The following is a 56682-nucleotide window of genomic DNA, read 5'->3' as shown; positions in this document are numbered from 1 at the left end:
CAGACGCGGCGACCGCATCCGCATGATGCGCACAGGCGGCACCTATCCGATCGAGAAACTGGGTGTGTTCAAACCCGCGATGCAGGACATCGCCGAGCTTGGGCCGGGCGAGATCGGGTTTTTCACCGCCCAGATCAAGCAGGTCCGCGACACCCGCGTGGGCGACACGGTCACGCATGAGAAAAAGCAATGCGCGCAGGCGCTGCCGGGCTTCAAGCCGTCGATCCCGGTGGTGTTCTGCGGTCTCTTCCCGGTTGATGCGAACGACTTCGAGGATCTGCGCGACGCGATGGAGAAGCTGGCGCTGAATGACGCCTCCTTCACCTTTGAGATGGAAACCTCCGCCGCTTTGGGCTTCGGCTTCCGCTGCGGGTTCCTTGGGCTTCTGCACCTCGAGGTCATCCGCGACCGCCTTGAACGCGAATATGACATCGACCTGATCACCACCGCGCCGTCGGTGATCTACAACGTCCACATGCGCGACGGGTCGATGATGGAGCTGCACAACCCCGCCGACATGCCCGACCCCGCGGGCATCGACCACATCGCGGAGCCGCGGATCAAGGCGACGATCCTTGTGCCCGACGAATACCTCGGCGACGTGCTGAAACTGTGTCAGGACCGCCGCGGCGAACAGCTTGACCTGACCTATGCGGGCCAACGCGCGATGGTCGTCTATGACCTGCCGCTGAACGAGGTGGTGTTCGATTTCTACGACCGGTTGAAATCGGTGACCAAGGGCTATGCGTCGTTCGATTACCAGATGATCGGCTACCGCGAGGATTTCCTTGTGAAGATGTCGATCCTCGTGAACGACGAGCCGGTCGACGCGCTGTCGATGATGGTCCACCGCGACCGGGCCGAGGGGCGCGGGCGGCAACTGGTCGAGAAACTCAAGGAGCTGATCCCCCGCCACATGTTCAAGATCCCGATCCAGGCGGCCATCGGCGGCCGCGTCATCGCGCGCGAGACGCTCTCGGCGATGCGCAAGGACGTGACGGCCAAGTGCTACGGCGGGGATGCGACGCGCAAGCGGAAGCTCTTGGACAAGCAGAAGGCGGGCAAGAAGAAGATGCGGCAGTTCGGGAAGGTGGAAATCCCGCAAAGCGCGTTTATCAATGCGTTGAAGATGGATGGGTAAGCGACGGTCCGGGCCACAAGGCCCGGCAATCGCTCCAGTCGAGCGATTGAGGCGCGAACGGACGGAGCCCCGGGGCTTTTTGGCAGACAGACCGTGAAGGTGGATGGGGATGGGGGACGAAAGACCCGTGCTTCGGAAGGTGTGAGACCCCCACCACGTGGAACACTGACTTCGAGGCCATAGGCAGACCATGGCGCCGTCGAACGCCCATGACCGGGTTGGCGCGGTTGAGGACTGAGCGTAGACAAGTCGATACAATGATACCGACATCAGATCTTGGCATCGACGGAATGAGTGCATGAAAATACTGGTGGTTACGTCTCTGAAGGACGAAGGGCCCTATATTCTGGAATGGGTTGCCTATCACAAAGCTATCGGATTCTCCGACGTGGTTATTTTCGAGAACGACTCGTCTGACCACTCCGACGGCATACTAACCCGCCTTCAGGATCTTGGCTGGATCGAGTATCACAAAAATGTTGGATTTTCTGGTAGCCCCCAAAGGGCCGCTCTCAAGAAGACTCTGGCACTCGATAGCTACAAAAACTCTGACTGGGTTCTTTGCGCTGATTGTGACGAATTTGTAGTACCCAAAAGAGAAAAAAATATTGTCGATTTCCTCAATGAACGCCGCCATGCGCAAGGCATTGCCATAAATTGGTTGAATTTTGGAAGCGCCGGGATCGAGAAATGGTCACCAGAAATGACAATAGAACGTTTCAAGATGTGTTCAGACAACACATTTCTCGAAAATATGATGACAAAATCTTTTCATAGACCCTCAAAGATTTTTCCATCTTTTGGCTTACATCGTCCGCGGTCGAGCCATCCCATAGACGACTTCGTGTTTGTAGATGGCACAATGGTTGACGCTCGAATTCAGCTTGGAGAAATGCCAGATGACAACTCGAAAACAACTGTCCGAAATACAATCTGTTCGATGAATCATTACTCGGTGCGGAGTATTGAAGAATATAGACGAAAAGAGGTCAGGGGTGATGGCGTCCACGATACCAGAATTTATGGCGGCAAGCAGAAATTTAATAGACGGGATACGAACAGCATAGAAAACCTTGATATCCAGAGATTCATTCCAAAAACTCGAGAATTTTTGTCGGCTCTTTTGCAAGACCCAGTTCTTGAAGGGCTGTATCGGGATACCTGTTTATTTCACTTTGGGCGCACCAGTTGAAGATCATCAGTTTCCGAAAGTCTGAGCATGATCCCCCCTCCGCGACCCATGCCTAGCAATTGAGGTAACGCACTGCCCTAATCCCCAAGAAGGCCCCCCCACCTGACCGACGTTCTCCTCTCCGTCCTCCGCCTCATCCTCGCAACGCTGCCATTCCTCACCCTCGCGGCCGGCATCCTCTTTGCCCTCCGCTTCTTCCTTCGCGTCATCCTCGACCCCGGCCTTGTTGGCCGCATCCTCCACAAAACCCCAACGGACAAGGACAAACGCCTGCTGGTTTCCGTCCTTCTTGCCTGCGCACTTTTGGCCGTGACGCCGGTTCTGGTCTCCTGATCTGACCCATCGGCGGGCCGGATCGCTTGACCCACATCAACGACACCGCCCGACCCACGCGCTACCCTTGCCCCCGAACGCGCCCCTTGTTCCGGAGGCCACCATGCGCCTGTTTTTCCTGATCTTCACCCTCGCCTCGACCGCGCTGGCGGGTATCGGCATAACTGCCGTTCTGGCCGCAGGCCTAGACGGGTGGGAGCCCATCGTGATCGCAGCCGCCATTGGCGCTGCCCTTGGTCTGCCCGCCGCGTGGCTCGCGGCAAACAAGATCAGGTCGCTCTGAGCCTCTCACCCCACGCCGGAAAAGGCGGCCACCGCAGCCTCGAATTCGCGCGGGCGGTCGGCGTGCAGCCAATGGCCCGCGCCGGGGATCTTGGCGAAACGTGCCTGCGGGAACAGCGCCTTGATCGACGGGCGATGCTCGGGCCGCACGTAGTCCGACAGCGCGCCGGACAGGATCAGCGTGGGCCCGTCGAATTGGCCGCCCAAGTCGGGCCAGCCGAGGATCTCGGGCATGAAGCGTTCCAGCACGTCGAGGTTGAACCGCCAACGCCGCCCCTTCACGTCCAGCGATTGCAGCAAGAAGGCGCGCACGCCCGCCTCGGCCACATGCGCCGCAAGCTGACGGTCGGCATCGCCCCGCGTCTCGACGCAGGCAAGGTCCATGCGCCGCATCGCGTCGATCAGGTGTTGTTGCGTGTGCCCGTAGGCCACCGGCGCGATATCGGCCACGATCAGGCGACGCACCGCCCCCGGATGCAGCAAGGCCAGCGCCATCGCCGCCTTGCCGCCCATCGAATGGCCCAGCACATCGGCCTGCCCACCGGCGCCCGTGATCACCTCGGCCAGATCCTCGGCCAGATCGGGGTAAGTGTGGCTGCCCGTCCAATCGCTGTCGCCATGGTTGCGCATGTCGACCGTGATGACCCGGCGGCTGCCCGACAGGCGTTTGGCGATCACGCCCCAGTTGCGGGCGGACCCGAAGAGGCCATGGGCGATGACGATGGGCGGGTGGGCGGTGTCTTCGCCCTCGGTCAGGATGCGCAGCATGGGCCAAGTGATAGGCCGGACCGGGGCAGGATGGCTAGGGGAAAGCCGAGGGTTGAGGCACGGACCGCGCGCGGCGTATCTTTGGATAATCACATCGCCGAGGGGCCGATTCCATGGACAAGACCGCGCTGGACGCCCTGCACGAGGATCTGCGCGAGGCGCTGGCCGCGCGGCTCAACGTGCGGGCGCGCAGTTTTCAAGGTGCCGTGCGCCGGGCAGGTCGCCTGTTGCCCGCGCAGGCACGGCTTGCCGCCGCCGAGATGTCTGCGCTGGAGGCGCGGCTGGCCCATCCCAAACTGGCGGCGCGCACCGATCCGGCGCTCGTCGTGCAAGCCGCCGACAGGTTCCGCGCGGCCTTGGCCGGGCAGCGACCCGGCGCGCGGGCGGCGCGCGACCGGTCCTTCCTGATGGCAGAGATCGGCTTCAAGCTGGCGCTGCTGATCGGCCTTGGTCTGGCCTTTCTGCACTGGCAGATCGGGGCCTGACCCGTGGTCAGTGCGCGGGCTTGATGAAGGTCCCGTTCTTGAGGTCGCGCATCGCCTGCTGCAACTCGGCCTGCGTATTCATCACGATGGGGCCATGCCATGCCACGGGCTCCTCGATCGGCGCTCCCGAGATCAGCAGGAACCGCACGCCTTGCGGCCCGGCCTGCACCGTCACCTCATCGCCGGTGCCGAAGCGGATCAGGGTGCGGTCGCCCGACAGGTCGCGGATGTTGACCTCGCGGCCCCTGACTTCCTTTTCCAAGAGCACACCCTGCGGCTTTGATGCATCGGCGAATTTGCCCGCCCCGTCGAACACATAGGCAAAGGCGCGACGGTAGGTGTCGATGCGGAAGGTCTTTTTCACGCCTGCAGGCACGGTGATGTCGAGGTATTGCGGGTCGGCGGCAATGCCGTCGACGGGCCCCTTCTTGCCCCAGAATTCGCCGGTGATGACGCGCACATGGGTGCCGTCGTCATCCGTCACCTCGGGGATTTCCGCGCCCGCGATATCTTGATAGCGCGGCGCAGTCATCTTCTGCGCGCCGGGCAGGTTCCCCCAAAGCTGGAAGCCGTGCATCTGGCCATGCTTGTTTCCCAGCGGCATTTCCTGATGCAAGATGCCCGACCCGGCGGTCATCCATTGCACCGATCCCGCCCCCAGACGCCCGCGATTGCCAAGGCTGTCGGCATGCTCGACCGTGCCCGCCAGAACATAGGTGATCGTCTCGATCCCCCGGTGCGGATGCCACGGAAAGCCGTCGCGGTAGAAATCGGGGTGGTCGTTGCGGAAGTCGTCAAAGAGCAAGAAGGGGTCCAGCTCGGTCGGGTCCTGAAAGCCAAAGGCGCGGTGCAGGTGCACGCCCGCCCCTTCCATCGTCGGGCGGGCCTTGCGGGTCTCGAGAACGGGGCGGATCGACATGGCACTTCCTCCTGTGGGGCGTTGGCTCAGGTGTAGCAGGCGGGGGCGTGCCCACAATGCGGGGCACCACACCGCCCCTGTGCATAGGCGCAGAGGTCGCTTTCGGACGCGACAAGGCGCGTGACGCCCGCGAAGCATGCGCAAAACACAGGCGGGAGGGCCGGGAATGCGTGTCGGTTTCATCGGATTGGGCAATGTGGGGGGCAAGCTGGCGGGAACGCTGCTGCGCAACAAGATCGCGATTTCGGTCGTCGATCTGGATGCCGCCAAGGTGGCGGAGTTCACCGCCAAGGGGGCGGGCACGGCCGCGACCCCCGCGGCGCTGATGGCGGCTTGCGATGTGGTCATCACCTGTCTGCCGCGCCCCGATATTTCCGCCGCCGTGGTCGAGGGGCCGGGCGGCCTGCTGGAGGCGATGGGGCCGGGCAAGATCTGGCTGGAGATGTCCACGACGGATGCCACCGAGATCACGCGGCTGGGCGAAAAGGTTGCCGCTGCGGGCGGTTCTGCGGTTGATTGCCCGGTTTCGGGCGGGTGCCACCGCGCCGATACCGGCAATATCTCGATCTTCGCGGGCTGCGACCGGGCGACGTTTGAAACCGTTCTGCCGCTTCTGACCACCATGGGGCGGCGCGTGCTGCACACTGGGCCGATCGGGTCGGCCAGCGTGCTGAAGGTCATCACCAACTACCTTGCGACCGCGAACCTCGTCAGTTGCACCGAGGCGCTGACCGTCGCCGCAGGCGCGGGCCTCGACCTTGGCACAGCCTATGAGGCGATCAGGATTTCCTCGGGCACCTCCTTTGTCCACGAGACGGAAAGTCAGGTCATCCTGAACGGATCGCGCGACATCAGCTTCACCATGGATCTGGTGGCCAAGGATATCGGCCTGTTCCAGCAGGTCGCAGACCGGGCAGGCGTACCGGTGGAGGTCAACCCGCTGCTCATCTCGATCTTTCAGGACGGGATCAAACGCTATGGCGCGCGGGAATTGTCGCCCAACATCATCAAGCGGCTGGAGGAGGCGACGGGCCTCGACATCCGCGCGCCGGGCTTCCCGCCCGAGATGGTCGATGAGGAAGCCGAAGAAAAGGGCGCCGAGGTCATCGTGGCGCGGGCCTGACGCCCCTCTCGCCAAGGGGCGCACGACAGGCTAAGGGGCACGGACCCTTGATGGGAAAGACCCATGGCGAAACGCAACCGCGACCCCGACCCGAACGAGGTGCTGGCCACCATCGACCCGCAGCCGGTCCGGCGCGTGTTCACGACGGGCGTGGTTGGCCTGTTGGGCGCGATCTTGCTCTATGTGGCTGCCGCGACGCCGCCGGTCGATCCGGCGTGGCTCGTGTTTCTGATCGTGACGGGGTTTGGCGCGCTTTATCTGGCGTGGCGGGTCTGGCTGGCCACGGCGGTGACGCTGGAGCTGACCCGCAGCGAGCTGCGCGAGGCGGGCGGACGGGTTCTGTTCTCGCTCGACGAGGTCGACAGCATCGACCGCAGCGTCTTTGCCTTCAAGCCGGCGGGCGGGTTTCTGGTGCGGCTCAAGGCGCCCACGACCCGCGGCCGCGTCTATGCACCCGCACTGTGGTGGCGCGCGCGCAGGCGGGTGGCCGTGGGCGGCGCCACGGCAGGCAGTCAGGCCAAGCCCGTGGCCGATCTGATCAGCATCATTTTGGCGGAACGCCGGGGCGACCTGCCCCGGCGATAGGACGCCTCAGATCCCCTTGGCCGTGTAGCTTTTCGCCACCCGGTCGATGCTGACGAGAAAGGCCGCCGTGCGCAGGTCGCTCACCTTGTCATGGCTCCACCAGACCTCGCGCATGGATTGGTAGGCCGCGCGCATCGTGTCGTCGAGACCCGAGCGCACCAGTTCCAGTTCGCCCGCGCCCTTCAGGTATTTGTCCTTGAAGCCCGGCGAGAGCGTCCAGTTGATCGAACTGTCGCGGCTGATGCGTTCCAACTCGTCCACGATCAGCTGGTGGCGCGACTCTTCTTGCCGGCGTTGCATCCGGCCAAAGCGGATGTGGCTCAGGTTCTTGACCCATTCGAAATAGCTGACCGTCACGCCGCCTGCATTGGCGTAGAGGTCGGGGATGATGACAGTGCCCTTGTTGCGCAAGATCTCGTCGGCGCCCGCTGTCACCGGGCCGTTCGCGGCCTCGATGATGAGGGGCGCCTTGATGGCGGCGGCGTTGTGCATGTTGATCACGCCCTCCATCGCGGCGGGGATCAAGATGTCACACTCGGCCTCCAGCACCCGCGCGCCATCCTCGTGATAGGTTCCGAAGGGGCAATCCTTGACGCCGCCGTTGCGCACGATCCAGTCGCGCAGCGCCACGATGTCGATGCCGCCCGCGTTCTCCACCGCGCCGTCGTGTTCGATCACATGGGTGACCTTGCAGCCATCCTCGGTCGAGAGGAACAGCGCCGCATGATAGCCGACATTGCCGAGACCCTGCACCACGACCCGCTTGCCCTCGAGCGTTCCGGACAGGCCCGCCTTGGCCACATCCTCGGGGTGGCGAAAGAACTCCTGCAGGGCATATTGCACGCCACGCCCCGTCGCCTCGACCCGGCCGTGGATGCCGCCCGCATGGATCGGCTTGCCGGTGACGCAGGCGCGGGCGTTGATGTCGGTCGTGTGCATCCGCGCGTATTGGTCGGCGATGATCGCCATCTCGCGTTCACCCGTGCCCATGTCGGGGGCAGGCACGTTCTGGGCAGGGTCGATCAGGTCGCGCTTGATCAGCTCATAGGCAAAGCGGCGTGTGATCTTTTCCAGCTCGTCAGTGTCCCAGTGGCGCGGGTCGATGCACAGGCCGCCCTTGGACCCGCCGAACGGCGCTTCGACCAGAGCGCATTTGTAGGTCATGAGCGCCGCCAACGCCTCGACCTCGTCCTGATTTACGGATGGCGCATAGCGGATGCCGCCCTTGACCGGCTCGGTATGTTCGGAATGGACCGAGCGGTAGCCGGTGAAGGTGTGAATGTCGCCCCGCAGCCTGACGCCGAAGCGCACGGTATAGGTCGAGTTGCAAACCCTGATCTTTTCCTCCAGCCCCGGCGGCAGGTCCATCAGCGCTGCGGCGCGGGTGAACATCAGGTCGACGGATTGTCGGAAACTCGGCTCGCCGGTTTGGGTGTTCATTGGCCTTTCCTCCTTCAGCCATGATGCCTCGCGGTCCGCGCTGCGAAGGCTCGCTCCCAAACAGGTCACACAGGTGCGCGAGGCACAACCCCGGCGATCCCCGAGTATTGTCCGCAAATTGTAACCAACTCGTTTCCAGCATGATGCTGCCCCAATTTTGCCGTGCTTGGCGGTCAAAGGAACCCTCGGAGTGACGTGTCCAAGCGTCACGCAGCGAATTTAAACGGTTGGAGTGCACCCATGCGCCACCATGATGCGAACGATGTTGCGACCGGCGCCGTCTTGCGGATCGCGCGGCGCCTGCCGCAGCGGTTTTTGGTCCGCGAGGACGGGTCGACGACGATCTTTGCGACGGTCGTTTTCGTGCTGATGATCGGCATCGGCGGCATCGCCATCGACATCATGCGGTTCGAGACCCAGCGCGTGCAGTTGCAATACACGCTCGACCGCGCGGTTCTGGCGGCCGCGTCCCTGTCACAGACGCTCGACCCGCAGGAAGTGGTGGAAAGCTATTTCGAAACCGCCGGGCTGGAAGGGTATCGTCTGCGCGTCGACGTCGAGAACGGCATCAACTTCCGCCGCGTCGAGGCGCGCGCCGAGATGGAGCTTCAGACGCTGTTCATGAGCATCTTCGGCCAGCCGATGCTGACCTCGCCCGCCGCCGGCGCCGCCGAGGAACGGGTGCGCAACATCGAAGTGTCGCTGGTGCTGGACGTGTCGGGTTCGATGAGCGGGTCCAGCCGGATGACGAACCTGAGACCCGCCGCACGCAGCTTTGTCACCTCGGTGCTCGAGGCCAACAACAACCCGCTCGGCGATCAACTCGTGTCTGTCTCGATCGTGCCCTATGACCATGCGGTCAACATGGGGACGACCTTGTCTTCGGTGTTCTCATTGACGGGCGAACACACCTATTCGCGCTGTGCGCGGTTCCAAGCCGCGGACTACACCTTTGCCGGCATCAACCCCACCGTGCCCTTGCAACGGATGGCCGATATCGACGTGGATACCACCAACTCAACCAATCCGACCCCGCAACCGGCCTGCCACCGCGACAATACCGCGGCCGTCATTCCGTGGTCCAACAACGAGACGCAGTTGCACAATCTGATCAACAGCCTGGAACCGCGGGGCTGGACGGCGATCGACCAGGGCATGCGCTGGGCTGTCGCCCTGCTGGACCCGGCCGCGCGTCCAGCGCTCTCGGGCCTCGTGTCCAACGGTAGCGTGCACCCCGATTTCGACGGTCGCCCGGCCTCCTATGTGGACCCCGAGACGATGAAGATCATCGTCTTGATGACGGATGGTGAAAACACCCGCCAATGGGACGTCCAAGAGCAGTTCCGCAGCGGCCCGAGCCCGTTCTGGCGTAACCCGGCGGATGGGCGCTGGTCGGTCTTCTATCCGCAGTGGAACCTGTATTGGCAAGAAAGCCGGGATCGGTGGCGCAGCACGCCCGACGGCGGCGCCAATGCGGTGCAGCTCGACTATGCGGACCTTTGGCACCATGTCTCGGTGCGGTCGCTGCGGTCTCGGATGTTCCATTCCCACGCGTGGGAGCGTCACGAAGGCTACACCTCCAGTGTCAACCACTGGCGCAGAACCACCGTTCAGGCCATGCAGCAGCAGTTCAACTACTGGAACGTCGTGAACCAGTATGCAGGCGACAATGGCGTCGAAGGCGACGCGCGTCTGCGTGCCATATGTGATGTCGCCCATGCGCAGGGCATCACGGTCTTTTCCATCGCCTTCGAGGCGCCATGGCGCGGTCAGCAGGTGATGCGCTACTGCGCCTCGTCGGCGGCGCATTACTACGACGTGAACGGCATCGACATTTCGAATGCCTTTGCCTCGATTGCGCGCACCATCAACCAGCTGCGGCTGATCCAGTGACAAGGTCCTGACATGCCCGTCCTGCTTCGCCATATCCGCGCCTACCTGCATGACGAGCGGGCGACCGCCACGATGGAATTCGTGATCATGTTCCCCGTGGTGATCACGCTCTTCATCGCCGTGTTCGAGACCGGCATGATCTTGTCGCGTCAGGTGCTGCTGGAACGTTCGCTGGACGAGGCGGTGCGGATCTTGCGGTTGGCCAACGGCCTGACCTTGACCGCGGACGACATCGAAGACGCGATTTGCGAGAACACGCGATCCATCCCGAACTGCGCGGAAGCACTGGTGGTCGACTTGCGGCTGATCAACCGCAGTACTTACGTCATTCCCACGCCCGACGTGGTCTGCGTGAACCGCAATGACATCACAATCGAGCCGAGCAACCAGTTCGAGCAGGGGCAGGACAACGATCTGGTGATGATCCGGACCTGCGCCATCATCGACCGCATCTTGCCGTTTTCGGGCTTCGGTCTGAACCTTGTGCGCGATGATACGGGGGGCCTGCATATCGTCGCGGCCTCGGTCTTCGTGAACGAGCCGAACTGAGGAGCCAGAGCATGTTGACCCGTCAGATCCGCCGTTTCTGGAAGGACGACAGCGCCGCCGTCGCGATGGAGACCGTGCTCATCACCCCGGTGCTGGTCTGGACCTTCATCGCGAGTTTCGTCTTCTTCGACGCCTTTCGTACCTACAACAGCTCGATCAAGGCGACCTATGCCGTGGCCGACATCGTCTCGCGCCAGACAAACATGGTCTATGCTTACGACATCGAGGGCATGGCGCAGATCTTCGAACATCTCGTGCGCAACAACGGGGATGCCCGGCTGCGCGTGACGCAGATCTTCTATGACGGGGTCAACGACCGACATACGGTCGACTGGTCCTACGGCACCAATGGCGAAGCGCGGCTTTTCACCTCGAACATGGTCGACATCGAGGAACTGCTGCCCGCGATGGCCCATGCGGAGCGCGTGATTCTGGTGCAATCCTTCATCCCGTATCAGCCGATCTTCAACACCGGGCTCGACATCATCACCTTCAGGAACTTCACCGTCACCCGCCCGCGCTATGCCGGACAGGTGCCGTTCGACGCGTCGCAGACGGCCTTCCCCTCGAGCTAGGTCGGATCATCGGTCGCGCGTGACCCTTGCGGTGTCGCGCGCAGGCTTTCCTTTGCGCAGGGGCCATCCGATAGTGGCGGGGGCTCTGGGCCGCATCGGAAACAAGCATGCGCTATTCAGGCTGGCAGGTGCTGGCACAAGGGATCACCGGCAATCGCGGCTGGCGCCCGGCGTGGCGCGACCCCGCGCCGAAAGAGGCCTATGACATCGTCATCATCGGCGGCGGCGGCCATGGCCTGTCGACCGCGCATTATCTGGCGAAAGAGCATGGGCTGACCAATGTTGCCGTGCTTGAAAAGGGCTATCTGGGCGGGGGCAGCGTAGGGCGCAACACCACCATCGTGCGCGCCAACTACCTGCTCGAGGGCAATTCGCAGTTCTATTCCCACTCGCTGAGACTTTGGGAGGGGCTGGAGGCCGACCTCAACTACAACGTGATGCATTCCCAGCGCGGGCTGATCAACCTGTTCCATTCCGACGGCCAGCGCGACGCCTTCGTGCGGCGCGGCAACATGATGATCAATCAGGGCGATGACGCGATCTTGCTCGACCGCGAGGGGTGCCGCAAGCTGCTGCCCTATCTCGATTACGAGCAGACGCGCTTTCCGATCTACGGCGGGCTTTACCACCCGCGCGGCGGCACGGCGCGACATGATGCAGTCGCCTGGGGCTATGCGCGGGCAGCGGACCGGCGGGGCGTCGATCTGATCCAGAATTGCGAGGTCACGGGGATCGACATCGCAGGCGGGCGCGTCACGGGCGTGCAGACGACGCGCGGCGCGATCCGGGCGAAAAAGGTGGCGATCGTGGTCGCGGGCCGGTCAAGCCAGGTCGCCGCCATGGCCGGCCTGCGCCTGCCGATCGAGAGCCATGTGCTACAGGCCTTCGTGACCGAGGGGCTTAAGCCAGTGATCAACCATGTGATCAGCTACGGGATGGGGCATTTCTACATCAGCCAGTCCGACAAGGGTGGCCTCGTCTTTGGCGGCGATCTGGATTTCTATGCCAGCTATGCCGCACGGGGCAATCTGCCCATGGCCGAACATGTGGCCGAGGCGGGCATGACTCTGATGCCGATGATCGGCCGCGCGCGGATGCTGCGCAGCTGGGGGGGCATCATGGACATGTCGCCCGATGGCTCGCCCATCATCGACAAGGCTCCGGTCGAGGGGCTCTATCTGAACTGCGGCTGGTGCTATGGCGGGTTCAAGGCGGTGCCGGGATCGGGCAACTGTTTTGCCCATCTGATCGCCACCGACCGCCCGCATAAGGCCGCAAGCGCCTTTCGGCTTGATCGATTTGAAACTGGCAGGGGATTGATGGATGAAGAAGGCACCGGCTCTCAGCATAATCTGCATTAGCCTGACGCTGGCGGCGACGCCGGTGGCTGCGGACAGCGTGCCGCTGGGCTGCTTCACCCGCGCTTATTCCGCGGCCCATCTGGTCGGCCAACCCGATCAGGTGGTCGCGGCGATGTGGCTGGACCTGCGCAGCGACGGCGGCAGCAGTGCCTATTTCACCCTCGCCGCCCTTATGGCGGGTCAGGGCCATGCCGGGCGCGACGGGCTGGGCGGGCTTGTGCTGGAGGAAGGCGGGTTTTGCGGCAGTCGCCTGCGCTGTCAGGTCGAGTGTGACGGCGGCGGGTTCGAGGTGACGCGGGTGCAGGGCGACATGATCGAGATCACCACAACGGGCATGCGGGTCACGACAGAAGGCTGTTCGGGCGAGGCGCTGTTCATCTCGGACTTGTCCGAAGGGCCGGGACGGCGCACGACCTACCGCCTGTTTCGCAGCCCAGACGCTGCCTGCGCGCGCAACTGAGGCGACAGGCATGCTGATCCCCTGCCCCGTCTGCGGCCCGCGCGACAGCCGCGAGTTTACCTGCAAGGGGCACGCGGTGACGCTGGCCCGCCCGCAGGCCGACGCGCCGCCCGAGGCTTGGGATGCCTACCTGCATCTGCGCGACAACCCGGCCGGTCCCACGCGCGAGCTGTGGCACCACAATGCGGGCTGCACGGCCTGGCTGGTGGTGGAACGCAACACCGTCACCCATGCCGTCACCGGCGCGCGCCTTGCCGGGGAGGTCGCCGCAAGATGAGGATCGACACGAACTGGCGCGGCGATCCGGCGGAAAGGATCGTCTTCACCTTCAACGGCCAGCCGATCGAGGGCTACAGGGGCGATACCGTGGCGGCGGCCCTTCTGGCCAAGGGTATCAGGCTGGTCGGGCGGTCGTTCAAGTATCACCGGCCGCGCGGCATCTTCACCGCCGGATCGGAGGAGCCGAACGCGCTGGTCACCATCGGCTCCGGCGCGGATCAGATGCCCAACGTGCGGGCCACCCTGCAAGAAATCCACGACGGCCTGGAGGTGCGCAGCCAGAACCACATCGGCCCGCTGCAGCGCGATCTTCTGGCGGTCAATGATCTGCTGCATCCGTTTCTGGGCGCGGGGTTCTACTACAAGACCTTCATGTGGCCCCGCAGCTTCTGGGAAAGGGTCTACGAGCCGGTGATCCGCCGCGCGGCCGGTCTGGGCGCGTTGTCGCATGACCATGGGGGCGCGCGGTCGGAAAAGGCCTTTGCCCATTGCGACGTGCTGGTGATCGGCGCGGGCATCACCGGCATCATGGCAGCCTATGTCGCCGCGAGGGCCGGGGCGGATGTGCTGCTCGTCGATGAAAACATGTCCCTGCACAACCGGCACCGGCACTTCGACGACCCGATCCGGGATGCACAGGGCATCACCCATTTCTCGCCCGAGGATTTCGCCTTTTTCTACCTGAACGCGCTTCAGGCGATGCCAAACGTCCGGATCATGACCCGCACGACAGTAACGGGCATCTATGACGGCGGCAGCTATGGCGCGCTGGAACGCACCGGGCTGCATCTGTCACCCGATGCGCATCCCGACCTCCCGCGTGAGACGTTCTGGCGCATCCGGGCGCGACAGACGGTGCTGGCGACCGGCGCGCTGGAACGGCCCATCGCCTTTCCCAACAATGACCGTCCCGGCATCATGATGCTGTCAGCCTTCATGCGCTACGTTGACGGCTTCGGTGTCCTGTGCGGACGAACGCCCAGCTTTTTCGTGACCAATGACGATGCGCACCGGGTCATCGCCGGGCTGATCGCGCGGCCCGAGATCGCCCAAGCCATACGGCGCTGCACGGTGATCGACCCGCGTCCCGAGGCGCGCGCGCAGGGCGATTATCGTCTGATCGCCGGCGCGGAGGTCATCGATACGCGCGGACGCCACGGCCTGCGCGAGATCACCGTGCGACAGGGCGGGTCGCAGCAGCGGATCGAGACCGACCTGCTTGCGCTGTCGGGCGGCTGGAACCCGACCCTGCATCTGACCTGCCATCTGGGCGCGCGTCCGGTCTGGAACGCTGAGGCTGCCATGTTCGTCCCTGCGCAGGACGCGGTGCCGGGACTGCACCCGGCAGGGGCCTGCAACGGCACGCTGTCGACAGGTGGCTGCCTGCGCGACGGCCATACCACCGCCCTGCGCGCCATCGCGGTGCTTGGTCTGGCCGATCCCGGGGTGCCCGTGCCGCAGGCGGGGGAGGAGGCCGGGAACGGCGTGGCGCTGTGGCAGGTCCAGGCCAAGGGGCGCGCCTGGCTCGACCTGGCCAATGACGTGACCACCAAGGATGTCGCGCAATCCGCCCAGGAGGGCTTTGCCTCGGTCGAGCACATGAAGCGCTACACCACCCAGGGCATGGCGCCCGATCAGGGCAAGTCGTCCAACATCGGGGCCTTGGCGATCCTGGCCGACGCGACCGGGCGCAGCATTTCCGCGACCGGCACGACGACCTATCGGCCGCCGTTTGTGCCGCTGACCATGGGCGCCTTGGGTGCGGGCGGCGAAGGGCACGGCTTTGCCCCCGAACGCAAGATGACGAGCCATGCCGCCACGGTGGCGCGGGGCGCGCCGATGATCGAGGCCGGGCTCTGGTATCGCCCGTCGTATTTCCCCGCGCCGGGCGAGACGACATGGCAACAGGCCTGCGACCGCGAGGTGCGGATGGTGCGGCAGTCGGTGGGCGTGGTCGATGTCTCGAGCTTGGGCAAGATCGACATTCAGGGGCCCGACGCGGGGGCGTTTCTGGACTTCGTCTATACGAACACCTTCTCCACCTTGCCCGTCGGCCGTGTCCGCTATGGCCTGATGCTGCGCGAGGACGGGCATGTGATGGATGACGGCACCACGGCGCGACTGGGGCCAGATCACTATGTGATGACCACGACCACCGCCGCCGCCGGACAGGTGATGGCGCATCTGGAGCTTGTGGCCCAAGGGCTGCGGCCCGATCTGGATGTGCGGGTGATCTCCGTCACCGAGCAATGGGCGCAGATGTCGGTCGCGGGGCCCTTGGCGCGCAGTCTCTTGAACGGCATCCTCGACACGCCCCTTGATACGGCGGGCTTTCCCTTCATGGCTTGCGGCGCTGTGAGGGTGCACGGGATCGAGGCGCGGCTCTTCCGCGTGTCCTTCTCGGGCGAACAGGCCTTTGAGGTCGCGGTGCCGGCGCGCTTTGGCGACGCGCTCTACCGCGATCTGGTGGCGCGGGCCGAGGCGCTGGGCGGCGGCGCTTACGGGCTGGAGGCGCTGAATGTGCTCAGGCTAGAAAAGGGGTTCCTGACCCATGCCGAGATGCATGGCAGGGTGACGGCATACGACCTTGGGTTGCAAGGGATGATGTCGCCGAAAAAGGACTACATCGGCAAACCCGCAGCCGCCCGCCCCGGCCTGCTGGAGCCGGGACGCGAGCGCTTGGTGGGGCTGAAGCCGGTGGATCAAGGCGGCATCCTGACCGCAGGCGCGCGGCTTTTCACGAAGGGCGACCCGCACACCCGGCCGCATGATCAGGGCTATGTCACCTCGGTCGGTTCCTCGGCCACGCTGGGGCACATGATCGGGCTGGGGTTCTTGCGCCATGGCCCGGAGCGGATGGGCGAAGCCATCACGCTCGTCGACCACTTACGCGGCATCCAGACGCCCTGCGAGGTCTGCGCCCCGGTCTTCTTCGACCAAGACGGAGGGCGCGCGCGTGGCTGAGTTGATAGCCAAATCCCCCGCCCATGGCCTTGTGCCGGTGGAAACCGCCGGCGCCCGCCTGACCGAAGCGCCGCTTGCCCCGATCTGGTCGATTGCGCCCCTTCGCGGCAAGACGGAAGCGGTGTCCGATGCCTTGGAACAGGGCCATGGCCTGCCCTTTCCCGCGCCGGGCACCCTGCACGCGTTCCAAGGCGTCCGGATCGCATGGAGCGGGCTGGATCAGGCGTTCCTCATGGGCGCATCTCCCGCGCCGGAGCTGTCGCGGGACGCGGCGCTGAGCGATCAGTCCGACGGCTGGGCGCATATGATCCTTGAGGGGTCGGCCGCCCGCGCGGTGCTGGCGCGGCTGGTGCCCATCGACCTTGCGCCCGCCGCCTGCCCGCCGGGATCGGCGCGGCGGACGCTTCTGGGCCATATGCACACGCTGATCTTGCACCCCGGCGGCGACCGCTTCGAGCTGCTGGTCTTCCGCTCGATGGCGGAAACGGCCGTCCACGAGGTCGCACGCGCGATGACCGCCGTCGCGGCCCGGGCGGCGATCGGGGACTAAAGACCCTCGTGAGGCTGGACCCCGCGGATGCGCATCGCGTGGTCGATCATGATGAACATGTCATTGGCAAGATCGGGCCGGTCGTAGCGGGGGTCGCCGACGCGGCCCGCCCATGTGCGGTGGGCATTGCGCAACTGACTGTCGGTCCGTTCGTTGGGGTCGAGATAGGTCTGAAAGCGCGAGCGCACCTGAAGGGGCGTGAACTGCCGGATCTCGCGCCCCATCATCTGCGACATCGCCTCTTCCACGGGATCATTGCGCACGGGCGCCGCCTCGGGCGCAGGGGCCGCCACGAAAAGGAAAACGGCCATCACCGCCGCGACCACAAGCGCCACGCCGGCGAAAACCGCCTCAACGCGGGCGGCGCCCTGATCGCGTCCGAGAAATCGCTGTAGGTCCTGCATCATCGCGCTGTGTCACCCGTGGTTGGCGAAACAATGACGGGAAACTTGGGCAGGATTGCGACCGGACCGCGCACAGCCTTGGGCGTTTCATCCCCAGCCTTTCGCAGCGCGCATCTGGACAGGCAGGGGCTGGAGGCCGATATTGCGCCCATGTCGCTTCCCCCCGGTTTCCTCGATGAATTGCGCAATCGCGTCTCGATCAGTCAGGTGGTCGGGCGCAAGGTCATCTGGGACACCCGCAAGTCGAACCAGGCCAAGGGCGACATGTGGGCGCCCTGCCCGTTCCATCAGGAAAAATCCGCCAGTTTCCACGTCGATGACCGCAAGGGATTTTACTACTGCTTTGGCTGCCACGCCAAGGGCGACGCGCTGGGGTTCATCCAGCAGGCCGAAAATGTGGGTTTCATGGAAGCGGTTGAAATGCTTGCCCGCGAGGCAGGCATGCCGATGCCCGCGCGCGACCCTCAAGCCAGCGAGAGGATCGACCGCGCCACCAAGCTGGCGGCCGCGACAGAAGCTGGCGTGGCGCATTTCCGCCTCCAGCTCAGAACAGCCGCCGCAGCCGAGGCGCGCGCCTATCTTGACCGGCGCGGGCTGGATGCGGCGACGCTCGAGCGGTTCGAGATCGGCTTTGCCCCCGCCGCACGGCAAGGGGTGTTTGGCGCGCTGACGGCCAAGGGTATCGCGGCCGAGGATGTGATCGAGGCCGGGCTGGCCACTCGGCCCGACGACGGCAGCGCGCCCTATGACGCGTTCCGCGACCGCATCATCTTTCCCATACGTGACGCGCGCGGGCGCTGCATCGGGTTCGGCGGGCGGGCGATGGCGGCCGACGCGCGTGCCAAGTATCTGAATTCCCGCGAGACGCCGCTCTTCGACAAGGGCCGCGCGCTCTACAATCATGGCCCAGCGCGCGAGGCAGCGGGCAAGGGCCAGCCGCTGATCGTGGCCGAAGGCTACATGGATGTGATCGCGCTGGTGCAAGCGGGCTTTGGCGCCGCTGTAGCCCCGTTGGGCACCGCGATCACCGCCGATCAGTTGCGCCTGATGTGGCGCATCGCCGATGAGCCGATCATCGCGCTGGATGGCGACACGGCGGGCTTGCGCGCGGCGCTGCGCCTCGTCGATCTGGCGCTGCCTATGCTGGAGCCGGGCAAGACCCTGCGCTTTTGCCTGATGCCCGAGGGGCAAGACCCCGACGACCTGATCAAGGCCCGTGGCGCGGATGCGATGCGCGCGCTTCTCGACACCGCCGAGCCGCTGGTGCGGATGCTGTGGCGGCGCGAGACCGAGGGGCAGGTCTTTGACAGCCCCGAACGGCGCGCGGCGCTGGATGGGCGGTTGCGGCAGGCCATAGGCAAGATCCCCGATCAGGGCCTGCGCCGCCATTACGGCGAGGCGCTGGCCGAGTTGCGCCGCGCATTGTTCCGCCCGACCGCGCCGCAGGGCCGGGACCGTGGGCAATGGCGCGCCCGCGGATTTGCCGAGGCCCAGATGCCGCTGGCCGAGACGCGGTCTTCGGCGCTGGGGTCGGGCGCCTTGTCGGCCGATGATCTGCGGGTGATGCTGATCCTTGCCACGCTCTGCCGCTATCCCGGCCTGATCGAGCGCTTCGAGACGGAGCTGGAACGGCTGGCTCCACGCCATCCCGATCATGTGGCGCTGGTCGATGTGCTGCTGTCCACGCAGGCCGGGGACGAAGACGGGGTCAGCGCCGATTGTGCCGCCGCGGGCCTTGCGCATGCCCTTGAAAGCCTGCGGGGGATGGCCCACTTGCGGATCACGCCGATCCTCTCGGGGCCGCCTGATCCCGCCAAGGCGGCGCTGTGCCTGACCGAGGAGTTCGCCAAATATTCCGCCGACCGCGCGATGAGGTCCGAAATGTCGGAGGCTCTGGAGGATCTGGACCGCGCGCCCGAAGGCGACATGCGGCTGGGCCGCCGCCTCAATCACGCGGTGCATCGGCGCCAGACCGCGCGACGCGCGGCAAGCGGCGAGGCAAGCAGCGCTGTCGGCGAAGACACAGCCGCGCTGTCCGATCGCCTGCGCGCCTTGATAGAGGCGCGCGTCTGGGAGAAGAAAGGCCGCTAACCGCCCTAGGCGAATCAGTGATTCGCCCTACATAAGTTTCAGTAGCAAAGATTCGTCGGTCTGACCGCCCGCCGGGTAACCGCCACGCACCGCCAAAGGACATCCGCCCATGGCCAAAGACACCGAAGATCGCAAGCAGCAGGACGGTGACGAGACCGAGATCGGTCTCGACATGAGCCAGACCGCGGTCAAGAAGATGATCGCCGAAGCGCGTGTGCGCGGCTACATCACCTATGACCAGCTCAACACGGTCCTGCCGCCCGAACAGGTGTCCTCCGAACAGATCGAAGACGTGATGTCGATGCTGTCGGAAATGGGCATCAACGTGATCGAGGATGACGAGGCCGAGGAGGGCGAGGAGGGTGCCAAGGGATCGACCGATCTGGTCGAGCTGTCGTCGTCGCGCGACGTGGCGCTGGCGTCTTCGGAAACCGAGAAACTCGACCGCACCGACGACCCCGTGCGCATGTATCTGCGCGAGATGGGCAGTGTCGAGCTTTTGTCTCGCGAGGGCGAGATCGCCATCGCCAAACGGATCGAGGCCGGTCGCAACACGATGATCGCGGGCCTTTGCGAAAGCCCGCTGACCTTTCAGGCGATCACCATCTGGCGCGACGAATTGCTCGACGAAGACATCTTGCTGCGCGATGTGATCGACCTTGACGCGACCTTCGGGCGATCGCTGGGCGATGACGAGGACGAACCCGTTGTTGCGCCCATCGCAGGCGGCAAGCCGCAGGTCGAGGTCAGCGGCCAAGATGAGGAAGAGCTGGACGCAGACGGCAACCCGCTGCGTCGTGGCGACGATGACGATGACGAGGATGAGCAGGCCAACATGAGCCTTGCCGCCATGGAAGCCGCGCTGAAACCCCGCGTTCTCGACATTCTCGACCGGATCGCCGCTGATTACGTCAAGCTGTCGGAAATGCAGGACGCGCGTATCTCGGCCACGCTGAACGAGGACGGCAGCTTTTCGGCCTCCGACGAGGCTGTCTATCAGCAGTTGCGGTCCGAAATCGTGGTGCTGGTGAACGAGCTTCACCTGCACAACAACCGGATCGAGGCGCTGATCGACCAGCTTTACGGCATCAACCGCCGGATCATGGCGATCGACAGCTCGATGGTCAAACTGGCCGATCAGGCCCGCATCAACCGCCGCGAATTCATCGACGAATACCGCGGCTGCGAGCTTGACCCGGCATGGTGCGAGCGCATGGCCGCGAAAGCGGGCCGTGGCTGGCAGGCGCTGATGGAGCGGAGCCGCGACAAGGTCGAGGAATTGCGCAACGACATGGCGCAGGTCGGCCAGTATGTCGGCCTCGACATCTCCGAATTCCGCCGGATCGTGAACCAGGTCCAGAAGGGCGAGAAGGAAGCGCGGCAGGCGAAAAAGGAAATGGTCGAGGCCAACCTCCGCCTCGTGATCTCCATCGCCAAGAAATACACCAACCGCGGGTTGCAATTCCTTGATCTTATACAAGAAGGCAATATCGGCCTGATGAAGGCCGTGGACAAGTTCGAATACCGCCGCGGCTACAAGTTCTCCACCTACGCGACATGGTGGATCCGGCAGGCGATCACCCGCTCGATCGCCGATCAGGCGCGCACGATCCGCATCCCGGTCCACATGATCGAGACGATCAACAAGCTGGTGCGGACGGGGCGCCAGATGCTGCACGAGATCGGCCGCGAACCGACCCCCGAGGAACTGGCCGAAAAGCTCCAGATGCCGCTGGAAAAGGTCCGCAAGGTGATGAAGATCGCCAAGGAGCCGATCAGCCTAGAGACCCCCATCGGGGACGAGGAAGACAGCCAGCTTGGCGATTTCATCGAGGACAAGAACGCCGTCCTGCCGCTTGATTCGGCCATTCAGGAGAACCTGAAGGAAACGACGACCCGCGTTCTGGCGTCTCTGACGCCCCGCGAGGAACGCGTCTTGCGCATGCGCTTCGGGATCGGGATGAACACCGACCACACGCTCGAGGAAGTGGGCCAGCAGTTCAGCGTGACCCGCGAACGCATCCGCCAGATCGAGGCCAAAGCGCTCAGGAAGCTCAAGCACCCGAGCCGGTCACGCAAGCTGCGGTCGTTCCTCGACCAGTAGGGTGGGCAATCTACCCACCGACACCGCGACGCATGGGCAGGATTGCCCACCGTCGAAAGAAAGGGTGGGCAGGACTGCCCGCCCTGCGGGAGCTCAGCGATGACCGCCCTGCGCCGCCTCCTTGACAGCCTGCCGCTGTCCATCCTCATCATCTTGTGCCTCACCCTCGGTCTTTCGCCCTTTACGCCCGAGCCGCACATCTGGGAGAAGCTCAAGATGCTGGCGGCGGGCACCCTCACCCGTCCCTTCGATATTTTCGACCTCTTGCTGCACGGCCTGCCGTGGCTGCTGCTGGTCCTGAAACTGGCACACGGGCGCAGGCGTGCAGGCTGAGGCCGGTTCCCCCCGCCCGGGCAAGGCCCTGCCCCTATCATTCCGCGCCATGACACCGTTGAGGGGAATAGCCGTTCAAAGGAGACGCCATGACGCCCAAGCAAGTTGAACTCGTCGAGACATCGTTCAAGGCCTTCGTGCCCGTGGCCTACCAGACCACCGAAGACTTCTACGAAAGCCTGTTCCGGGTCTCCCCGCATCTGCGCGGGTTGTTTCCCAAGGACATGCAGGGCCTGCGCAAAAAGCTGGTCGAGACGCTGACCTATGTGGTCAACGGTCTGCGCTATCCCGACGCCCTGCTGCCAGTGGTGCGCGATCTGGGCAGACGCCACAAAGGCTTTCGGGTGGAGCCGGGCTATTACGCACTGGTCAGCGCAGCCCTGATCGAGTCGATGGAACGCGCCATGGGCACGGCCTTCGGACCCGAGGTCAAGCAAGCCTGGAAGGCCTGCATCACCTTTCTTGCGACGGAAATGATCACGGCGGGCGAAGCCGCCTGACGGCGCAGGCCGCTTCACCTTTGGGATGCGGGCGGCTAGCATAACCCATTCCATCACAGGCGGAGCGTGATCGCATGTCCCTCTTCTCCAAACTTTTCGGCGGCGGCGGCAAACCCGCGAAGGAGCCCGAGGTCTACAAGGATTTCCGCATCTTCCCCGAGCCACAATCGGGCGGGGGCGGATTTCGCATCGCGGCAAGGATCGAAAAGGAGGTGGGCGGTGAGACGAAAACCCATCACCTTCTGCGCGCCGACACCGTTCAGTCGGCGGAAGAGGCCGAGACCTTCTCGATCCGCAAGGCCAAGCAGTTGATCGACGAACAGGGCGAGCGGCTTTTCGGCTGACACAACGGCGTAGGGTTGGCCTTCAGGCGCACCCTACGCCTTGAGCCACTCCAGCATTTCCGCTGCCGCCGCATCGGGCGTCACCCTGCCTGCGGCCACATCCTCGGCCCTGTCTTCCATCGCGCGCCGCACCTCGGGGTCGCGCTTCAGGCGGGCGAGCAACCCCTCGCGGACCTCGGCCTCGAACCAATGGGCCGCCTGCGTGGCACGCGCGCGGTCCCACCATCCGTGATCCCTGCGCCAGCGCGCCAGTGCCTGCATGTCGCCCCACGCGCCCGCGATACCGTCGCCCGTGACGGCCGACACCGGCAGCGCCTTGGGAAACCCATCGGGGTCCTGCGGGCGCTTCCTGAGCAAGCGCAGCGCCCCCGCGTAATCGGCCACGGTCCGTGTCGCCGCCGGTTTCAGGTCGCCATCGGACTTGTTCACCAAGATCAGGTCAGCCATTTCCATGATGCCGCGCTTGACGCCCTGCAACTCGTCGCCACCTGCGGGTGCCAAGAGCAGCACGAAGATGTCGCACATTTGCGCCACCATGGTTTCGGACTGGCCGACGCCCACCGTTTCGATCAGCACCACGTCGAACCCCGCCGCCTCGCACAGCGCCACCGCCTCGCGCGTGCGGCGCGTGACGCCGCCCAGATGGGTCGAAGACGGCGAAGGGCGAATGAAAGCCGAGGGCTCGCGCGCCAGCCGGTCCATCCGCGTCTTGTCCCCCAAGATCGAGCCGCCCGAGCGCGAGGACGACGGATCGACCGCAAGCACCGCGACGCGCAAACCGGCCTCGACCAGCGCCATCCCGAAGGCCTCGATGAAGGTGGATTTCCCCACCCCCGGCGTGCCCGACAGCCCGATCCGCAGCGCCTGCCGGCCATGGCCGCGCAAGGCTTCGGTCAGCGCGGTGGCGTCGGCACGGTGATCTGGGCGGGTGCTTTCCACCAAGGTGACGGCACGGGCCAAGGCACGCCGGTCGCCCGCAAGGATGCGGGGCGCAAGATCGGCGGCAAGGGGGCTCGTGTCCGTCATCGAAGGGTCGTCTTTCCTGCCTAGGTTCGCCGCACCGCGCGCGCCCGGTCGCTTTGTCTACCCCCGTATCTGCCCCCCTGCGCAGGGGGCTGTCCAGTGTCCTTGCCGAGGTCCGATGCCGCGCCTGTTGCCCGTGATGATCTGCCTGGCCTTTGGGCTTTCCACCGCCCCGGCCCGCGCGCAGGACCAGATCCGGTTCGACGTTCTGTTTCGCGGGCTGTCCGTGGCCGAGATCACGCTGGTCGCGCGCCAGACCGACGCCGCCTACGCGCTGGCCGGGCAGGTGCGGTCGACCGGGCTTGCCGGTGTCTTTGCCAGACTGCGATTCCAGCTGCAGGCCGAGGGCGTGATGGCTGGCGCCGCGCCCCGTCCCCGGCGCTATGCCGAGGATGTGGACACCGGGCGCCGTGTCTCGGCGGTGGAGGTCAGTTTTGCGGGCGACGCCCCACAGATCCTGCGCCAGACCCCGGCCCCGGGCGCCGAGGCGGTGCCACCGGACGCGGCGACGGGCACGGTCGACCCGCTGTCGGCGCTTTGGCGGGTGGTGCGGGGCGGGGCGGCGCCCTGCGGCTGGTCGATGCCGGTCTATGACGGCGCCCGCCTGTCCGAGCTTTCGCTCGCTCCGCCCACGGGCGGCGAAATCTTGAGCTGCGAGGGTCACTATACCCGCGTCGCGGGCTTCCCGCCCGAGGACATGGCCGAACGCCGGGTCTTCCCTTTCGCCGCGACCTATGCCGCGCAAGACGGGGCTTTCGTGTTGACGGAGGTGGCGGCCATGTCTCTCTTGGGGCCGATCCGCATCGTCAGACGGGACTGAACCGCCCTTGCCCCTGCCCATAGACGACATCTTGCCCGCGCTGTGCGCGGCATTGGCCAGCCATGGCCGCGCCGTGCTGCAGGCCCCACCCGGGGCTGGCAAGACCACGGGCGTCCCGCCTGCCCTGCTGGATCAGGTCAAAGGCCGCATCGTGATGCTGGAACCGCGCAGGCTGGCCGCCCGCGCCGCCGCCGAGCGGATGGCCGATGTGATGGGCGAGCCGGTCGGGCAAACGGTGGGCTACCGCATCAGGGGCGAGAGCGTGGTCTCGGGCGCGACACGGATCGAAGTGGTGACCGAGGGCATCCTGACCCGCATGTTGCAAGACCGCCCCGACCTGCCGGGCGTGGGGATGGTCATCTTCGACGAGTTCCATGAGCGGTCGCTGAACGCCGATCTGGGTCTGGCCCTGACATGGGAGGTGCGGCAGGCGCTGCGGCCCGATCTGGGGCTACTGGTCATGTCCGCGACGTTGGACGCGGGACCCGTGGCGGCGCTCCTCGACGATGCGCCGCTCCTGACCTCCGAGGGGCGGGCCTTTCCGGTCGAAACACGCCATCTCGACCGCCCTGTGCCGAAAGAGCAGCGGCTGGAGGATGCCGTGGCGGGTCAGATCCTGACGGCGCTGGCCGAGACCGAGGGCGGCTGCCTTGTCTTTCTGCCCGGCGAGGGTGAGATCCGGCGCGTGGCCGCCCGTCTGGCGCGCGCGCTGCCCGCCGATGTCACGCTCCACATGCTGTTCGGTGCCATGCGGATCGAGGATCAGCGGGCCGCGATCCGGCCCGCGACCTCGGGCCGCAAACTGGTGCTTGCCACCGCCATCGCGGAGACTTCACTGACGATCGCGGATGTGCGCGTGGTGATCGATGCGGGCCGCGCACGGCGAGCGCGGTTCGATCCGGCCTCGGGCATGTCGCGACTGGTCACCGAACCCGTCAGCCGGGCCGAGGCCGACCAGAGGCGCGGCCGCGCGGGGCGCGTGGCACCCGGCGTCTGCTACCGGATGTGGACCAAGGGGGCCGAGGGGGCCCTGCCCGCCTTCCCCCCGCCCGAGATCGCGGCGGCCGATCTGGCCGGGCTGGCGCTGGATCTGGCGATCTGGGGCAGTGCCGAGGGGCTGGCCTTTCTCACGCCGCCGCCAGAGGGCGCGCTGGTCGAAGCCCGCGCGCTGCTGGCGGAGTTGGGCGCGCTTGTCGCGGGCGACCGCGTGACCGAGCATGGCCGGGCACTGTCCCGCCTGCCGCTGCATCCGAGGCTGGGGCATATGGTGCTGACAGGGGGCGCCGGCTCCGCGCGCCTCGCGGCACTTCTCGCCGAACGCGATCCGCTGCGGGGTCAAGGCACCGACCTGATGTTGCGCCTGCGCGCGCTCGACGATCCGGGCGGTATGGGGGCCGATCGTGGCGTGGTGGCGCGCGTGCGGGAAGAAGCCAAGCGGCTCAATCGCTTCGAGGCCGGCCCGCCCCTCTCGCCCGGCGCGCAGACGGCGTTGGCCTATCCCGATCGCATCGGCCTGCGCCGCGCGGGCGATGCGCCACGCTACATCCTCTCGGGCGGCGCGGGCGCGATCATGCCCGAGGGCGACGGGCTGGCCGGGCAACGGCTGATCGTGGCGACCGATCTGGATGGCGACCGGCGCGAGGCGCGGGTGCGGCAGGCCGTGGCGATCAGCGAGGGCGAGCTACGGGCGTTATATGCGGACCGGATCGCATGGGTCGATCATTGCGTGTGGTCCAAACGCCACCGCCGGGTCGAGGCGCGCCAGCAGGAGCGGTTTGGCGCGCTCGTGCTGGAGGATCGGACATGGCGCGATGCCCCGCCCGAGGCAATTGCGGCGGCGCTGCTGGAGGGTGTCCACGATTTGGGGCTGACAGCGCTCAACTGGACCGACAGGGCACGGCTGCTCAGGGCGCGGATCGCTGTCTCGGGCGTGGCGGATGTGTCTGATGCGGCACTGATGTCAGCCTTGGGGGACTGGCTCGCGCCCTGGCTCACGACCGAGCGAAGTGCTGCGGACCTTGCCCGGTTCGACCCGTCCGAGGCGCTGCGCGTCTGGCTGGGGCACCCCGCCATGGCCGATGTCGACCGGCTGGCGCCTGCCGCCTGGCAAAGCCCGCTGGGAAGGGCGATCCCCATCGACTATTCCGGCGAGGTGCCCGAAGTGGCGCTGCGCTTGCAAGAAGTGTTCGGCACCACGATCCATCCCGTGGTGGGCCCGGACCGGGTGCCGCTGCGCATGGTGTTGCTCTCGCCCGCAGGCCGCCCGGTGCAGGTCACGACAGATTTACCGGGCTTCTGGAATGGCTCCTATGCCGATGTGCGCAAAGACATGCGGGCGCGCTACCCGCGCCATCCCTGGCCCGAGGACCCGCGCAGCGCAGATCCGACCTTGCGGGCCAAGCCGCGCGGGCGGTAGGCGGTGCAGGGGGCTCTGCCCCCGCCCTTTCAGGGCTCCCCCGGGATATTTGGGAAACAGAGAAGGCAGGAGCATGCGCGAGAGCACGGTGCCGCTGGTCAAGGAGCTGGTCCTTGTGGGGGGCGGTCATGCGCATGCGCTGGTCCTGCGCCGCTGGGGGATGGCCCCGGTGCCGGGCGTGCGGCTGACGCTGGTGAACCCGGGGCCCTCCGCGCCCTACACGGGCATGTTGCCGGGGCATGTCGCGGGGCATTATCCGCGCGCGGCGCTCGAGATAGACCTTGTGCGGCTCGCGCGCTTTGCGGGCGCGCGGCTGATCCTGGGCGCGGTTGACCGGATTGACCCGGTGGCGCGGCGTGTGGCGGTGCCGGGGCGGGCACCGCTCGCCTATGACCTCTTGTCGATTGATGTCGGCATCACCTCGGACATGGCCGGTCTGCCGGGCTTTGCCGAGCATGCCGTGGCGGCCAAGCCGCTGGCCGGCCTCGCCGATCGCTGGGCGGATTTCTGCGCGGGCACCGGCGCTGCGCGGATCGCGGTGATCGGCGGCGGCATCGCGGGGGTGGAACTGGCTATGGCCATGGCCGAGCGGATGCGGCTGTCGGGCCGCGCGTCCGATGTCGCGGTGATCGACAAGGGCGCGGTCCTGGCGCGCCATCCGGCGCGCGCACGGCTCATGGCGGCGATGGAGGGCTACGGCATCGCGCGGATCGAGGGGGCAGCGCCCGCCCGTGTGACGGCAGGCACGGTACATCTCGCGGACGGGCGCAGCGTCGAAGCCGATCTGATCGTGGGCGCGGCGGGCGCAGTGCCGCACCCGTGGCTCGCCACCTGCGGGATGGAGATGCGCGATGGCTACATGGTCGTCGACGCGCAGTTGCGCTCGGTCAGCCATCCTCAGATCTACGGCGCGGGCGATTGCGTGTACCTGAGCCACGCGCCCCGCCCCAAGGCGGGCGTCTTTGCCGTGCGCGCGGCCCCGGTTCTGGCGTGGAACCTGCGCGCCGATCTGGTGGGCGCGCAACGGCGGCGGTTCAAGCCGCAGCGCGATTTCCTCAAGCTGGTTTCGCTGGGCGGCAAATCGGCGCTGGCCGAAAAGGGCGGGGTCGTGTTTGCGGGGCCGCTGATGTGGCGCTGGAAGGACCGGATCGACCAGCGATTCATGGACAAGTTGCGCGAGTTGCCCCCGATGCCGCGCACCCTGCCCCCCTCCGGAGCCGCCAAGGGCGTGGCGCAGGAGATGGCGGGGCCTGCCCCCTGCGGCGGTTGCGGCGCCAAGCTGGGGGCCGGGGCGCTGACGGGCATCCTTGGCGGGGAACCCGGCGATGACGCGGCGGTGCTGATGACGGGTGGCGCGCGGCAGGTGATCTCGACCGACCATCTGCGCGGCTTTGCCGAGGACCCGGCGCTGGTCGCACGCGTGGCCGCCGTGCACGCCATGGGCGACATCTGGGCGATGGGCGCGCGCCCGCAGGCAGCGCTGGCCACCGTGATCTTGCCGCGCATGGCGCCACGGATGCAGGGCGCGTGGCTCGACGAGATCATGGTGGCGGCGCGCGACGTGTTCGCCGCCGAAGGGGTGGAGGTCGTGGGCGGCCATTCCTCGATGGGCACGGAGCTGACGCTGGGCTTCACCGTCACGGGGCTACTGGAGCGCGATGCGGTGACGCTGGCGGGTGCGCGCCCTGGCGACGCGCTGATCCTGACCAAGGCGATCGGCACCGGCGTGGTGCTGGCCGGCGAGATGCAGATGCGGGCCACCGGCGCAGAAGTGGCGGCGACATGGGCACAGATGCTCATGCCGCAGGGCACGGCCTCGGCCATCTTGTCCCCCGTGGCGCATGCAATGACGGATGTGACGGGGTTCGGGCTGGCAGGGCATCTTGGCAACATCTGTGCGGCATCCGGCGCAGGGGCCGAGGTGGACATGACCGCCGTGCCGCTCTTGACGGGCGCGCCCCGATTGTCCGGGCTTGGGGTGCGCTCGACCCTTTGGGCGCAGAACAGGACGGCGCTGGCTGGACGGGTGGAAGCGGCGGATTTGCCGCTGACCGCCCTGATCTTTGACCCGCAGACGGCGGGCGGCTTGCTGGCCGCGGTGCCGGAGGCGCGGGCCAGCGCCCTTGTCGATGCCCTGCGCGAGGCAGGGTTCGACGCGGCGCGGATCGGGGGCATAACGCAAGACACGGTGATCCGCTTTGCGTGAGGCAACCGGACGCCAAGGCAGGGACACCTCTGGACACCGGAGCCTGTGAGCCTAGTGTCGCACCCCAACGGGACAGTCGGCCCCCGAAAGGCCGCAGTCCAACCAAACCAAGGAATGCACGCGATGAGCAAGTTCGGAACCAGCCAGCCGGTCACACGTCTGGAGGACAGCCGCTTCCTGACCGGTCGCGGCCGCTACGTCGACGATATTGCTCCGCAAGATGCGCTGCATGGGTTCGTGCTGCGCAGCCCGCAGGCGCACGCCGACATCAACGGGCTTGATGTCGGCGCGGCACGCGCCGCCCCCGGCGTGCATCTGGTGCTGACCGCCACGGACCTGACCGGGGCGGGGCTGAAGAACGCGATGCGCTATGCGCTGGTCAAGACCAAGGGCGCAAAGCCCGCCGCCCCCGTGCGCCCGATTCTGGCCGAGGGGCGGGTGCGTTTCGTCGGCGACCCGGTCGCCTTCATCGTGGCCGACAGCCTGATTGCCGCGCGGGATGCGGCGGAGCTGATCGAGCTGGACCTCGACGAACGGCCCGCCAAGATCGACCTCGCGCCGGGTGGCGAGACGATCCACGCCGAGGCCCCCGACAACATCGCCTATGAGTTCACCCTTGGTGACGGGGCGGCGACCGAGGCCGCCATCGCCGGCGCCGCCCATATCATCACCCACACCAGCCACGACAACCGGGTGATCGTGAACTCGATGGAACCGCGCGGCTGCTATGCCGAGGTCGAGGGCGGGCGGCTGCATCTGGCCTTCAACGGGCAGGGCGTGTGGGACATCAAGGCCGATCTGATCCGCTGGCTGGACCTGCCCGAGGCGGATGTGCGCGTGACCAACCCCGATGTCGGCGGTGGTTTCGGCATGAAGGGAATGGGCTATCCCGAGCATTTCCTTGTCGCCCATGCTGCGCGCCTGCTGGGCCGCCCGGTGCGCTGGATGTCGGACCGGACCGAGGCGATGCTGTCGGACAACGCGGGCCGCGATCTGGACGTGACAACCACGCTGGCCTTCGACGCCGACCTGAAACTGGTGGCGTTCCGCACCGACAGCATCTCGAACCTCGGCGGCTATGTCTCGGAATTCGGGCAGAACATTCAGTCTGCGCTCTACGCCAAGGTGCTGACCGGCCCCTATGACGTGCAGACCTACCATTTCCGCAACCGCGGCGTCTTCACCAACACCACGCAGGTCGATGCCTATCGTGGCGCGGGGCGGCCCGAGGCGATCTATGCGCTGGAACGCGCGATGGATTTCGCGGCGCGCGAACTGGGCGTCGACCCGCTCGACCTGCGGCGGCGCAACTTCATCGCGACCGATGCCTTCCCCTATCGCAGCGCCACGGGCGAGCTTTACGACGTGGGCGATTTCCCCCGCGTGCTGGCCCGCGCCGAGGTCGAGGCCGATCTGGCAGGCTTCGCCGCGCGGCGCGCCAAGGCCGAGGCGCAGGGCCGACTGCGCGGCCTTGGCATCTGCTATTACATCGAAAGCATCCTAGGCGACCCGAGCGAGGCGGCCACCATCGAGATCACCGAGACCGGCGCGCGGGTCTATGTCGGCACCCAGTCGAACGGTCAGGGGCACGAGACGGTCTATGCGCAACTGCTCCATGACCAGACCGGGTTGCCGTTGGAGGCGATCGAGATCGTGCAAGGCGACAGCGACCGGATCGCCAGCGGCGGCGGCACAGGCGGGTCGCGCTCGGTGACGGTGCAAGGCATGGCGATGCGGGCGACGGCGGACACACTTATTTCCCAATTGCGTGCTTTCCTGAGCACCGACATGGACCAGAAAGACATGACATTCGACGCGGTTGAGGGCGTGTTCCGCGCGCCCGGCTCGAACGTGGTCATCACCCTGCTCGAAGCCGCGTCCCGCGCCCGCGCTGCAGGCCAGCCCGGCGTCGCCACGGCGACCCGCACAACCACCCTGCCCGGCCGATCCTACCCCAACGGCTGCCACATCGCCGAGGTCGAGATCGACCGCGACACCGGCGCCACCCGCGTCGACCGCTACACGGTGGTCGATGATTTCGGCAACCTGATGAACCCGCGGCTGGCCGAGGGGCAGGTCCATGGCGGCATCGCGCAAGGCATCGGCCAAGCGCTGACCGAACATGTGGTCTTTGACGAAAGCGGCCAGTTGCTGACCGCAAGCTTCATGGACTACGGCATGCCGCGCGCCGATGACACGCCCTTCATCGCCTTCTACACCGAACCCGTGCCCTCGACCGCCAATCCGCTGGGCATGAAGGGCTGCGGCGAGGCCGGCACGGTCGGCGCGCTGGCCGCCGTGGCCAATGCCGTGCAAGATGCGCTCTGGCCCTTGGGGCTCAGGCAGGTCGACATGCCCTTCACCCCCGCCCGCGTCTGGGCGATGCTGCAAGAAGGAAAGGCGCTTGCCGCCGAATAGCCGCCTTCGCACCCGGCTCGCGGGCTACCGCAGCGCGCCCCCGCGCCTGCCCGACATCCGTCAGCCCGTGACCCATGTGGTGCTGCTCGATGGCACGATGTCGAGCCTGCGCCGGGGGGAGGAGACCAATATCGGGCTGACCTACCGCCTGCTGCAGGATCTGCCGGGCAATGCGCCCGTGACGCTCTACTACGAGCCGGGCATCCAGTGGCGCGGCTGGAAACGGTCGGTCGAGGTGATGGCGGGCATCGGCATCAACCGCCAGATCAAGCGCGCCTACCTGTTTCTGGCACGCAACTACCGCCCCGGCGACACGATCATGCTGATGGGCTATTCGCGCGGGGCCTATGCGTTGCGCTCGCTCGCCGGGCTGATCGACCGGCTGGGCCTGCTGCGCGCGGCACAGATCGCGCCCGAGACGCTGGACCGGGTCTATGACCTCTACCGCGAGGCGCCCGACAGCCCGGAAGCTCGCGCGATCAAGACGGCGCTCTGCCACCCCGGGGTGCCGATCCGGTTTCTCGGCGTCTATGACACGGTGCGCGCACTTGGCCTGCGCTGGCCGGGTCTGTGGCGGATCGTGCCGATGCCCCACGCCTTCCATTCCCACGCGCTCGGCCCCGCGACCGAAATCGCCCGTCATGCGCTCGCCCTGTCCGAGCGGCGCGACGCCTATGCACCCGTGATGTGGCAGACAACAGCAGAGCAGGCAAAGAGCGGCCGGGTGCAACAGGTCTGGTTTCGCGGCAGCCATGGCGATGTTGGTGGCCAGTTGGCCGGGATTGCCGCCGCGCGCCCGCTGTCCAATATCGCGCTCGTCTGGATGCTGGCCGAGGCCGAGGCGGCGGGCCTGCCCCTGCCCGTCCACTGGCGCCAGCGCTTCGTCACCAACGCGGCCGCGCCCGCCATCGGCATGAACCGGGGCTTTGGCAAGCTGTTTTTCCTGCGCCATGCCCGGCCCGTTGGGTTGGATCCCTCCGAACGACTGCACCCATCGGCGCGCGCCGCCGCCGTCACGCGCGGGCTGCGCCTGCCGCTTGCCCCGGCCTGACACCGACCGGCGGCAGGTACGCCCGACAGGCTTCATCTTTCCAAAAATATGCACGGCATGACGTTGCAAATGGGCGCAACGCCCGACCTGATGTGCGTGTCACGCAAACACGTCCTCAGGATAACCCACGCCCGTCAGATACAGCCCCTCGGGTGGCGCGACAGGCCCACAGGCGGCGCGGTCGCGGGCCGCAAGGGCCGCGCGCAGGTCCTCGGGCGACCATGCGCGCGCTCCCACCCGCTCCAGCGTGCCCACGATCGAGCGCACCTGATTGTGCAGGAACGACCGCGCGCGCAGATGAAACACGATCTCGCGGCCATTGGGCTGTGCGACTTCTTCCACCACCACTTGGTCGAGCGTCTTGACCGGGCTTTGCGCCTGACAGTGCACCGCGCGGAAAGTGGTGAAATCGTGCCTCCCGACGAGATGGGCGGCCCCCGCGCGCATGGCCGAGACGTCCAGATCATGCTTCACCTGCCACGCCTGCCCGCGCGCATGCACCAGCGGCGCCCGGCGGCAGATCACGCGGTAGGTATAGCGCCGCTCGATCGCCGAAAAGCGCGCGTGCCAGTCACCCGGCACATGAGCGCAGGCCACGACCGCGACAGGGGCGGGTTTCAGATGCCAGTTCACCGCCTCGGACAGGCGGAAAGGGTCCCAATCGCGGGTCATGTCGGCATGCGCGACCTGACCCAAAGCATGCACCCCCGCATCGGTCCGCCCCGCCGCCGCAACCGAGGGCACGTCGTGTTCCAACGCGGCCAGCGCCGCCTCCAGCGCGCCTTGAACGCTGGGCTGGTCGGTCTGTCGCTGCCACCCGGCAAAAGGTTCGCCGTCGTATTCGAGTTTCAGGGCATATCTGGGCATGGGCGGCACTTAGGCCCAAAGCCGCGCCCGCGCCAAGGGGGAAGCCACAGGTCAATCGCCCCCTCGCAATGGCGACACGCGATGCTTACTCTCGGGAGGAATGCACGAAAGGGGCCAGTGCCGTGGTCATCGGAACCATCGCCGACGCAGTCGGACGCCAGATCGAGGGCGTGGCCCGAGGCATGTCGGGCCTGTTCTTCGAGCCGGTGATACGGTTGGGCGTGACCGGCCTCAGCCGGGCGGGTAAGACGGTGTTCATCACCTCGCTGGTCGCCAACCTGCTGGATCGGGGCCGGATGCCGGGACTTGCGGCCGCGCGTTCGGGACGGATCGAGGCGGCATTCCTGCAGCCCCAGCCCGACGATACCGTGCCGCGCTTCGATTTCGAGACCCATCTGGCCGCCCTGACCGGCCCCACGCCGCATTGGCCCGAGAGCACGCGGTCTGTCTCGGAACTGCGCCTGTCGCTGCGGGTGCGGCCAACGGGGCTGTTGGGCGGCGTGTCGGGGCCACGCACCGTCCATCTGGACATCGTGGACTACCCCGGCGAATGGCTTCTGGATCTGGCGCTGCTCGAGCAGGATTTCGCAAGCTGGTCCGCGCAGGCCCTGACGCGGGCCGAGGCGCGCTTCGAGGCCGCGGCCTACCGAGCGCGATTGGAGGCGACGGACCCGACAGCGCCCCTGATGGAACCCGCTGCGGCGGTGCTGGCGCGCGACTGGACCACCTATCTGCAGGCCGCACGGATCGCGGGCTATTCCGATTGCACGCCGGGCCGGTTCTTGCTGCCCGGCGATCTGGAGGGCTCGCCCGCGCTGACTTTCGCCCCATTGCCGCCCTCGGCCGCCCCGCGCGGGTCGCTGGCGCGCGAGTTTGCCCGCCGGTTCGAGGCCTACAAGGCGCAGGTGGTCAAGCCCTTCTTCCGCGCCCATTTCGCCCGTATCGACCGGCAGGTGGTGTTGGTCGACGCCCTTGGCGCGATCCATGCGGGTCCGCAGGCGCTGGAGGATCTGCGCCAGGCGCTGGCGGGCATCCTTGGCGCATTCCGGCCGGGTCGGACCGCGTTTCTCTCGGGCTTGCTGGGTGGAAAACGCGTCGATCGCATCCTCTTTGCGGCGACCAAGGCCGACCACCTTCACCACACCCAACACGACCGGCTGGCCGCGATCATGGCGGCGCTGGTCGCCGACGCGCGCCGCCGCGCCGATTTCGCGGGGGCGCAGACGCAGGCGATGGCCATCGCGGCCCTGCGCGCCACGGTGGAGGAGGTCCGCAGCGTGAACGGCGCCGAGATGGGGCTGGTGCGCGGCACGCTGCTGGACAGCGGCAAACAGGCCGCGCTGCATCCGGGCGACCTTCCGACGGATCCGGCGGCCCTGCTGACGCCCGCGCGGTCGGGGGCCGATCGCTGGCTCGATGGCGATTACGGCGTGATGCGCTTTGCGCCCGCGCCCCTGTCGCTGCGGCCGGGCGATGGCCCGCCCCATATCAGACTGGACCGGGCGGCGGAGTTCTTGCTGGGAGACAGGCTGTGAGGGCGGTCCTTCAAATTGGCCAAGCAAGGGGGGCGCTGCCCCCCGACGCCTTTGGCGCCTCCCCCCGGGATATTTTGGAAACAGAGAAGCAAGGAGGAGGTCCATGAGCGAGCGCAAGGGCCCGATCCTGATCGAGCTGGACGAGGGGCCGAAGGCTGCGCCGCAAGACGCGCCCCCCGTGCCCGATCCGATACCTGTGCCAGAGGGGCGGGCGATGCAGATGGCGGCGACACTGGCCGCGCGCCGACCCAACCGGCTGTCGCGGCTGTTTTGGGGAGCGTTGCTGGCGCTGGTGACCTTTGCGGCGTCGCTCGCGGCATGGGGCTTCGTGACAGGCCTGCTGGCGGCGAACCCGCTTCTTGGCGGGGTGGCGGCTGGGCTGGTGGGTCTGGTTCTTGTCACGCTGATCTTGATCGCGCTGCGCGAGGCAGCGGCTTTTGCACGGCTGGGCCGCCTTGATGATCTGCGTCGCGAGGCGGAGGCGGCCTTGTCGGCGGCGGATCTGCCTATGGCGCGGCGCGTGATGGCGCGGCTGGATGCGCTTTACCGGGCGCGGCCCGAGCTGGCGCTGGCGCGCGCCGAACTGGCGCAACGCGGGCTTGAGGTGCTGGACGCCGACAGCCTGCTGGCGCTGGCCGAGGCGCAGCTCTTGCTGCCGCTTGACGCGGCTGCCCGCGCCGAGGTGGAAGCCGCCGCGCGGCAGGTGGCGACCGTCACCGCGCTGGTGCCCATAGCACTTGCCGATGTGGTGGCCGCACTGACCGCCAATATCCGCATGATCCGGCGCATCGCCGAGATCTATGGCGGGCGGTCCGGCACGCTGGGGTCCTTGCGGCTGACGCGCGCGGTGCTGACCCATCTGGTCGCCACCGGGGCGGTGGCGATCGGCGATGATCTGATCGGGTCTGTCGCGGGCGGCTCGATCCTGTCCAAGGTCTCGCGCCGCTTTGGCGAGGGGGTGGTGAACGGGGCGCTGACCGCGCGCGTGGGCGTTGCCGCGATGGAGGTCTGCCGCCCACTGCCCTTTGGTGACAACCGTCGCCCGAGCGTTACATCGCTGGTCAGGCGGGCCCTGACCGGGCTGTTCGGGCAAAAGGAGTGAGCGCGAATGGAATCGCTGGCCGCAGACCTGCGCACGATGGTGCGCACGCCGCTACACCCTGACCACATCGAGGCGATGCGCCGCCTTGGCACCGAGGAGGTGATCGCGGCGGGCGCATTCCTCTATCACGCGGGTGATGTGCAGGACCGGCTCTGCCATGTGCTGGACGGCGAGCTTGAGGCGGTCGATGCCCGCACCGGCGCGCGCTACGGGGGTGCGACGCTGGGACCGGGGCAGTTCTTTGGCGATATCTCCTTTCTGTCGGGCAGCGCGCTGCAGTTCGGCGCGCGCGCGGTCAGCCCTACGCGGCTGTTGTGCGTGCCGCGCGCGGCGATGCTGGCGCTGATGGCGCGGATGCCGGAGATGTCGGACATCATCATCACCGTGCTGGCGGCGCGGCGGCGGCGCTTGCTGGAAAGCGGCGAGGCGAGCCTGACGCTGATCGGGGCCGAGGCCGACCGCACGATCCGCGAGATCGCCAGTTTCGCCGGGCGCAACCGCATCCCCTACCGGTCCCTCACGCTCGACGAACACGAGGCGGAGGTGGTCGCAGGTCAATGCGCGCTTGGGGGCGTGCGCCCGGCGGTCATTTTCGGAAAGGGCGAGGTGATCGCGGACCCCACGCCGCGCAAGCTGGCGGCACGTCTGGGGCTGGACCTGACCTTTGACGCGGAGGAGGTGCATGACGTGCTGATCGTGGGCGGCGGCCCGGCCGGGGTAGCGGCGGCCGTCTATGCCGGGTCCGAAGGGCTAGCGGCGCTGGTGCTGGAGGATCTGGCGATCGGCGGGCAGGCCGGAACCTCGAGCCGGATCGAGAATTACATGGGCTTTCCCACCGGCATCTCGGGGGCCGATCTGTGCTGGCGGGGCGAGGTGCAGGCGATGAAGTTCGGCACCCGCTTTGCCGTGCCGCGCCGGGCAAGCGGTCTGGCGCTGCGCGATGATGGCACGTTTTGCGTCACGCTCGACGATGGCTCCGAGACCAGCGCGCGCGCGCTGGTCGTTGCCACCGGCGTGCAGTACCGGCGTCTGCCGCTGGACCGGCTGGAGGACTTCGAGAGCGCGGGCATCTACTATGCCGCGACGGATGTGGAGGCGCGCTGGTGCCGCGACGCCGAGGTCGCGGTGATCGGCGGCGGCAATTCCGCCGGGCAGGCGGCGATGTTTCTGGCGCGGACCGCGCGCCATGTGCATGTGCTGGTGCGCGGGCCCTCGCTGGCGGCCTCCATGTCGCGCTATCTGTCGGACCGGATCGAGGCGCATCCGCGCATCACCGTGCATTACGGCACGCGCATGACCGCCCTGCACGGAGACGGCACGCTGGAGGCCGTCACGATCCGCACCGATGGCGCACAGCCCGCCGAGCGGCGGCTGGAGACGCCTGCGGTCTTTGTCATGGTGGGGGCAGCGCCCAACACGAGCTGGCTGTCGGGCCATGTCGCACTGGACGACAAGGGCTTCGTGCTGACCGGGCCCGCCGCTGGCGCGCGGTCGGCCTATGCGACCTCGCAACCCGGCATCTATGCCGTGGGCGATGTGCGCGCCGGGTCGGTCAAGCGGGTGGCAAGCGCCGTCGGCGAAGGCTCCGTCGTGATCAGCGAGGTCTGGGGGCATCTGAACCCACCCGAATGAGTGGCAGGCCTTGGCGGGTGACATCGCCCGGGGAACAGGGCATAGCCTGTGGCATGCCCCTGTCGCCCGATCCGTTCCGTCATCACCCCGGCCTGCGCGGCAAGGTCAAACCCTTCGCCACGTCTTATTTCCGCACCATCACCAGCGAGGCCGTGCGCGCCACACTGGCGCAGACGGGGATCGCGGAGGCATTCCCCTTTCACTCCGACGCATGGCGCGAGGCGCTGAGGGCCGAGGCGCTGGAGGGTCATCAAGGCGACCTGCTGATCTTTGCCTATGGCTCGCTGATCTGGGACCCGGCGCTGGATTTCACCGAGATCCGCCGCGCCCATGCGCCTTGCCATGCGCGCCGCTTCATCCTTGTGGACAGGCTGGGCGCGCGCGGCACCGCGAACGCGCCGGGGCTGATGGCGGCGCTGGACGAGGGGCCGGGTTGCGACGGGCTGGTGTTTCGCATCGCCGAGCACAAGGTCGAGGCCGAGACGGAAATCCTGTTTCGCCGCGAGATGATCGGGCCGGGCTATCACGCGCGGTTCATTCCTGTCGTCCTTGACGGGCAAGAGGTCCGCGCGCTGAGCTTCATCGCCGACCATGACGACCCGCTGATGCAGGCCGACATCAGCCGCGAGGACCAGATCCGCTTTGCCGCCACCGGCGCGGGGTTTCTGGGCACCAGCTTCGACTACCTTCAGAGCACGGTCGAGCATCTGGCCGAGGTGGGCATCGACGACCCCGATGCCAGCGACCTGCTGGCTGCCGTGCGGGCCTGGCGCGCCGGGGCGGGTCTACCGCCCCCGTGACAATCCCGCCCCGCCGGGGCAGAACGGGGCCATGACACAGAGCCACGCCGACCGCCCGCTTCTTGGCATCTTGCTGATGCTGGGGTTTTGCGTGCTGATCCCGTTTTCCGACGCGCTGGCCAAGCTGCTGGGGGGCGTGTTCCCGCTGTTGCAGCTGATCATCATCCGCTTTGTCGCGCAGGCGGGGCTGTTGTTGCCGCTGGCACTGGCGCGCGGCGCGGTGATCTTTCCCTCGGCCCGCGTGGTGCGGCTGGCGCTGGTGCGGACCTTGCTGCAGATCGGCGGGATATCCCTGATGTTCAGCGCGCTGCGGTTCCTGCCGCTGGCCGATGCGGTGGCCATCGCCTTCGTCATGCCCTTCATCATGCTGATCTTGGGCCGCTACATCTTGCACGAGGAGGTGGGGCCGCGCCGTCTGGCCGCCTGCGCGGTAGGCTTTGTCGGGACCATGATGGTGGTCCAGCCCAGTTTCGCCGCCGTGGGCTGGCCCGCGCTGCTGCCGCTGGCGGTTGCTGTGATCTTCGCCTTCTTCATGCTGGTGACGCGGCAGATCGCCAAGGAAATCGACCCGATCGCCCTGCAGGGGTTGGGCGGCATCCTTGGCCTGCCGATCCTCGTGCCGCTGCTGCTGTTGCCCGAGCTCGGCGGCACCCCGCCCCTGATCGGCTGGACCCCCCCGCCCGATGCGGGCGCGCTGTGGTTGCTGGTGGCACTGGGTATCACGGGGACGCTGGGGCACCTGCTGATGACATGGTCGCTGCGCTTTGCGCCCTCGGCCACGCTCGCGCCGATGCAATACTTGGAAATCCCGGTGGCGGCCGTCGTCGGGCTGGCGATCTTCGGTGAATTTCCCAACGGGCTGGCCTTGATCGGCATTGCCGTGACCATCGCCTCGGGCCTCTACATCGTGGTCCGCGAGCGCAACCTCAGCCGGGCGGCGGCGCGCGTGGCAACCCCCGCGCCTCCGGCGGGTTGATCCAGCGCAAGGCCGGGGACGATGCCCTGCCCTAGCGTGGTGCCATGCCCAGCGAACATGGTCACAGCCAGGCAGAGGTCGAAACCCGCATCGGCGCGCCTGCGGGCCGCGGCTACCTGCGCGACATGATCTATGGCGCGATCGACGGCGCGGTGACGACCTTCGCCATCGTCGCGGGTGTCGCGGGTGCGGGCCTGTCCACCGGCATCATCATTGCGCTTGGCCTTGCCAACCTGCTGGCTGACGGCTTCTCCATGGCGGCGGGCAATTATTCCGGCACCAAGGCCGAGAGTGACGATATCCGCCGCCTTGCCAGCGTGGAACGCCGCCACCTCGCCCAGAACCCCACGGGCGAGCGGCGCGAGATCCGGGAAATCCTGCGCCTCAAGGGCCTGAGCGGTGATGTGCTCGAGGCCGCGACAGACCAGATCTGCGCCGACAGCGAGGCGGCTGTCACCCTCATGCTCACCGATGAATACGGCCTTGCGCCGGTCGAGCCGCACCCGATGCGGGCGGCGCTCGCCACCTTCGGGGCCTTTATCGTCGCGGGGTCCGTGCCGCTTGCGCCCTTCGTGCTGGGACTCACCGATGCCTTCGCGCTGGCCGCCGGCATGACACTGTGCGTCTTCTTTGCCATCGGGGCCGGCAAAAGCCTGTGGTCGGAAACGCCTTGGTGGCGCTCGGGGCTGGAAACGCTGGCCATCGGCGGGGTGGCGGCGGGCGTGGCTTACGGCGTCGGATCGCTCTTTGCGCATTGATCTTTACGCAGCCGGGCACGCGGCCTATACCGACGCGCATGACACTCCGCCCTGCCATCGTCATTCGAATTAGCCGCCCGGCGCTCTGAGACCTGAGCCGCCGGGACATAGGTGCTTGAGCTATCGCACCGCCCCCACTATTCCCCGATTCGACCCGTTTGACGAGGAGCGCCCCGATGTGCGCCGATACCCCCGCTGTTGACTACAAAGACACGCTGAACCTGCCCGAGACAGAGTTTCCGATGCGCGCAGGCCTGCCCCAGCGCGAACCGGGCTGGCTGGCCCGCTGGGCGGAGATCGGCGTTTATGAGCGGCTGCGCGAGAAGGCAGAGGGGCGCAAGCCCTTCACCCTGCACGACGGCCCCCCCTACGCCAACGGCAACCTCCACATCGGGCATGCGCTGAACAAGATCCTCAAGGACATGGTCGTGCGGTCCCAGCAGATGTCGGGCCGCGATGCCCGCTACATCCCCGGCTGGGATTGCCACGGCCTGCCCATCGAATGGAAGATCGAGGAAGCCTATCGTGGCCGCGGGCAGGACAAGGACAAGGTCGATGTGGTCGACTTCCGGCAGGAATGCCGTCGCTTTGCCGAAGGCTGGATCGACGTCCAGCGCGAGGAGTTCAAGCGGCTGGGCATCACCGGAACATGGGACAAGCCCTACCTGACCATGGATTTCCACGCCGAGCGCGTGATCGCCGAGGAATTCCAGAAATTCCTGATGAACGGTGCGCTCTATCAAGGGTCAAAACCCGTGATGTGGTCGCCGGTTGAGAAGACAGCACTCGCCGAGGCGGAGGTGGAGTATCACGACCGCCAGACGGATGCGGTCTGGGTGCCGTTTGAGGTCGTTGGTCGCCGCGCGCAGATTGGCTTTCGAGCAGTCGGCGAAACCATCCCACTGCTGCCCGACGAGCAAGCAACCCCCGTCGACCCCCATTGGCCGTCGTATCAGGGTGTCAAGATCATCATCTGGACCACGACCCCCTGGACCCTGCCGCAGAACCGCGCGATCTGCTTCGGCCCAGACATCTCCTATGGCCTCTACGAAGTCATTGGCCGTCCGCAGGAAAGCTGGGTCACCATCGGCCACCGCTACCTGATCGCGGATAGACTCGCTCCAGAGGCGCTGGCCGCCATGCGGTTGGAGCCGTCGATGCACCGCCGCCTGCGCGACGTGACGGCCGAGGAACTGGCGTCGCTGACCTGTGCCCACCCGCTGAGGGGTGCGGTCGATCTGTCGGAACCAGAAGCAAATCGTTGGGACTACCCCGTCCCCCTCTTCCCCGGCGACCATGTCACCGATGACGCGGGCACCGGCTTTGTCCACACCGCCCCCAGCCACGGCGACGATGATTTCGAGATCGGGCGCAAGCACGGGCTGGAAATGACGTGGAACATCCTCGACGACAGCTCCTTCCGCGCCGACCTGCCCTTCTTTGCCGGCGAACAGATCATCCGCCCCAACGGCAAGCCCGGCACTGCCAACAAGGTCGTCATCGACAAGCTGGTCGAGCTTGGCAAGCTCTTGGCCCGCAAGCGCATCACCATCTCTGACGCGCACAGCTGGCGGTCCAAGGCCCCGGTCATCCGCCTCAACCGCCCGCAATGGTTCGCCGCGATCGACAAGCCGCTTGGCGACGGCATGGACACCTATGGCGAGACGATCCGCAGCCGCGCGCTGACCTCCATCGACCAGCTGGTGGACTGGACGCCCAAGACCGGGCGCAACCGGCTCTATTCGATGATCGAGGCGCGGCCCGACTGGGTGTTGTCGCGCCAGCGCGCCTGGGGCGTGCCGCTGACCTGCTTCACGAAAAAGGGCGCGGCGCCCTCCGACCCCGACTACCTGCTGCGCGACGCGTCCGTGAACGCCCGCATCCTCGACGCGTTCGAGGCCGAAGGGGCGGATGCCTGGTACAAGCCCGACGCCAAGGCGCGGTTCCTTGACGGCCTGCACGACGCGGACGCCTACGATCAGGTTTTCGACATCCTCGACGTCTGGTTCGACAGCGGCTCCACCCACGCCTTCGTCCTCCGCGACCGCGAGGACGGGTCCGAGGACGGCATCGCCGACCTGTATCTGGAAGGCACCGACCAGCATCGCGGCTGGTTCCATTCCTCCATGCTGCAGGCCTGCGGCACCATCGGGCGCGCGCCCTACCGGGGGGTTCTGACCCACGGCTTCACGCTGGACGAGAAGGGCATGAAGATGTCCAAGTCCATCGGCAACACCGTCGCCCCGCAGGAGGTCATCGACCAATACGGCGCCGACATCCTGCGGCTTTGGGTGGCGCAATCCGACTACACCGCCGACCTGCGGATCGGGCCGGAAATCCTCAAGGGCGTCGCCGACAGCTACCGCCGCTTGCGCAACACCATGCGCTTCCTGCTCGGCTCGCTTGGCGATGTGACGGCGGCGGATCGCGTGGACCCTGCCGACATGCCGGAGCTGGAACGCTGGGTGCTGCACCGGCTGTCGGAACTCGATGAGACCGTGCGCAAGGGCTACGCGGCCTACGACTTCCAGGGCGTATTCCAGGCGCTGTTCAATTTCGCCACCACGGACCTCTCGGCCTTCTACTTCGACATCCGCAAGGACGCGCTCTATTGCGACGGCGACACGCCCCGCAGGCGCGCCGCCCGCACCGTGCTGGAGATGCTGTTCGAGCGGCTGACCACGTGGCTTGCCCCGGTGCTGGTCTTCACCATGGAAGAGGTCTGGCTGGAACGGCACCCGGGCGACACCTCCAGCGTCCACTTGCAGGATTTCCCCGAAACGCCAGAGGCTTGGCGTGATGAAGCGCTCGCTTCGAAATGGGCCGAGATCCGCCGCGTCCGCCGCATCGTCACGGCAGCCCTTGAGGTGCAGCGCCGCGACAAGATCATCGGTGCATCGCTCGAAGCCGCTCCGCTGGTCCAGATCGCCGACCCCGCGCTTGCCGCCACAATCAAGGCCACCGACATGGCCGATCTGTGCATCACCAGCGGCCTGAGCGTGATGCAGGGCGAGCCGCAGGACGATGCCTTCCGCCTCGACGACCCTTCCATCGGAGTGGTCTTCCACAAGGCCGAGGGCGAGAAATGCCAGCGCTGCTGGCAGATCCTGCCCGATGTAGGCAGCCACGCCCATCCGGGCGTCTGCGCCCGCTGCGACGCGGCGCTAGGCTAAGCCAACCAGACGGGCGGCGCGGCTTGCGCGCGGCCCGTCACCGCCGCCTCGGCACAAGCGGCAATCCCCCCGAACCGCACCGCCCGCGCGCTGAGGCCCGGCGCGTAATGCGCGTATTTGCCGGAATTGGTCATCAGCGTGCGTGCCCCGGGCGGAAACACCGGCTCGGTGATCGAACACCAGCACAGGTCCGGGATGACCTGCACCCCCGCCCCCTCCAGCCGGGCGAGCAATCCATCGGCCCGCGCCCCCTCCAGCACGTCGCGCCCGACCGTCAGGATCGCAGCGACACCCGGCGCGCAGGACCGGCCCGCCAGTGCGGCATCGAACGCCCGCAATTCCGACAGCGCCGCATGCGGGCTGCCGATGGCGATCAGCTCCACCGCCTCGGGGCCCTGGTTGAACTCGGCCCAGGCCGCCGCGATATCTCCCCGCGTGATCTGCAGAACCGGCGCGCCGGGTCGGGGCGGAGCATCGCCCTCGGGCGTCACGCCCGCCACATGCAACAGCGCCGAGGCCGAGGTTGTGCCAAAGGCGGCACAGACCGCCCTCAGATCATCGGGCGAGGGCGACAGCCCGGCCACCCCCTGCAACACCGGCACCCGATCGGGCGCCAGCCGCCCCGCCAACCAGCCCAGCAGCGGCCAGAGCGCGTCATCGGCGCCATCGGGCGCGTCGACCTCGATCACCACCTCGGCCACCCGGTTGGCGTCAAGGTAGACGCCGGTTTCCGGAGCGCGGCCTGTCATGGCGATGAAGAGATCAAGGTAATCGGGGTGCTTGGCCGTGCGCGCGCCCAGCACCGAATTGGCATAGATCACGGCATTCGATTCCGACCAGCCGATGACCTCGCCTTGCGCGGGCACCGAAACGCCTTGGTAGGGTGCACAGGTAAAGGTGGGCGCGACGCCCATCCGTACATAGGCGTCCGCCAGCCGGCTCGCCTTGTTGCCGAACACGGGCGGAACGCCGCGGTCGCGCCAGCCCTGCCGGTCGACCGAGATGGCGTTGATCGTGGTGGGGATGGCGACCTGCGCCCCCATCTCGGCCATGGCTTCGGCGAAGATCAGGTTGGCGTCATGGGCGAGGATGCAGCCGTCGATATGGCCACGCGTGACGTCGATCAGCCGCGTGGCGCCTTGCACGGCGGCCATCGTCCCCAGCACCTCTTGCGCCAGTTGCACCGCCCGGCCCGCAGCCCCCTCCGATCGCGCAAGATCGCCTGCATCCAGCGCCAGATCGCCCGGCGTCACCGGCATGAGCGGCAGGTCGAGCGTCCCTGCCCGCAGACGGTCACCCGCGATCTCGGCATGGCTTTCACCCGCCAGCGCCGCATAGCTCGCCGCAGACAGCCGCAGCACCGCCAGCGGCCGGTCGAACATCCGCGCCGCGATCAGCGCGCCCAGCGTCAGAACCTCCTCCGCCTCGCGGAACACCAGCGCTGCGGGTGCATGCCCCGACAGCGCCAGCTGCAGCAGCACCCCGCTGCCCGAACACGACCCCCGGCTGGTGGGCATCAGCACGATCCGCCCGGCCAGACCCTCGCCATGGGCGGGGTGATGCGCGTCGATCACGCGACCCGTGTCGGGATCGACCCCGCCCCAGAAACTGATGCCTTCGTCAAAGGCGATGACCTCGCCCGCGGCCTGCGCGGTCAGGATGATCCGGTCGATGGTCTGCATGGCGTCCCCAAGGTGCTGCGGCATCGCGCCCCCGGGCGCCCCGCTGCACGCTGACCTGTGCACGGGGCCTGTGCAAGAGCGGCTGTTGGGGAATCGGCGTTCGGGGCCTATGTCTTGGTCAAAGATGACCGTGCACCGAACAGGGACCCCACCGCGATGACCGAGAGCTATACCCCCCCCAAAGTCTGGATCTGGGACAAGGAGAACGGCGGCAAATGGGCCGGCCTGAACCGTCCCATCGCTGGCGCCACCCATGAGAAGGATTTGCCGGTCGGCAAGCACCCGTTCCAGCTTTACAGCCTTGCCACCCCCAACGGGGTGAAGGTCACGGTGATGTTCGAGGAGTTGCTCGCCGCGGGCCATGCCGCCGAGTACGACGCATGGCTCATCCGCATTGGCGATGGTAACCAGTTCGGGTCCGGCTTTGTCGAGATCAACCCCAACTCCAAGATCCCCGCGCTTGTCGACCGCTCGGGCGACAGCCCCGTCCGCGTGTTCGAATCCGCCGCGATCCTGATGCATCTGGCCGAGAAATTCGACGCTTTCCTCGGACGGCCCGAAGACCGGCCCGAGCTTCTGTCTTGGGTCATGTGGCAGATGGGTTCCGCCCCCTACCTCGGCGGCGGCTTCGGCCATTTCTACGCCTATGCCCCCTACCCGATGGAATACCCGATCAACCGCTTCGCGATGGAGGCCAAGCGCCAGATGGATGTCCTGAACCGCCATCTGGAGGGACGCACTTGGATGGTCGGCGACCAGTTCACCATCGCCGACATGGCGATCTGCCCCTGGTATGGGCGGCTGGCCCTGGGCGAGGCCTATGAGGCGGGCGAGTTCCTCTCCGTCCACGAATACCCCAACGTCATCGCCTGGGCCGAACGCTTCTTTGCCCGCCCCGCTGTCCAGCGCGGGCGCATGGTCAACCGCACCTACGGCCCGCCCGAAATGCAGCTTTGGGAACGCCACGACGCCTCGGATTTCGACACCAAGACCCAAGACAAGGTGAAGGCGGCCGAGTGATCGCGGACACGGCCATCGCCGACGCGCTGATGGACCTTGCCCAGCAGCGGGGCGCCGGGGCCTCGTTCTGCCCGAGCGAGGCCGCCCGCGCGCTCTCGGACGACTGGCGCCCCTTGATGCCCGAGGTGCGCCGCGTGGCGGCAGGCCTGCCGCTTGTGGCCACGCAAAAGGGCGCGCCGGTCGACCCCATGACCGCGCGCGGTCCGATCCGGCTGCGGCTCGCGCCATGACGCGCGCAGCACTCGACACCCCGCTCGGCCCGGTCTGGGTCGAGGCGCAGGGCGCGTCCATCACCGCGAGCGGCTGGGGCGAGGCGGGGCGCGCGCCGGATGATCCGCTGCTGATCACGGCATTGGCGCAACTGTCCGCCTATTTCGGCGGAACGGCGGCGGGGTTCGACCTGCCGCTGGCCCATGGTCGCACCGGGCTGCAGGCCGCGGTTCTGGCCGCGCTTGGGGACATCCCCTTTGGCGAGACGCGCACCTATGGCGATCTGTCCAAAATTCTCGGGGCGCCCGCGCAGGCCATCGGTCAGGCCTGCGGCGCCAACCCGCTGCCGATCCTGATCCCCTGTCACCGGGTTCTGTCGGCTACGGGTCTTGGCGGCTTCAGCGCGCCGGGCGGGGTGGAGGCCAAGGTCTGGCTTCTGCGCCACGAAGGCGCGGCGGGGCTGCTGATCTGACCACCGCCGGAAAACGGCGGTTTTTCCGCCCGTTCACCTAACGGAAGTCGCCCGCCTCAAAAAAAGCCGATCAACTCACAGGCTTGCCCACAGGCTCAGGCCGGGGTCCATTTCACTTTTGCATCGCCCGCCTGCATCTCGCCCGCCGCACGGTCGAACCGCAGATAAGCGATGCCGCGCCCGCCCGCCTGCGTATATAGCACGCCCGCCTCGCGCTCGCCCGCCATGATGGGCGTTCCCACCGGCGCGGTTCCCTCAACGTCAACCGTCTCCAGCCCCTTGCGCAATTCCGTCTTGTGCTTCATCCGCGCCGTCACCTCCTGGCCGACATAGCAGCCCTTGCGGTGATCGACGCCCGACAGCCGGTCGAACCCCGCCTCGAGGATGTAGCTGTCATCCGGGATCAACTCGACGCCCGTCTCCGGGATGCAGGCCGCCACGCGCAGCGCGTCCCAATCCACGACCGGGTCGTCCCCCTCCATCCCGTAGCCGCGCCAGCCAAGGGTCGGGTCACGCGGATCGGCGACACACCCCTCCGGCGCAGGCCCAAGGCCGCGCACGACCGACAGCCCGCTGTCCTCGATCACGACATCCGCACGCAACCGGTACATTGCCAGCCGCTGCGCCAGCTTGGGGCCGAAATCTGCCTTGACGTCGAGCAAGATATCCTCGCGCCGGTTCAGCAAGAAGAAATCGGCCAGATATTTGCCCTGCGGCGTCAAAAGCGCGGAATAAACCAGCCCGCTGCCCGCCGCGCCCACGTCACGTGTGACCAGACCGTGCAGGAATTTGTCCCGGTCCGCCCCCGCAATCCTGAGGACCATGCGATCTGTTGCCCGTTCTCCCGGCATCATCACCTCCGCTGAACTGTGATCTCACAGCTAATCATCTCTGCGACCCGCGCCAAGCACGTGCGGTGATTGACCCTGCCTGACGCGCGCTTTACCGCTATGATGTCCGCGAAAAAGGAAGCCCGACATGAGCCTTGCCAATGGCCGCCACTATCTTGCAATCCCCGGCCCCTCGGTCATGCCCGACCGTGTGCTGCAAGCCATGCATCGCCCCGCCCCCAATATCTACACTGGCGAGATGGTCGAGTTGACCCACAGCCTTGTCCCCGACCTCAAGGCAATCGCGCGCACGAAACACCATGTCGCCATGTACATCGCCAACGGCCATGGCGCGTGGGAAGCGGCATTGGTCAACACGCTGTCGCGCGGCGACACGATCTTGATCCTTGGCACAGGGCGGTTCTGCCTTGGCTGGGGCGAAATGGCCAAGGCCATGGGCATCGACTGCCAGATCATCGATTTCGGGCAGCGGTCCGACATCGACATGGAGCAGGTGGCCGCGGCGCTGGCAGCCGACACAGCGCACAAGATCAAGGCGGTTCTGGCCGTGCAGGTCGACACCTCGACCAGCGTCAGGAACGACATTCCCGCCCTGCGCCAGACGCTGGACGCCGCCGGGCACCCGGCGCTGCTGTTCTCGGACAATATCGCCTGCCTTGCCTGCGATGAGTTCCACATGGATGACTGGGGCGTCGACGTGATGGTTACGGGCAGCCAGAAGGGCCTGATGACGCCGCCCGGCATGGCCTTCGTGTTCTTCAACGACAAGGCAGATGAGGCCCGCGCAAAGGCCAATCTGGTCACGCCCTATTGGGATTGGCGGCCGCGGTCGGCACCCGATGAATATTACCGCTATTTCAACGGCACCGCGCCGACCCATCACCTGTTCGGCCTGCGCACCGCGCTTGACATGATCAAGGAAGAGGGGCTGGAAAATGTCTGGGCGCGGCATGCCACGCTTGCGCGCGCGGTCTGGGCCGCGGTCGAGGTCTGGGGGCAAGCAGGCCCCACACGTCCCAATATCGCCGCCGAGCAAAAGCGCAGCCATGCGGTGACCACGGTGAATTTCGGCGAGGGCAACGGCCAGCGCCTGCGGGACTGGATGACGGCCAATGCGGGCGTGACGCTGGGCATCCCGCTGGGTGGCGTCGAGGGGGCCGGCGGCCGGAAAGAGGATTACCTGAGGATCGGCCACATGGGGCATGTGAATGCCCATATGGTGCTGGGCCTGTTGGCGAACCTTCAGGCCGGCATGGCCGCGATGCAGATCCCGCATGGGCCGACCGGCCTTGAGGCGGCGATCAACGTGATCGCCGAGGGCTGAGGCGGCTCAATAGCCGTTGCGCGCCAGCCAGTCGCGCATGAAGGCGATCTCTGTCTCTTGCGCGGCGATGATCTCTTCGGCCAAGGCGCGGACCTCGGGGTCCTCGCCATGCTCCAGCACCACGCGGGCCATGGCGACGGCGCCTTCGTGGTGGGGGATCATGCCGCGGATGAAATCGGTATCCGCGTCGCCCGTATAGGTGATGTCCATGTCCATATGCATGGTGTCGTTGACGGCGCGATAGGCATCCTCGGCCGGGCCGGTCGAGGTGCTGACCCCGTGACCGCCATGCCCGCCATGGGCCGAGTGATCCATCTGCGCCAAAGCGACGGCCCCGGCCAGACCGGCGGCGGCAAGCGTGGCAAGGGCAAGGATGGCGGTGCGGGTCATGATCGGTCTCTCCTGTTGCGGTGGCTCCGCCCTTCGGGGGTTCCAGCGGGGGGAAGGCAACTCACGAAACCGTGATATCCGCCGCACCGGCCAGCGCCTTGGGAAGGGCGGCGGCGAACAGGTCAAGATCAGCCTCGGTGCCGACGGAGACGCGGATGCAGCGATCTTGCGGCGGGGTGAAGGGCATGCGCACGAAAAGCCCCTGCGCCACAAGGCTCGCAAGCACCGCGCGGGCAAAGGCGCCGTCCCGACCGCAATCGATGGTCACGAAATTGGTGGCCGACGCTAGCGGGACCAGCCCGTTTTGCCGCGCGATGGAACCGATCCGGTCGCGGGCTGCGATGATGCGGGCCACCGTGGCGCTCAGATGCTCCTGATCGGCCAACGCGGCCAGCGCGCCCGCCTGCGCCACCCTGCCAAGGCCGAAATGATTGCGGATCTTGTTAAAGCTGGTGATGAGATCGCCATGCGCCAGCGCGTAGCCCACGCGCAGGCCCGCCAGACCGTAAGCCTTGGAAAAGGTGCGGAAGCGGATCACGCGCGGGTGGGTCATGTCGAGCGGCGGGATGGCACCCTCGGGCGCGGTGTCGGCATAGGCCTCATCGAGCGCAAGCACCGTTCCGGCAGGCAGGGCATCGATCATGGCCTGCACTGTGGCCGCGTCATGCCAACTGCCCATCGGGTTGTCGGGATTGGCGAGATAGACCAGCTTGGCGTCGACCTCTGCAGCCTTGGCCAAAAGCGCCCGAGGGTCCTCATGGTCGCCCGCATAAGGCACCTTGTGCAGCGCGCCACCAAAGCCCGTCACATGGTAGTTGAAGGTCGGATACGCGCCATCGGAGGTGACGACCGTATCGCCGTTTGCCACCAGCAGGCGCACCAGATAGCCCAAAAGCCCGTCGATGCCTTCGCCCACCACCACATTGGCGGCCGTCACGCCATGGTGCGAAGCAATCGCTTCGCGCAGCTCGAACACCTCGGGATCGCCATACATCCACGCGTCCTTGGCGGCATCGGCCATGGCAGCGACTGCCCGAGGCGATGGGCCAAACACGCTTTCGTTGGCGCCAAGCCGCGCGGCAAAACCGGCTCCGCGGGCGCGTTCCTGCGTCTCGGGGCCGACGAAGGGCACGGAGGCGGGCAAGGATTGGACAAGGGCGGTATGGCGGGGCTGTGTCATGGGCTGTTTGTAAGCCCGAAAACCGGCGGCCGCGCAAGAGGCGCTCAGGCGTCGCGGGTCCGGTCCAGATAGGCGCGCAGCGCGGTCAGATGCGGCAAGACGGCGGCGATATCCTTGGCCGGAAATACGGCGGCCAGTTCGACCATGTCGGGCGTCAGCAGCCCGATGGCCTCGGCGTGAAAGGTGCGACCGGCCTCGGTGATCCAGACGCGCTTGGACCGCCCGTCGTCGGGGTTGGGGCGCATTTGGGTCCAGCCCCGCGCCTCCAGTAGAGACAGTGTGTGGCTGAGCGTCGTCTTGGGCACCTGAAAGGCGCGCGCGATGTCCAGCGGCGTGCGCCCGTCGCCCACCCGCAGCAGGTGGTTCAGCACCGCGAAATGCGACACCAGCACGCCTTTGGGCAGCCGCGCCTCGAACCGGGCGCGGCTCAGCTGTTCGATGATGGCGATCTCGTTGAACAGCGTGAAAAAGGTCCGGATGTCGCCGGGTTTATCCGACAATCTTGTCCTCCAAGGGCCAACGCGGGCTGGGCGGCACCTGCGGCCCGTACCCCACGCGCGCCCACATTTGCACGGTTCCACCATCCGGGGCCAGCCTGCCGTGGATATCAGCATAAGGGCCCGCCATCTCGGGGAACTCCTGCAAGGCCTGACTCAAGGGTTGCAGGCCAAGGCCCAGTTCGGTTGCGGCAAGATTGATGCGCACCCAATCCTGTCCGGCGCGGATCTGGTCTGTGCGCGTGTTGCCGGGCGTGACCTGCCACAGATGCGCCATGGCAGATTGGAAATTCGCGGCGAAGGCGGCATCGGCGCTGCGCGCGACCAGCCCTTCGGTGTCCATAGCCGCCTCGCGGGTGAACAGGCCCGCACGGCGCAACGTTTCGAACATCGGCCCGGTGAAATCGAGACCGTCCGGGTTGGCATCCACCTCGTGCCGCCCGATGCGGAACAGATCGACGGATTCGCGCAAGGTGCGTTCGGTGGCAAACTCGATCCGCATGGCGTGCAGGGACAGCTCGCGCAAGGCCGCCACCTCTGCGGGGTCGTTGGTGTGGCCCATGCCATAGGCGGCGGCCGCCTGCGCGATCCGGGCCAGGGCCTCGGTCGAAACCGGGCGCGCAGTGTCATATGGCTCCTTGTTCGACCGTCGGTGCGGCACCTGCGCAAAAAGCGGGTCGGGCGCGGCTGTCGTGGGCGCAAAGCGGCAGATGGCGACGGGGCCTGCGCCCAGCGCCTGCGGGTCTTCGCCATCGGGGAAAAGGTCGAAGGTGACCTCAAGCCCATCCTCAAGGGCCGCCAAACGCAGGATCTCAAGGAAACATCCCAGCCCGATGGTGATCTGGCGGCTGAACGGGTCGGTGTGCGGCAAGAGCCTGTCGCGGTCGACGAACAGGATCGCCGTGTCCGGTTGCGACAGGTCCACCAGCCACGGCTGGCGGTTGTGCGGGTTGGGCGCAAGGATCGCCCAGCTCAGCGCGCGCATCCGCGGGTCGGCGTATCGACCCGCAGCGGCCCATGGGGCGCTGGCCGTGCGTGGCAGGCGGGTGACGTCATAGGCAAGGGCAGCGGTGGCGGCGACGATCACGCCACCCCCGATCAGGGCCAGCGTCTTGCGGCGGGAGAGGGTCATGGCAGGCTCCATATTGATACGATATCGCATTATATGATGCGATATCGTATCATATTCAAGCCTCATCTGCCGCATTGCGCGCCCCAGCCCTCCATTGGTAGGAAGATTTGACCAATTCACGGTCGCCTTGGGGGAGGAAACGCAAAATGCCCGTCATCACCGAGATCGAAGACCTCAAGCGCATCTACAAACGCCGCGTCCCCAAGATGTTCTACGATTACGCGGAAACGGGCAGCTGGACGGAACAGACCTTCCGCGAGAATTCCTCGGACTTCGACGAGATCCGGTTACGCCAGCGCATCGCCGTCGACATGGCAGGCCGCACCACCGCTGCCAAGATGGTCGGACAGGACTACGCCATGCCCGTGGCGCTGGCCCCCGTCGGGCTTTGCGGGATGCAGGCCGCCGATGGCGAGATCAAGGCGGCCCGCGCCGCAGAGAAGTTTGGCGTGCCCTTTACCCTGTCCACCATGTCGATCTGTTCGATCGAGGATGTGGCCAGCCACACCACCAAACCCTTCTGGTTTCAGGTCTACACTCTGAAAGACGATGACTTCATGAAGCGCCTCTTCGCCCGCGCCAAGGATGCGAACTGCTCGGCCCTCGTCATCACCGTCGACCTGCAGATCATGGGCCAGCGCCACAAGGACCTCAAAAACGGCCTGTCCGCGCCGCCCAAGCTGACGCCCGCCTCGATCCTGAACCTTGCGACCAAGGTGCCATGGGGTCTTGAGATGCTGCAGACCAAGCGGCGCTTTTTCGGCAATATCGTGGGCCATGCCAAGGGTGTGACCGACCCCACATCGCTGGGCAGCTGGACGGCCGAGGCGTTCGATCCCTCGCTGGATTGGGAACGGATCAAGCAGTTCCGCAGCTGGTGGGATGGCCCGGTGATCCTCAAGGGCATCCTCGACCCCGAAGATGCGAAACGCGCGCTCGATGTGGGGGCAGACGCCATCGTCGTGTCCAACCACGGCGGGCGGCAACTGGATGGCGCGCTGTCGTCGATCCGCATGCTGCCGCAGATCATGGACGCCGTGGGCGACAAGATCGAGGTGCATCTCGATAGCGGCATCCGCTCGGGACAGGATGTGCTCAAGGCGCTGGCCATTGGCGCCCGCGGCACGATGATCGGGCGCGCCTTTGTCTACGGACTTGGCGCCATGGGCGAGGCGGGCGTGACCCGCGCGCTTCAGGTGATCCACAAGGAGTTGGATACCACCATGGCGCTGTGCGGCGAACGCGATGTGGCCAAGCTCGGGCGGCACAACCTGCTGTTGCCCGAAAACTTCGCCACCCGCTGGAGCTGAACCAAGCCACACGGCACAAACCCTGCGCATTTTAACCAAATGCGTCGCAATGACTGTTTCCCCGCCGCGCGGTTGCCCGCATCGGTCGGCGTCGATATCTGCGCCCAGACGGAAATCGACGGTGCAAAACGCCCCCCGCGGGAGAAGCCCGGGTCACCGACCGAGGAAACAGGTATGAGTTACGATCAGACGACCGAGGCCTTGTTCGAGCGGGTTCTCGATGCACTGACCCGCGCCGAGGGCAGCGACCTGACCCTGATGGACAATCTCGCCGACATTGGCCGCGACACGCGCGCGCTGGCGATGATCCGCGCGCTTCTGGCAGCCGATGCAAGCATGGCCGCGACCTTCTCGGATGCGGGGCGCGACCGCGATCTGGCGCGCGCCACGGCCATGGCCCTCACCGGCAGCGCCGACCGGATCGAGGCCGAGACACCGGCCTGCGCCCCGGTCAGGATGGTGGACGTTCTGGCCCTGCGCGCGCCCGACTGACTGCTCTGCCGGGCGGGCGGTTTGCCTCTCGCCCTTCGGACACGCCCGGGCTAGGGTCGCGCCCATGTCGACCCCCGCCATTGCCTATTCCGACGATCAGGCCCAAGCCCATGACCGCATCGCCGAGGCGCTGCGCGAGATGGGCGTGGATATCGAGAACGAGACCTTGACGCCCATGGCCGAGGGAAAGGGTCGCGTCATGGCCGTGGTCGGCAAGGCAGGCTCGGGCAAGACCCTGCTGCTGGCAGAGATCGTGCGCGCCCTACAAGCGGCTGGTGTCGACATCGTCTCGGGCGACTGGGAAGGTCGCCGCCGCAAGGATCGCCGCACCGTCGCCGTGCTGGCACCGACCAACAAGGCCGCAAGCGTGTTGCGCACGCGCGGCGTGCCCGCGACCACGATCCACCGCATCCTCTACACGCCCGTCTACGACCCGCAATACGAGAAGGTGGCCGAATGGCTGGCCGGTCAGGGCGAGCGGCCCGTGATCGAGGCGCTGACCGACGCCGCCCTTGACCGCGCGAAAGAGGTCTACGAGGCGACGAAATCCGTGCCCGCGGCGCTGGCGTCGGCGGGCCTGCGGGGGTCGGATTTCATCACCGGCTGGAAACGCCGCGACGACCCGCTGGACATCGGGCTCATAGACGAGTCTTCCATGCTCGACGACCGCCAGTTCGACGACCTGACCGAGATATTTCCCACCCTGATCCTGTTCGGCGACCCCGCGCAGCTTGCCCCGGTCAACCAGTCCGGCCAGATGGTGTTCGAGAAAATCACCGGCCGCGACCGGCTCGACCTGTCGCGCATCCACCGGCAGGACGCGGACAACCCGATCCTCGATCTGGCCCATGCGCTGGGCGACCCCGATCTGACCTTCGAGCGGTTCGAGCGGATGATCGAGGAGGCTGCCCGCCGCGACCCACGCGTGGAAATCGCGGCCCGTGCCGACAGCGACCTGATGGCGCGCAGCCCCGTGCTGGTCTGGCGCAACGCCACCCGCATCCGCCTGATCACCGCCTTTCGTGGCGCCCATGGCGCGCCCGTCGATGCGCTGATCCCCGGCGAACCGCTGATCTGCGACGGGATCGAGCTGCCACTCAAGCATCGCAAGAAGCGGATCGACCTCGAGGCGCGGGGGCTGATCAAGGGCGCGCCCGTGATCTACCTTGGCCCCGGCCAGCGACCCGGCTTTTCCAAGCTGCATGTCATCGGGGCAGAAGCCCCCCGCTTTTCCGCCGCCTCCATTGTCAAGATCGAGAAGCCCGACGAAGAAGAACCCTTCATCCCCTATGCGGCCCGCATGGGCGCGGCCTTTTTGCATGGTGCGGCGGTGACAATCCACAAGGCGCAAGGCTCGCAATGGCCTGCCGTTCAGGTCTTTGCCCCCGACCTCTACGCCGCCTCGCGCGCGGGCCGGATGGAAGCGGGGCAGGCGCTGTGGAAACGGCTGGCCTATGTCGCCATCACCCGGGCCGAGGAAAAACTGATCTGGGTGACGCGCTACGCCCTCTCGCGGCCTGCACGCCCCTTGGGTATCGCCGACCTGCCCGACCCCGCCACACTGCTCGCCCTTGAGCCGGAGGAGACGCCTTGAGAACCATGATCGTGACCGGCGCAAGCTCCGGCATTGGCCTCGCCGTGTCTGAGACCATGCTCGATGCGGGCTGGACCGTCGGCCTCGTCGCACGCCGCGCCGAAAGGCTCGAGGCGCTGGCCGAAAGCTATGGCGAAACGGCCATGCCCCTGCCCCTCGACGTGACCGACGCGGACGCCGTCGACACCGCCTTCCGCCACTTCACTGAGACGACCGGCCGCCTTGATTGTCTCTTCAACAACGCGGGCGTATTCACCCCAACGGCGCCCTTCGACGAAATCACGCTCGACGACTGGCGCCGCGCCGTCGACGTCAACCTGACGGGCATGTTCCTGTGCGCCCGCACCGCCTTCGGCCTGATGCGCCGTCAGACCCCGCAGGGCGGGCGTATCATCATGAACGGCTCGATCTCCGCCCATGTCCCCCGCGCGGGGGCCGCCCCCTACACGGCGACGAAACACGCTGTCACCGGCCTGACCAAGCAGATTGCCCTCGATGGCCGCCCCTATGACATTGCGGGCAGCCAGATCGACATCGGCAATGCCGACACCGAGCTTTTGCGCGACGCGGCCCATCAGGCCATGACCCGCGGCGAGGCTCCGCCGCATGTCATGGACGTGGCCGATGTCGCGCGCGCGGTGCGGCTGATGGCCGAACTGCCGCTATCGGCCAACATCTTGTTCCAGACCATCATGGCAACGAAAATGCCCTATGTCGGGCGCGGCTAACCCCGCTTCTCTGTTTCGGAAATATCCCGGGGGAGGCGCGGCACGCGCCGGGGGCAGAGCCCCCCATCCGACCTAACCGCACTCACCCACGGACGTATCGGAACGCCGCCGAGGCCAGCCAGCCAGCCCCAATGGCGATGATGAGCGACAAGATCCCGTAGACCAGCGGCCGGTCATGGGCGAGCGAGTAGATCAAGCGCTCAAGCCCCACCTTGCGCACCGGCAGCGCCTGCTCGAAGATGTCCACCACCTCGCCACCGCGGGTCAAGAAGATACGGGCGACGTAATCGCCTTCGGTCAGGTTGGCGGGCAGTCGCACCGAAGTGTCGAACAGAACCTCCTCGCGGA

Annotated in this window: 52 protein-coding genes (2 of these 52 cut by a window edge); 39 read left to right on the top strand and 13 right to left on the bottom strand. The window is 66.8% G+C overall.

Going from position 1 to position 56682, the window contains the following annotated elements:
- The 3 genes from lepA to C7455_RS07570 form a co-directional block, all read left to right on the top strand.
- On the top strand, positions 1 to 1141 hold the 3' portion of the coding sequence (gene lepA / locus C7455_RS07585) for a translation elongation factor 4 (RefSeq protein ID WP_109667068.1). Its footprint begins 659 nt before the window's first position; 1141 of the gene's 1800 nt are visible here — the last part of the coding sequence; the start codon falls outside the window, past its left edge; the stop codon is at positions 1139 to 1141.
- A 298-nt stretch (positions 1142 to 1439) separates the two neighbouring features.
- Positions 1440 to 2333, top strand: coding sequence for a glycosyltransferase family 2 protein (locus tag C7455_RS07580; RefSeq protein WP_109667066.1), 894 nt, complete (start codon positions 1440 to 1442; stop codon positions 2331 to 2333).
- Between the two features lie 436 nt (positions 2334 to 2769).
- Positions 2770 to 2949: a CTP synthetase gene (locus C7455_RS07570; protein WP_109667062.1), complete on the top strand. Its 180-nt coding sequence runs from the start codon at positions 2770 to 2772 to the stop codon at positions 2947 to 2949.
- A 5-nt stretch (positions 2950 to 2954) separates the two neighbouring features.
- Here C7455_RS07570 and C7455_RS07565 read toward each other — a convergent pair whose 3' ends face one another.
- Entirely contained in the window at positions 2955 to 3716 is a 762-nt protein-coding gene (locus C7455_RS07565; RefSeq protein ID WP_109667060.1) for an alpha/beta fold hydrolase, read from the bottom strand.
- Between the two features lie 113 nt (positions 3717 to 3829).
- On the opposite strand from C7455_RS07565, the gene C7455_RS07560 reads away from it, so the two are divergent.
- On the top strand, positions 3830 to 4201 hold the full coding sequence (locus C7455_RS07560; protein WP_109667058.1) for a hypothetical protein: 372 nt from the start codon (positions 3830 to 3832) through the stop codon (positions 4199 to 4201).
- 7 nt (positions 4202 to 4208) lie between these two features.
- Here C7455_RS07560 and C7455_RS07555 read toward each other — a convergent pair whose 3' ends face one another.
- Positions 4209 to 5120, bottom strand: a complete 912-nt coding sequence (locus tag C7455_RS07555; RefSeq protein ID WP_109667056.1) for a pirin family protein — start codon at positions 5118 to 5120, stop codon at positions 4209 to 4211.
- A gap of 166 nt (positions 5121 to 5286) precedes the next feature.
- On the opposite strand from C7455_RS07555, the gene C7455_RS07550 reads away from it, so the two are divergent.
- Positions 5287 to 6243 (top strand): NAD(P)-dependent oxidoreductase, encoded by a 957-nt coding sequence (locus tag C7455_RS07550; RefSeq protein WP_109667054.1) that lies wholly within the window; start codon positions 5287 to 5289, stop codon positions 6241 to 6243.
- A gap of 63 nt (positions 6244 to 6306) precedes the next feature.
- Positions 6307 to 6828, top strand: a complete 522-nt coding sequence (locus C7455_RS07545) for a hypothetical protein (RefSeq protein ID WP_109667052.1) — start codon at positions 6307 to 6309, stop codon at positions 6826 to 6828.
- Positions 6829 to 6834: 6 nt separating this feature from the next.
- Here the strand turns inward: C7455_RS07545 and C7455_RS07540 are convergent, their stop codons facing one another.
- Entirely contained in the window at positions 6835 to 8268 is a 1434-nt protein-coding gene (locus tag C7455_RS07540; RefSeq protein WP_109667050.1) for a Glu/Leu/Phe/Val family dehydrogenase, read from the bottom strand.
- Positions 8269 to 8508: 240 nt separating this feature from the next.
- Here C7455_RS07540 and C7455_RS07535 point away from each other — a divergent pair, with 240 nt between their 5' ends.
- The 8 genes from C7455_RS07535 to C7455_RS07500 all read left to right on the top strand — a co-directional run bounded on the left by C7455_RS07535 (position 8509) and on the right by C7455_RS07500 (position 16899).
- Positions 8509 to 10161, top strand: a complete 1653-nt coding sequence (locus C7455_RS07535) for a TadE/TadG family type IV pilus assembly protein (RefSeq protein ID WP_109667048.1) — start codon at positions 8509 to 8511, stop codon at positions 10159 to 10161.
- Between the two features lie 12 nt (positions 10162 to 10173).
- A complete protein-coding gene (locus C7455_RS07530) occupies positions 10174 to 10710 on the top strand; it encodes a TadE/TadG family type IV pilus assembly protein (protein WP_109667046.1) in 537 nt (178 codons plus the stop codon).
- 11 nt (positions 10711 to 10721) lie between these two features.
- Positions 10722 to 11285 carry a TadE/TadG family type IV pilus assembly protein gene (locus C7455_RS07525; protein WP_109667044.1) on the top strand — a complete coding sequence of 188 codons (564 nt, stop codon included), beginning with the start codon at positions 10722 to 10724 and terminating at the stop codon, positions 11283 to 11285.
- A 107-nt stretch (positions 11286 to 11392) separates the two neighbouring features.
- On the top strand, positions 11393 to 12646 hold the full coding sequence (locus tag C7455_RS07520; RefSeq protein WP_109667042.1) for a sarcosine oxidase subunit beta family protein: 1254 nt from the start codon (positions 11393 to 11395) through the stop codon (positions 12644 to 12646).
- Positions 12609 to 13106: a hypothetical protein gene (locus tag C7455_RS07515; RefSeq protein ID WP_146199951.1), complete on the top strand. Its 498-nt coding sequence runs from the start codon at positions 12609 to 12611 to the stop codon at positions 13104 to 13106. The genes C7455_RS07520 and C7455_RS07515 overlap by 38 nt, the downstream gene beginning before the upstream one ends.
- Positions 13107 to 13116: 10 nt before the next feature.
- A complete protein-coding gene (locus tag C7455_RS07510; protein ID WP_109667039.1) occupies positions 13117 to 13383 on the top strand; it encodes a sarcosine oxidase subunit delta in 267 nt (88 codons plus the stop codon).
- Positions 13380 to 16349: an FAD-dependent oxidoreductase gene (locus tag C7455_RS07505; protein ID WP_109667037.1), complete on the top strand. Its 2970-nt coding sequence runs from the start codon at positions 13380 to 13382 to the stop codon at positions 16347 to 16349. The genes C7455_RS07510 and C7455_RS07505 overlap by 4 nt, the downstream gene beginning before the upstream one ends.
- Entirely contained in the window at positions 16342 to 16899 is a 558-nt protein-coding gene (locus C7455_RS07500; RefSeq protein ID WP_109667034.1) for a sarcosine oxidase subunit gamma, read from the top strand. Before C7455_RS07505 ends, C7455_RS07500 begins: the two co-directional genes overlap by 8 nt.
- Here C7455_RS07500 and C7455_RS07495 read toward each other — a convergent pair.
- Positions 16896 to 17306 carry a hypothetical protein gene (locus C7455_RS07495; protein ID WP_109667032.1) on the bottom strand — a complete coding sequence of 137 codons (411 nt, stop codon included), beginning with the start codon at positions 17304 to 17306 and terminating at the stop codon, positions 16896 to 16898. The two genes, C7455_RS07500 and C7455_RS07495, sit on opposite strands and share 4 nt — an antisense overlap.
- A gap of 147 nt (positions 17307 to 17453) precedes the next feature.
- Here C7455_RS07495 and dnaG point away from each other — a divergent pair, with 147 nt between their 5' ends.
- From dnaG to C7455_RS07470, 5 genes are all read left to right on the top strand, one after another.
- Positions 17454 to 19394, top strand: a complete 1941-nt coding sequence (gene dnaG / locus C7455_RS07490; RefSeq protein WP_109667530.1) for a DNA primase — start codon at positions 17454 to 17456, stop codon at positions 19392 to 19394.
- 109 nt (positions 19395 to 19503) lie between these two features.
- Positions 19504 to 21498: an RNA polymerase sigma factor RpoD gene (gene rpoD / locus C7455_RS07485; RefSeq protein WP_109667030.1), complete on the top strand. Its 1995-nt coding sequence runs from the start codon at positions 19504 to 19506 to the stop codon at positions 21496 to 21498.
- Positions 21499 to 21597: 99 nt separating this feature from the next.
- The gene (locus C7455_RS07480; RefSeq protein ID WP_109667028.1) at positions 21598 to 21831 is read left to right on the top strand and encodes an RND transporter; all 234 of its coding nucleotides are present in this window, start codon (positions 21598 to 21600) and stop codon (positions 21829 to 21831) included.
- Positions 21832 to 21920: 89 nt separating this feature from the next.
- Positions 21921 to 22331 carry a globin domain-containing protein gene (locus tag C7455_RS07475; RefSeq protein ID WP_109667026.1) on the top strand — a complete coding sequence of 137 codons (411 nt, stop codon included), beginning with the start codon at positions 21921 to 21923 and terminating at the stop codon, positions 22329 to 22331.
- Positions 22332 to 22405: 74 nt separating this feature from the next.
- A complete protein-coding gene (locus C7455_RS07470) occupies positions 22406 to 22675 on the top strand; it encodes an HlyU family transcriptional regulator (protein WP_109667025.1) in 270 nt (89 codons plus the stop codon).
- A gap of 33 nt (positions 22676 to 22708) precedes the next feature.
- Here C7455_RS07470 and meaB read toward each other — a convergent pair whose 3' ends face one another.
- Positions 22709 to 23701 carry a methylmalonyl Co-A mutase-associated GTPase MeaB gene (gene meaB / locus C7455_RS07465; RefSeq protein ID WP_109667023.1) on the bottom strand — a complete coding sequence of 331 codons (993 nt, stop codon included), beginning with the start codon at positions 23699 to 23701 and terminating at the stop codon, positions 22709 to 22711.
- 115 nt (positions 23702 to 23816) lie between these two features.
- Between meaB and C7455_RS07460 the strand changes: the two genes are divergently transcribed.
- From C7455_RS07460 to C7455_RS07440, 5 genes are all read left to right on the top strand, one after another.
- On the top strand, positions 23817 to 24518 hold the full coding sequence (locus C7455_RS07460) for a DUF3108 domain-containing protein (RefSeq protein ID WP_170119026.1): 702 nt from the start codon (positions 23817 to 23819) through the stop codon (positions 24516 to 24518).
- Positions 24519 to 24525: 7 nt separating this feature from the next.
- Positions 24526 to 26934, top strand: a complete 2409-nt coding sequence (hrpB, locus tag C7455_RS07455) for an ATP-dependent helicase HrpB (protein WP_109667019.1) — start codon at positions 24526 to 24528, stop codon at positions 26932 to 26934.
- Between the two features lie 73 nt (positions 26935 to 27007).
- The gene (selD, locus tag C7455_RS07450) at positions 27008 to 29140 is read left to right on the top strand and encodes a selenide, water dikinase SelD (RefSeq protein ID WP_109667017.1); all 2133 of its coding nucleotides are present in this window, start codon (positions 27008 to 27010) and stop codon (positions 29138 to 29140) included.
- Between the two features lie 123 nt (positions 29141 to 29263).
- Positions 29264 to 31558: a xanthine dehydrogenase family protein molybdopterin-binding subunit gene (locus tag C7455_RS07445; protein ID WP_109667015.1), complete on the top strand. Its 2295-nt coding sequence runs from the start codon at positions 29264 to 29266 to the stop codon at positions 31556 to 31558.
- Positions 31545 to 32609 carry a DUF2235 domain-containing protein gene (locus tag C7455_RS07440; protein WP_170119025.1) on the top strand — a complete coding sequence of 355 codons (1065 nt, stop codon included), beginning with the start codon at positions 31545 to 31547 and terminating at the stop codon, positions 32607 to 32609. The genes C7455_RS07445 and C7455_RS07440 overlap by 14 nt, the downstream gene beginning before the upstream one ends.
- Before the next feature lie 99 nt (positions 32610 to 32708).
- On the opposite strand, the gene truA is transcribed toward C7455_RS07440, so the two are convergent.
- Complete coding sequence (truA, locus tag C7455_RS07435; protein ID WP_109667011.1) at positions 32709 to 33476, bottom strand: tRNA pseudouridine(38-40) synthase TruA; 768 nt, start codon at positions 33474 to 33476, stop codon at positions 32709 to 32711.
- A gap of 122 nt (positions 33477 to 33598) precedes the next feature.
- Here truA and C7455_RS07430 point away from each other — a divergent pair, with 122 nt between their 5' ends.
- From C7455_RS07430 to ileS, 7 genes are all read left to right on the top strand, one after another.
- Positions 33599 to 35011: a YcjX family GTP-binding protein gene (locus tag C7455_RS07430; protein ID WP_170119024.1), complete on the top strand. Its 1413-nt coding sequence runs from the start codon at positions 33599 to 33601 to the stop codon at positions 35009 to 35011.
- 103 nt (positions 35012 to 35114) lie between these two features.
- Positions 35115 to 36113 carry a YcjF family protein gene (locus C7455_RS07425; protein ID WP_109667009.1) on the top strand — a complete coding sequence of 333 codons (999 nt, stop codon included), beginning with the start codon at positions 35115 to 35117 and terminating at the stop codon, positions 36111 to 36113.
- A gap of 6 nt (positions 36114 to 36119) precedes the next feature.
- Positions 36120 to 37745, top strand: a complete 1626-nt coding sequence (locus C7455_RS07420; RefSeq protein WP_109667007.1) for an FAD-dependent oxidoreductase — start codon at positions 36120 to 36122, stop codon at positions 37743 to 37745.
- A 17-nt stretch (positions 37746 to 37762) separates the two neighbouring features.
- Positions 37763 to 38545 (top strand): gamma-glutamylcyclotransferase, encoded by a 783-nt coding sequence (locus tag C7455_RS07415; protein ID WP_170119023.1) that lies wholly within the window; start codon positions 37763 to 37765, stop codon positions 38543 to 38545.
- A 31-nt stretch (positions 38546 to 38576) separates the two neighbouring features.
- A complete protein-coding gene (locus tag C7455_RS07410; RefSeq protein ID WP_109667527.1) occupies positions 38577 to 39521 on the top strand; it encodes a DMT family transporter in 945 nt (314 codons plus the stop codon).
- Positions 39522 to 39565: 44 nt separating this feature from the next.
- Complete coding sequence (locus tag C7455_RS07405) at positions 39566 to 40279, top strand: VIT1/CCC1 transporter family protein (protein WP_109667003.1); 714 nt, start codon at positions 39566 to 39568, stop codon at positions 40277 to 40279.
- A 176-nt stretch (positions 40280 to 40455) separates the two neighbouring features.
- Positions 40456 to 43452, top strand: coding sequence for an isoleucine--tRNA ligase (gene ileS / locus C7455_RS07400; protein WP_109667001.1), 2997 nt, complete (start codon positions 40456 to 40458; stop codon positions 43450 to 43452).
- Here the strand turns inward: ileS and lhpI are convergent.
- Positions 43449 to 45158, bottom strand: a complete 1710-nt coding sequence (lhpI, locus tag C7455_RS07395) for a cis-3-hydroxy-L-proline dehydratase (protein ID WP_245904258.1) — start codon at positions 45156 to 45158, stop codon at positions 43449 to 43451. The two genes, ileS and lhpI, sit on opposite strands and share 4 nt — an antisense overlap.
- Before the next feature lie 132 nt (positions 45159 to 45290).
- Between lhpI and yghU the strand changes: the two genes are divergently transcribed.
- The 3 genes from yghU to C7455_RS07380 are packed head-to-tail and all read left to right on the top strand — an operon-like array spanning position 45291 to position 46836.
- Positions 45291 to 46154: a glutathione-dependent disulfide-bond oxidoreductase gene (yghU, locus tag C7455_RS07390; RefSeq protein WP_109666997.1), complete on the top strand. Its 864-nt coding sequence runs from the start codon at positions 45291 to 45293 to the stop codon at positions 46152 to 46154.
- 29 nt (positions 46155 to 46183) lie between these two features.
- Entirely contained in the window at positions 46184 to 46384 is a 201-nt protein-coding gene (locus C7455_RS07385) for a DUF3253 domain-containing protein (RefSeq protein ID WP_245904274.1), read from the top strand.
- Positions 46381 to 46836 (top strand): methylated-DNA--[protein]-cysteine S-methyltransferase, encoded by a 456-nt coding sequence (locus C7455_RS07380; protein WP_109666995.1) that lies wholly within the window; start codon positions 46381 to 46383, stop codon positions 46834 to 46836. Before C7455_RS07385 ends, C7455_RS07380 begins: the two co-directional genes overlap by 4 nt.
- Before the next feature lie 95 nt (positions 46837 to 46931).
- On the opposite strand, the gene ygfZ is transcribed toward C7455_RS07380, so the two are convergent.
- Entirely contained in the window at positions 46932 to 47660 is a 729-nt protein-coding gene (ygfZ, locus tag C7455_RS07375) for a CAF17-like 4Fe-4S cluster assembly/insertion protein YgfZ (protein WP_245904257.1), read from the bottom strand.
- Between the two features lie 154 nt (positions 47661 to 47814).
- Here ygfZ and C7455_RS07370 point away from each other — a divergent pair, with 154 nt between their 5' ends.
- Positions 47815 to 49011, top strand: a complete 1197-nt coding sequence (locus tag C7455_RS07370; protein ID WP_109666993.1) for a pyridoxal-phosphate-dependent aminotransferase family protein — start codon at positions 47815 to 47817, stop codon at positions 49009 to 49011.
- Positions 49012 to 49017: 6 nt separating this feature from the next.
- Here C7455_RS07370 and copM read toward each other — a convergent pair whose 3' ends face one another.
- The 4 genes from copM to C7455_RS07350 all read right to left on the bottom strand — a co-directional run bounded on the left by copM (position 49018) and on the right by C7455_RS07350 (position 52210).
- Positions 49018 to 49401 carry a CopM family metallochaperone gene (gene copM, locus C7455_RS07365; RefSeq protein ID WP_109666991.1) on the bottom strand — a complete coding sequence of 128 codons (384 nt, stop codon included), beginning with the start codon at positions 49399 to 49401 and terminating at the stop codon, positions 49018 to 49020.
- 61 nt (positions 49402 to 49462) lie between these two features.
- The gene (locus C7455_RS07360) at positions 49463 to 50581 is read right to left on the bottom strand and encodes a pyridoxal phosphate-dependent aminotransferase (RefSeq protein WP_109666989.1); all 1119 of its coding nucleotides are present in this window, start codon (positions 50579 to 50581) and stop codon (positions 49463 to 49465) included.
- 44 nt (positions 50582 to 50625) lie between these two features.
- Positions 50626 to 51081, bottom strand: coding sequence for a MarR family winged helix-turn-helix transcriptional regulator (locus tag C7455_RS07355; RefSeq protein ID WP_245904256.1), 456 nt, complete (start codon positions 51079 to 51081; stop codon positions 50626 to 50628).
- Positions 51071 to 52210 (bottom strand): Acg family FMN-binding oxidoreductase, encoded by a 1140-nt coding sequence (locus C7455_RS07350; protein ID WP_109667522.1) that lies wholly within the window; start codon positions 52208 to 52210, stop codon positions 51071 to 51073. The genes C7455_RS07355 and C7455_RS07350 overlap by 11 nt, the downstream gene beginning before the upstream one ends.
- Before the next feature lie 146 nt (positions 52211 to 52356).
- On the opposite strand from C7455_RS07350, the gene C7455_RS07345 reads away from it, so the two are divergent.
- From C7455_RS07345 to C7455_RS07330, 4 genes are all read left to right on the top strand, one after another.
- Complete coding sequence (locus C7455_RS07345; protein WP_109666986.1) at positions 52357 to 53520, top strand: alpha-hydroxy acid oxidase; 1164 nt, start codon at positions 52357 to 52359, stop codon at positions 53518 to 53520.
- Positions 53521 to 53694: 174 nt separating this feature from the next.
- Positions 53695 to 54012, top strand: coding sequence for a hypothetical protein (locus C7455_RS07340; RefSeq protein ID WP_146199949.1), 318 nt, complete (start codon positions 53695 to 53697; stop codon positions 54010 to 54012).
- 64 nt (positions 54013 to 54076) lie between these two features.
- On the top strand, positions 54077 to 55606 hold the full coding sequence (locus tag C7455_RS07335) for an AAA family ATPase (RefSeq protein ID WP_109666982.1): 1530 nt from the start codon (positions 54077 to 54079) through the stop codon (positions 55604 to 55606).
- Between the two features lie 5 nt (positions 55607 to 55611).
- Positions 55612 to 56334, top strand: coding sequence for an SDR family oxidoreductase (locus C7455_RS07330; protein WP_109666981.1), 723 nt, complete (start codon positions 55612 to 55614; stop codon positions 56332 to 56334).
- 82 nt (positions 56335 to 56416) lie between these two features.
- Here C7455_RS07330 and C7455_RS07325 read toward each other — a convergent pair whose 3' ends face one another.
- Positions 56417 to 56682: the final stretch of a TIGR02186 family protein gene (locus C7455_RS07325; protein ID WP_109666979.1), read on the bottom strand. The gene runs 496 nt beyond the window's last position; the window shows 266 of its 762 coding nt (coding positions 497-762); its start codon lies off the right edge, out of view; it ends in the stop codon at positions 56417 to 56419.

It is taken from the genome of Roseicyclus mahoneyensis (assembly GCF_003148775.1).
Taxonomy (GTDB): domain Bacteria; phylum Pseudomonadota; class Alphaproteobacteria; order Rhodobacterales; family Rhodobacteraceae; genus Roseicyclus; species Roseicyclus mahoneyensis.
Note: the sequence above shows the minus strand (reverse complement) of the source record. Positions and strands in the feature narration are given on the sequence as shown.

What these genes read in the sequence shown, in the direction of transcription:
- ileS (WP_109667001.1), top strand. Translation starts at nt 40,456, where the DNA reads ATGTGCGCCGATACCCCCGCTGTTGACTACAAAGACACGCTGAACCTG.
- C7455_RS07350 (WP_109667522.1), bottom strand. Translation starts at nt 52,210, where the DNA reads ATGACCCTCTCCCGCCGCAAGACGCTGGCCCTGATCGGGGGTGGCGTG.
- lhpI (WP_245904258.1), bottom strand. Translation starts at nt 45,158, where the DNA reads ATGCCGCAGCACCTTGGGGACGCCATGCAGACCATCGACCGGATCATC.
- C7455_RS07560 (WP_109667058.1), top strand. Translation starts at nt 3,830, where the DNA reads ATGGACAAGACCGCGCTGGACGCCCTGCACGAGGATCTGCGCGAGGCG.
- C7455_RS07550 (WP_109667054.1), top strand. Translation starts at nt 5,287, where the DNA reads ATGCGTGTCGGTTTCATCGGATTGGGCAATGTGGGGGGCAAGCTGGCG.
- C7455_RS07385 (WP_245904274.1), top strand. Translation starts at nt 46,184, where the DNA reads ATGGACCTTGCCCAGCAGCGGGGCGCCGGGGCCTCGTTCTGCCCGAGC.
- C7455_RS07425 (WP_109667009.1), top strand. Translation starts at nt 35,115, where the DNA reads ATGAGCGAGCGCAAGGGCCCGATCCTGATCGAGCTGGACGAGGGGCCG.
- C7455_RS07540 (WP_109667050.1), bottom strand. Translation starts at nt 8,268, where the DNA reads ATGAACACCCAAACCGGCGAGCCGAGTTTCCGACAATCCGTCGACCTG.
- dnaG (WP_109667530.1), top strand. Translation starts at nt 17,454, where the DNA reads ATGTCGCTTCCCCCCGGTTTCCTCGATGAATTGCGCAATCGCGTCTCG.
- C7455_RS07495 (WP_109667032.1), bottom strand. Translation starts at nt 17,306, where the DNA reads ATGATGCAGGACCTACAGCGATTTCTCGGACGCGATCAGGGCGCCGCC.
- C7455_RS07565 (WP_109667060.1), bottom strand. Translation starts at nt 3,716, where the DNA reads ATGCTGCGCATCCTGACCGAGGGCGAAGACACCGCCCACCCGCCCATC.
- C7455_RS07475 (WP_109667026.1), top strand. Translation starts at nt 21,921, where the DNA reads ATGACGCCCAAGCAAGTTGAACTCGTCGAGACATCGTTCAAGGCCTTC.
- C7455_RS07410 (WP_109667527.1), top strand. Translation starts at nt 38,577, where the DNA reads ATGACACAGAGCCACGCCGACCGCCCGCTTCTTGGCATCTTGCTGATG.
- C7455_RS07520 (WP_109667042.1), top strand. Translation starts at nt 11,393, where the DNA reads ATGCGCTATTCAGGCTGGCAGGTGCTGGCACAAGGGATCACCGGCAAT.
- C7455_RS07335 (WP_109666982.1), top strand. Translation starts at nt 54,077, where the DNA reads ATGTCGACCCCCGCCATTGCCTATTCCGACGATCAGGCCCAAGCCCAT.
- C7455_RS07420 (WP_109667007.1), top strand. Translation starts at nt 36,120, where the DNA reads ATGGAATCGCTGGCCGCAGACCTGCGCACGATGGTGCGCACGCCGCTA.
- C7455_RS07380 (WP_109666995.1), top strand. Translation starts at nt 46,381, where the DNA reads ATGACGCGCGCAGCACTCGACACCCCGCTCGGCCCGGTCTGGGTCGAG.
- truA (WP_109667011.1), bottom strand. Translation starts at nt 33,476, where the DNA reads ATGCCCAGATATGCCCTGAAACTCGAATACGACGGCGAACCTTTTGCC.
- C7455_RS07370 (WP_109666993.1), top strand. Translation starts at nt 47,815, where the DNA reads ATGAGCCTTGCCAATGGCCGCCACTATCTTGCAATCCCCGGCCCCTCG.
- C7455_RS07530 (WP_109667046.1), top strand. Translation starts at nt 10,174, where the DNA reads ATGCCCGTCCTGCTTCGCCATATCCGCGCCTACCTGCATGACGAGCGG.
- meaB (WP_109667023.1), bottom strand. Translation starts at nt 23,701, where the DNA reads ATGACGGACACGAGCCCCCTTGCCGCCGATCTTGCGCCCCGCATCCTT.
- C7455_RS07510 (WP_109667039.1), top strand. Translation starts at nt 13,117, where the DNA reads ATGCTGATCCCCTGCCCCGTCTGCGGCCCGCGCGACAGCCGCGAGTTT.
- C7455_RS07340 (WP_146199949.1), top strand. Translation starts at nt 53,695, where the DNA reads ATGAGTTACGATCAGACGACCGAGGCCTTGTTCGAGCGGGTTCTCGAT.
- C7455_RS07405 (WP_109667003.1), top strand. Translation starts at nt 39,566, where the DNA reads ATGCCCAGCGAACATGGTCACAGCCAGGCAGAGGTCGAAACCCGCATC.
- C7455_RS07515 (WP_146199951.1), top strand. Translation starts at nt 12,609, where the DNA reads ATGAAGAAGGCACCGGCTCTCAGCATAATCTGCATTAGCCTGACGCTG.
- C7455_RS07345 (WP_109666986.1), top strand. Translation starts at nt 52,357, where the DNA reads ATGCCCGTCATCACCGAGATCGAAGACCTCAAGCGCATCTACAAACGC.
- C7455_RS07525 (WP_109667044.1), top strand. Translation starts at nt 10,722, where the DNA reads ATGTTGACCCGTCAGATCCGCCGTTTCTGGAAGGACGACAGCGCCGCC.
- C7455_RS07580 (WP_109667066.1), top strand. Translation starts at nt 1,440, where the DNA reads ATGAAAATACTGGTGGTTACGTCTCTGAAGGACGAAGGGCCCTATATT.
- C7455_RS07460 (WP_170119026.1), top strand. Translation starts at nt 23,817, where the DNA reads ATGCCGCGCCTGTTGCCCGTGATGATCTGCCTGGCCTTTGGGCTTTCC.
- C7455_RS07535 (WP_109667048.1), top strand. Translation starts at nt 8,509, where the DNA reads ATGCGCCACCATGATGCGAACGATGTTGCGACCGGCGCCGTCTTGCGG.
- C7455_RS07480 (WP_109667028.1), top strand. Translation starts at nt 21,598, where the DNA reads ATGACCGCCCTGCGCCGCCTCCTTGACAGCCTGCCGCTGTCCATCCTC.
- rpoD (WP_109667030.1), top strand. Translation starts at nt 19,504, where the DNA reads ATGGCCAAAGACACCGAAGATCGCAAGCAGCAGGACGGTGACGAGACC.
- C7455_RS07445 (WP_109667015.1), top strand. Translation starts at nt 29,264, where the DNA reads ATGAGCAAGTTCGGAACCAGCCAGCCGGTCACACGTCTGGAGGACAGC.
- ygfZ (WP_245904257.1), bottom strand. Translation starts at nt 47,660, where the DNA reads ATGGTCCTCAGGATTGCGGGGGCGGACCGGGACAAATTCCTGCACGGT.
- C7455_RS07505 (WP_109667037.1), top strand. Translation starts at nt 13,380, where the DNA reads ATGAGGATCGACACGAACTGGCGCGGCGATCCGGCGGAAAGGATCGTC.
- C7455_RS07570 (WP_109667062.1), top strand. Translation starts at nt 2,770, where the DNA reads ATGCGCCTGTTTTTCCTGATCTTCACCCTCGCCTCGACCGCGCTGGCG.
- selD (WP_109667017.1), top strand. Translation starts at nt 27,008, where the DNA reads ATGCGCGAGAGCACGGTGCCGCTGGTCAAGGAGCTGGTCCTTGTGGGG.
- C7455_RS07360 (WP_109666989.1), bottom strand. Translation starts at nt 50,581, where the DNA reads ATGACACAGCCCCGCCATACCGCCCTTGTCCAATCCTTGCCCGCCTCC.
- C7455_RS07470 (WP_109667025.1), top strand. Translation starts at nt 22,406, where the DNA reads ATGTCCCTCTTCTCCAAACTTTTCGGCGGCGGCGGCAAACCCGCGAAG.
- yghU (WP_109666997.1), top strand. Translation starts at nt 45,291, where the DNA reads ATGACCGAGAGCTATACCCCCCCCAAAGTCTGGATCTGGGACAAGGAG.
- copM (WP_109666991.1), bottom strand. Translation starts at nt 49,401, where the DNA reads ATGACCCGCACCGCCATCCTTGCCCTTGCCACGCTTGCCGCCGCCGGT.
- C7455_RS07545 (WP_109667052.1), top strand. Translation starts at nt 6,307, where the DNA reads ATGGCGAAACGCAACCGCGACCCCGACCCGAACGAGGTGCTGGCCACC.
- C7455_RS07330 (WP_109666981.1), top strand. Translation starts at nt 55,612, where the DNA reads ATGATCGTGACCGGCGCAAGCTCCGGCATTGGCCTCGCCGTGTCTGAG.
- C7455_RS07555 (WP_109667056.1), bottom strand. Translation starts at nt 5,120, where the DNA reads ATGTCGATCCGCCCCGTTCTCGAGACCCGCAAGGCCCGCCCGACGATG.